Genomic DNA, 56,596 nt, shown 5'->3' with positions numbered 1-56,596 from the left:
AGGCAGCATTGGGCTCTGGTGCTGTTTTGCTTTCTGCCCGGGCCGGGCCGGGGCCTGCCGGGAGCGGGTGCGTTTTTGAGGAAGAGGGGGAGATGAAGATTTGCTGCACCTCTCCCTGAACCCCCGCAAACATTTTAAACTCCCGGTGGCGCAGGTCGTGAAAGCGGGTGCGGAGCACCCTCTCGGTTTGCAGATCCACAACCAGCAGGTCTTCCCGAAAGGCTGCCGCCCGCGCGACGAGGCTGCCCTGCTCATCAAAGACCATGCTGTTGCCGTCGAAGACAAGCTCATCCTGGGCGCCCACGAGGTTGACATAAGCGAGGCAGGCGATCTGGTCCGCGGCCCTCACGGAGAGCATCTTTTCCCGCTGCCGCTGTTTCCCCCGGTGGTAGGGTGAAGCGCTTAAGTTCAAGAGCACCTGCGCCCTGGCCTGGCGGGCCTCCAGGACCGCAGGCCCCACCGGGTGCCAGATGTCCTCGCAGATGGTGACCCCGATGTTTGCACCGGCAAAGGTGAAGACAAGTCCGCGGGAACCGCTCTGGAAGTAGCGCTTTTCGTCGAACACTCCGTAGTTCGGAAGAAAAATTTTATGGTAAATTCCTTTGAGGGAGCCCCGGTGAATTACGGCCGCGGCGTTGAAGACCTCTCCTTCTTCCAGATCGACGAATCCCACGACTACTACAGGATCGAAACTTTTCGTGAAAGCTGCCAGATCCTCGAGATGCTTCCGGTTGGCTGCCAGAAAGTCAGACCTGAGCAGCAGGTCCTCCGGGGGGTACCCGGTCAGGGCGAGCTCGGGGAAGCAGACGAGATCCGCCCCTGCTTCGGCCGCCCGGTTGATGAAAGACGTGATCTTGCGGCAGTTGCCCGAGAGGTCGCCAACTGTGGGGTTAATCTGGGCCAGGGCCAGGCGCAAAGTTCCTTCCCCCTTGAAACTACAGGTCGAAGTAGAGGTGAAACTCGTAAGGGTGCGGGCGGAGCCTGACGGCGTCGATCTCCCGCTCCCGCTTGTACCTGATCCAGACGTCGAGGAGGTCCAGGGTGAAGACGTTCCCTTTCAGCAGGAAGTCGTGGTCCTTCTCCAGGGCATTGATCGCCTCTTCCAGGGAGGCGGGAACGGTCTTCAGGCTGCCGGCCTCCTTTTCGTTTAATTCGTAAATGTTTTTGTCAACGGGCTCTCCCGGGTCGATTTCGTTTTCAATCCCGTCCAGGCCCGCCATGAGCATTGCCGCAAACGCCAGATAGGGATTGCAGGTGCAGTCCGGGGGGCGGAACTCGATCCGCTTGGATTTAGGATTTGCCGTGTAAACGGGAATCCGGACGGCAGCGCTCCGGTTCCGCATCGAGTAGGCGAGGTAGACGGGGGCCTCAAAGCCCGGAACGAGCCGCTTGTAGGAGTTGGTCGTCGGGGCGCAGAAGGCCATCAGCGCCGGAGCGTGCTTCAGCAAACCCCCGATGTAATACCTGGCAATTTTGCTGGTTAAGGCATATCCCTTGGGGTCGTAAAACAGGTTCACGCCATCTTTCCACAGGGACTGGTGGGTGTGCATCCCGGAGCCGTTGTCCTGGAACAAGGGCTTCGGCATAAAGGTGACGACCTTGTTGTGGCGCCTCGCGATGTTTTTCACGATGTACTTGTACATCATGCACTTGTCGCCCATCCTGGTCAGGCTGTCGAACTTCATGTCGATCTCGGCCTGGCCGCCGCTTGCCACCTCGTGGTGGTGCACCTCGACCCCGATCCCGACTTCGAGCAAGGCGGCGACCATCTCGCTGCGCAGGTCCTGGTGGGAGTCGTGGGGCGGCACCGGAAAGTAGCCCTCCTTGTAACGGGCCTTGTAGCCGAGGTTGGGGTTCTCCACCCGGCCGGTGTTCCATTCTCCTTCGATGGAATCGATGTAGTAGTAGCCGTAGTTCACATCCTGGTCGAAGCGGATGTCGTCGAAGATGAAAAACTCCATCTCGGGGCCCCAGTAGCTGACATCCGCGATCCCTGTTGATTTCAGATAGTCTTCTGCCTTCTTGGCCACGTACCTGGGGTCGCGGGTGTAGGGCCGGCGCGTAAGCGGGTCGTAGATGTCGCAGATGATCGAGAGCGTGGGAGCCTTGCAGATGGGGTCGATTACCGCGGTATTCGGGTCCGGAATCAGGATCATGTCGCTTTCCTGGATTTCCTGAAAGCCGCGGATGCTGGAACCGTCGAATCCAACCCCCTCGTGGAAGATTCCGTTTCCCTCAAGGTCGTCAAGCTCCGTAAGCTCGCTCACAGGCATGGTAAAGTGCTGCCAGAGACCCGGCAGGTCGTTAAACTTCAGGTCGACGAACGCGATTCCCTTTTCCTTTACAAAAGCCAGTACTTCCTCCGGTGTCATTTGAAACCCTCCCCTTTCTGAGTCAATTCGGAGTCAATACCCGCGTGTTTTGAGCCCCTTCAGCTCCAGATTTTAAGGCGGTATCCCGTCTTTCACCCCCTGCCGGCTAATTGAAAAGGGCCCCTGCAGAAAAGCAGGAGCCCCATTGCCCCAAAATGAAAAGCCCTCCATCAGGAGGGCTCCGTTACCCTTGCTGCTCCGGGCAGACAACCTTGCCTGCCTGCGCTATTCAGCTCACATCTTAATATTAATCGGAGCAGGTCAACCTGTCAACCGAATTATTAAAAGTATACATAATACTTCCTTCGCCTGCTTCCTCAAAGCCGTCTCCGGCTGAATCTACCTTGTTGAAAGCTAGCCAGGGTTATGCCGCATTTTCTTGCAGGCAAATATCAGGCAAATATTACATATACACCGTCGTCCTGATCTGTTAGAATCAAAAAGAGATGTAAGCAGCAAGTAAAATGTAAGTAGTAAGTAATAAGGAAGGCAAATTGCGGGTGGGAGAACCCGAAAAGCTGCGAAAGGAGAGGAAACCTGTGAGAGTTTGGGCCAGGCGGTGGGTAGCTCTCTGGTTGGCTGTTGTTATGCTGGGCGGAAGCGCGCTGGGATGGGCGGTACCGGCTTGCGGCGGGGAGGCTCCGGGAGCGCAGGCTGCCAGGGTCAAGGGAGCCAGGATCACGCTGGAAGAGGCGATCGCGCTCGCAAAGCAGTTCGTCCGCATCCCCGAAGAGTACAAAAATTTCCAACCGGGCTACAGTGAAGATGAGAAACAGGGGGTTTTCTGGGAACTGCACTGGAGCAGCGATGAGCACCCTGATTCAGACAGCATTTATGCCCGGATAAATGCCGAAACAGGGGAACTGTGGTCGCTGGACCAGTGGAAAACCCCAGCTCCCGGAACCGCGAGGCGCGGCTTTCCCAAGCTGAGCCGCGCCGATGCCGTGGTGAAGGCCGGGGAGTTTCTCAAACGGGTTTTACCGAATTATGTGAAGGATCTTAAACTTGATTCGGAAGACGGGTCCTCTTTTCCTTATGTCAGCCTGCGGGACGGGATGCCGCCTGTTTACTCCTTTAACTTTGTGCGGATGGTGGGCGGCATCCCCTTTCCGGAAAACTCCGCCAGCGTCGAGGTTGACGCGAATACGGGCGAGGTCCGGAGCTTCCACTTCAACTGGGACGGCCGGTTAGAGTTTCCGGAGGCAAAAGATCTCATCGCTCCCGACCAGGCAGCGGCATTGTGGCGGAAAAACGCCGGGGTCCGGCTCGCCTACTTCCGCCAGGGTGAAGAGAGAGACGCCCCGGCGCGGCTGGTTTTTGCCCCTGAAGCCCGTGAATTGATGATCGATGCCAGAAGCGGCGAAATTTTAAAACCCGAGCGGCATTTCGATTATTACGGATTCGAAATGGGCGGAGCCGGCGGCGGGGAGCACAGGGCAATGAAAAGTGCACCGCTCACACCGGCCGAACAGGCAGCCCTGGCCGAGATGGAAAAGCTCATCAGCAGGGAAAAGGCCCTTGATCTTGCACGCTCCCAGATCGAGATTCCCCCCGGCTTTGACCTTGAAAGTTCCAGCCTGCAGCAGGAATACTTTTCAGGGCAGAAGGTCTGGAACTTCTACTGGCGGAACAAAGATGAAGAAAGGTCTCTCAACGTAGGCGTTGAGGCCGGAAAAGGGCAGGTCGTCAGCTTTAACCTCTCCGGCCCCGGCCCGGAGCCGACCGGGGAACCCCGCATCACCGAAGCCGGGGCGCGGGATATGGCCTCCCGCTTCCTTGCCAGAGTCGCGGGCAGCTATTTAGGAGAACTTGAGGAGCTGCGCGTCGCCCCGGTGCCCGGTCCCTATCCTGTGCATAAACCTGCTGCGTCTGAGCCCGGGCAGGTGAAGCCGAAGCCGGTGGCCTACGGCTTTACGGCGGCGCGCCTTGTGAACGGCATCCCCTTCAGGGGGAATGGCGTCCAGATCTACGTCGATGCCGTTCAGGGGAAGATTACAAGCTACCGGCTCAACTGGTGGGAGATGAAGTTCCCAGAGGCGCGGGGAGTGATCAGCAGGGAGCAGGCAGAAAATGTCTTTCTTGCGGGCGGTTCTCTCGTTTTGTGCTACCGGCGGGATTTTCCCACTCCGTACCAGCCGCCAGAGGATCGCCCCATTCGCCTCGTCTACGCTTTAGACACAGGCAAATCCCCTGTCTATGTCGATGCCTTTCAGGGAACAGGGCTGGATTACGACTTCCAGCCAAAGCAGGGTGCGGACCAGATGGCCTTTTCCGACCTCTCCGGACACCCCGCTGCCGGTGCCGTAAACCTGCTGGCGAAAGCCAGGATTATCCCGGTGTTCGAAGCCGCCTTTCACCCGGAGGCAAGGCTTTCGCAGCGCGACTTTTTAATCTGGCTGGTGCGGGCTTCCGGCTGGCAGCCGCGGCCTGCCTCCGATCCTGACCGGGAGTTTGAAAAGGCCTGCCGCCAGGCCCTGATGCTCGGCATTCTGAAGCCCGGCGAGCAGTACTCGCCCCGGGAAGACTTGAGCAAGCTTGCGCTGGCCCGCCTGGTGGTGCGCGCTCTGGGCTGGGACGAGGTGGCAGGACTTGCCAGCATCTGGTCCCTGCCCCCAGGTCTGGCAGGTCTGCCGGCCTCCGAGCAGGGTTGCCTGGCCCTGGCCGCGGGGCTCGGAATCTTCGATTTAAACAAAGGCTTCGACCCCGGGTCCGGCCTGACGCGTGCGGAGGGAGCCTCTGCCCTCTACCAGATCCTTAACAGGTCCTGACTTCGCATTCAGGCCGCACTCCAACCGGCCTGCCGCGGCAGCCGGCCGCTTTCTCACCGGCTGCCGTTCAACCGGCCGGCCCTGGCGCTGCGCAGGCGCGCCATGGCGGTGTTTGTCGTCTCCGCGACGTTCACCTCGCTCCTCGTTTTTATTTCCGGCAGGAATCGAGAAAAATTTGTCAAAGATTAAACAGAAAGCCTGGTTGCCTTTTCATAAACCAGGGGCCGCCTCTGGAGAAGTTCAGGTTGAGGCTCGAAAGGAACCTGAGCGCGGAGCTGGCTTCTTTTCAGGGCGTGATGGTTAGCTTTTCTGTGGGGCTGGCCTATTACCCTGAGGATGGTAAAGATGTGGATTCCCTCCTCACGGTTGCGGATGCCAGGATGTATGCCGAAAAAGAGGCCAGAAAGGCTGGCTCCGGCCGGCAGCTTGAAGTGCCCTCCACGGCCTTCATCTGATGGTGAGGCGATGCCTGGTGGATACGGTTTTGTTTGAAAAAAGAGCGAGGCCCAAGCCCCCAGTCAAATGGGCGGGAGGCAAGGGGCAGCTCATCCCCCAGTTTGAGCCCTTGTTTCCCGAGAGGTTTGGGATCTACCATGAGCCCTTCGTGGGGGGTGGGGCCGTTTTCTTCCACCTTCTCCCTGACAAGGCCGTGCTGATCGATAATAACCCAGAGCTCATTAACTTCTACATTGTTGTGCGCGACCATCTGGAGAAGCTTATCTTCCATGCGCAAGGGCACAAAAACGAGGCCAGCTACTACTACCAGGTGCGGGCCCTCGACCCTGAGAAGCTGGATCCGGTGGCGCGGGCATCGCGCTTTCTCTTCCTCAACAGGACCGCTTACAACGGCCTCTGGCGCGTGAACAGGCAGGGAAGGCACAATGTTCCGTTCGGGCGCTACAAGAACCCCAAAATAGTGGATGAAGAGAACCTCCACCTCGTGAGCGCTGCTCTCAGGAGGGCCGAGGTCCTCCTTGACGATTTCAGCAGAGTGCTTGATTTTGCCCGGCCGGGAGATTTTGTTTACTTCGACCCCCCTTACAATCCCCTATCCGGGACGGCGAATTTCACGGAGTACACCGCAGATGCCTTCGGGGAAGAGGACCAGCGGCGGCTGGCCGGGGTTTTCCGCGAGCTTGACCGGCGCGGGTGTTTCGTCATGCTCTCAAATTCTGATACGCCGCTCGTTAGAGACCTGTACCAGGGGTATGATGTTCGCACGGTCTGGGCGAAGAGGGCGATCAACTGCCGGGCCGACAAAAGGCGGCCGGTGGCTGAACTGGTGATCAGGAACTACGGGTGCAGCGCGGGCGGAGGTGGTACCGAACAAGGCTGACCTGCCAGAATGCCGAAAACAGGTGCCCGCAGCTCATTATTTCCGCCGCCGTTCTCGGGCTGAGCCTCATCATCTGCGTCGTCCTCGCCACAAGCACCTGGGCCAGGCAGCGGTCTACGATCAGGGTCACCGGGGCGGCAGCGACGCGACCTCCCTGGAAAAGATCACTAAATCCCTGTTTTTTGCTTTAGTCTGAATCAATAATATCTGGAAAGTTAACCTAATTTTTGAAACCAGATAAACCGATTTATCAAACATTAAAAATATTATCCATTCGAGAGAATAATAAACTTGGGGAGAAGTCCTGGTGCCGGATATTTTGCTTGTTCTGGGCCGGAAACAGTGTAAACTTCGTTCAGGCAAAAATCGCCGGCCATCAGGATTTGCGAAGTGCCCAGGAACTGGCGGGGCAGGTGACCGGCATGGCTCCAGATCTGGCGGCCAGGAGGAAAAAATACTCGGCCAGCCTCAGGGAGGCGCTCAAGAGTTTGGTCCGCACCCTTTCTTCCCTTCCGGAAGTGAAGAAAATCAGCGTCTTCGGCTCTTACGCGCGGGGGAGCAGGGACCTTCTCACCGACCTGGACGTTCTGGTGGTGATGGATACGGAGGAGGACTTTGTGACCCGGCTGCGTCGGATTTATGGGCTTCTAGAGCTTCCGGTGGACTGCGACATTCTCTGTTACACTCCGGCGGAGCTGGAAGCCCTTAAAAGCAGGGGCTTTTTTAAAAAAATCCAGGATGAGGAGATTGTGCTGTATGCGCAGGAGTAGCCTGGAAGAAGGTTTGAGGTGGCTGGAGCAGGCCCGGGAAGATCTGAAGTGGGCAGAGGATTTGGCCCAGAGGGGGGGCTACTACCTGGCCTGCTTTCTCTCCCAGCAGATCGCGGAGAAGGTCTTGAAGGCTTTTCTCTACGCCCAGGGGCTGGAAGTCGTCTTGGGGCACTCCATTGCCAGACTGGGCGCAGAGGCGGTTGAGCTGGATGGAGAGTTCAAAGACAAAGTGCGGCGCTGGTCTGTGCTGGACGGTTACTATATTCCAACCCGGTATCCCAACGGGCTTCCGGACGGCATCCCGGCCCAGGTGTACAACCAGGAGGCGGCCCAGGAGGCTGTCAGGCTGGCGGCGGAAGCGGTGGCCTTTGTGGCGCAAAAACTTGAGCAGCCCGGGGGGCGCGGCAGGCCCCGCCAGGCGTTTTGATCGGGCAAAAGCGATCCTCCCATTCCGATAGAGCGGGAGGTTTTTTGCCGCCTCCCTGAGCCCGGACTGCCTGCCCCCTCATTCCCTCCACCGACCCATGGATTCCCGATTTTGTCTCCTTATTTGTGAGGCCCCCTATTTTTTCCTAATTCGGCGAAATTGCAGCCGTCAAGTTTTCTGGTAGCTTCCCTAGATATTCATTCAAGCAGTTCGAATAATGGCGTTAAGGAAGAACTTATACCCGGTTGGTACTGGTCCAGGGATCCTGGTCCCTATATGTTTTACTTCAATGCCGTCGGTAGCGGTGGTTAATCTTTGGAGGTGAAGAAAAAATGTGGAAAAAGAGGTCTCTTTTTATGGTTCGCCGCGATGCTCCGCCCGAGGGGTGGGGTAACGGGCTGGATCAGGCGCCTTTCGCAGCCGTTGTCGATGCCGAAGGAAAATTGCTTGGAGTTAAAAGCGAGCGCTACGCCGGGATTTATAAAGATACTCCCTTTTACGAAATTGATACTCGGGAGGGGCCCTGGCAGGTAAAGTTAAAAGCTTACGATTTCACTGTCCCAATTTTCGAGAGGGAAGGCGTGAATGTTTTCTACCGGGGCAGCGATCAGAAAGGAAATATTTATGTTGGCGTTAAACCGGCCAGCCTGATGGGAACTAGCGACTTCTACGTTGTGGTTTTCTCCCGCGACCTGGCCAGGAAGAGTGAGTACCGGGTCACCCTGGAAAAAGAGCGTCCGAAGGAGTATCCGCCAAACCTGAGCACGGGGGAGATGTTTCAGGTATCACCTGACGGGAAATGTTTTAACATGGCCTTCCGGAAAGATGGCTTTGCAATCTATCAGCTTCTGCCCGTTGGGGAAACCGGTTAAGGGACTTATCACAGATTCAGAGTGTGACATGGGACGGGAAAAACTCTTCGGGAGCGATCGTTGGTAATGGGCAGTATTACCTGTTTTCGGCAGCCTGGGGAGTTGAAGCAAGGGGCTGCCGAGCCGGGTGTTCCTTTGGAGTTCAGGTGATCGCTACACGGTATTCCCGCAGCCACATGTCCAGCTGGACGAGGTAGGCGAGAAGCTGGGCGCCCCCCATGAGCTGGCTGAACCAGGCCGGGTCGAACTCCCGGGCGCCGGAATCCACCACCTCCCGCACCGCCGCCGCGTTGAGCAGAGGGAGGAGCGGGGAGTTTGGGTCGCTCAGGATCTCCCGGGCGCGGGCGCGGACCGCCTCCAGGTAGGCGGGGTGGTGGGTCTTGGGGTACGGGCTTTTCCGCCTTGCAAGCACCTCCTCCGGCAGCAGCCCCTTCAGGGCGCGGCGCCAGGATCCCTTTTTCTCTCCGGCCGCAGGTTTTCATCCTCCAGGGGATGTTCCAGGCGTACTCCACCAGGCGGTGGTCGCAGTAAGGAACCCGCACCTCGAGGCCGACCGCCATGCTCATCCGATCTTTGCGCTCGAGGAGGATCGGCATGAACCTGGTGATGTTCAGGTACAGCATCTCCCGCATCCGGGCCTCAAAGGGATCCTCCCCCGGCAGGCGGGGCACCTCTGCGATGGCCTCACGGTACCGTTCGGCAAGGTACTCCTCAGGCCGGATTCTGGCGCGGAGTTCGGGGGAGAAGAGGCGCATCCGTTCGGGGAGCATCCGGTTCCAGGGAAAGGTGCCGCAGTTCAGGCTGTCCTCACGGTAAAACCAGGGGTAGCCGCCGAAGATCTCATCTGCCGCTTCCCCGGAGACGGCAACAGTAGCCCCCTTTTTGATTTCCCTGCAGAAAAGGTAGAGGGAGGCGTCGATGTCGGCCATGCCGGGCAGGTCGCGGGCGCGGAGGGCTGCTTCGAGGGCTTCCGCCAGTTCATCTGTCCCGATGGTGATGTGGTGGTGGCGTGTCCCCAACCGGGCAGAGACCTTTTCCGCCCAGGGAAGGTCGGCGTCCCGCTCGTACAGGTTCGCACGGAAGTAGCGGCCTTGGTCGACATAATCCACAGAGTAGGTGTCAAGGGGCCCAAGGCCCTTCTGCTCGCAGGCGCGGGCGGCAAGGGCCGTGATGGCGCTGGAATCAAGGCCGCCCGAAAGGAGGGCGCAGACCGGGACGTCGGAAACCAGCTGCCGCTCGACCGTATCCTCCAGGAGGGAGCGGATCCTGGCTGCGGTGGTTTCCGGGTCGTCCCGGTGCGGCTGGCTCTCAAGCCTCCAGTACTGCTGCGCGCGGATTCCGTAGCGGTTCCAGACCAGGCACCAGCCGGGCTTGAGTTCTTTAACCCCGCGGAAAACCCCGTGCCCCGGCGTCCGACCGGGGCCCATGACCAGGATTTCGGCCAGGCCTTCGGCATCGATCTCTGGCCTGACCATGGGGGTGGGCGAGGAGCGCTTTCAGCTCCGACCCGAAGAGGAAGGCGTTCCCCTGCCGGCAGTAGAAGAGGGGCTTCACCCCCAGGCGGTCGCGCGCTAAGAACAGGCTCTGGTCGGCCTCGTCCCAGATGGCGAAGGCGAAGATCCCGTTGAGGCGCGCCACGCACTCCCTCCCCCATTCCACGTAAGAGGCCAGCAGCACCTCGGTGTCCGAGTAGCCGCGAAAAACATGCCCCAGCGCCTCCAGTTCGCGGCGCAACTCCCTGGTGTTGTACAGTTCGCCGTTGTAGGTGATGACGCAGCAGCGCTCGCCGCGCCTCCGCACCATGGGCTGCTCCCCTCCCTGCGGGTCCACCACAATCAGGCGGCGGTGCACCAGGGCGGCCGCGGGCGAGACCCACATCCCTGCGGCATCGGGCCCCCGGTGCGCCAGGCTTTCCCTCATCTTTTCGAGAACCGGGAGTTCCCGGGTGAGGTCTCTTTCCCGGTCGATCCAGCCTGCGATTCCGCACATCTCACTCAACTCCTCTGGATAAGAAAATTGAACGGCGGTTGGGTCTGGATAAAAGTAAGCGGCGCCCTCGTTTTGCAGAAAACTCATGGCGCCGTTGCCACCTCTTCTTCTATAATTATGCTCATCATCACAAAAACGTGACCAGAAGGGAGGCGGGGTGGGAGCGCAAGAGCCTGCCACTTATTGAAGAAAGATTTGGGCTTATCCCGGACCACTTAATGAAAAGCTTTCCTGAAAGGAAAAATTCGTGTTAAAATATGTGTAAGCACAGAAGGGTGGTGGATCTTTGATGAGCCTGTCGCCGGGAGAGATCAAAATTCCCCAGAAAGAAGTTTATACCTATGAGGATTACGCCCTGCTGCCCGAGGGGGCTCCCTACCAGCTCATAGGAGGCAAGCTGGTGATGACTCCGTCGCCGACAACTTATCATCAAGCTATTTCTATGCGCTTGGGAGGGTGGATTTTTGCTTTTATTACTGCGAAGAACCTGGGTATGGTTTTTTCTGCACCCATAGATGTCTATTTCGAAGAAAAGGAAACTTACCAGCCTGACATTGTTTTTGTTGCGAAAGACAGGTTCCAGATCATCGAGCCTGCCAGAATCAACGGCGCTCCCGATCTGGTAATCGAGATTTTATCTCCCTCCACCGCCTATTACGATTTAAAGAAAAAGGCGAGGACCTATGCCGCCCACGGAGTGAAAGAATACTGGATTGTGGATCCCGAAGACAAAAGTGTTGAAGTATATGTGGGGCAGGAGGGTAAATTTTCCCTGAACCAGAGGGTCGAAGCGGAGGGAAAGGTTAAATCCCTTGTTTTGCAGGGGTTTGAGGCAGAAGCAAAAGAGATCTTCGCCGCGCTCTGAACCTTTTCTATCCTTCTCCAAAAAAAATTGCGTGTTAAAAGGCACTTTGCGGAAATCCGGACTTTTTCTAAAACCAACCTTATCATGATGCTCTTTGCATTTTTGCAATACTCCAGGATAACTTCTAATTGAAGGACATCAGACTGAGGGTGCCGACGGAGGAGTTAAAAGTATACAAAATACTTTTTCCCAAAGGGGTTGTATTTTTGAGAGACTCGTGTAAAAATAATTAGAAAACTAAAGTATTTCGGCGAAGCAGTCGGGCTTCGGGATGAGGAGGTCCCCGTAAAAACAGTACGGGGGCTTTGCTTTTCCCCTCGTTTTACGAATGATAACAAGCGTGATGCTGGGGGCCGCACGGCGGCTGGACCGGTGAGCCGTTACCCGCAGGGTGAGGAAACGTAGACTATCTGCGGATCGGAGGGCAGGCCGGTGGGGGTCGGGAGCAGACCTCGCCGTGAACGGAACGGGGGAGGGGGCGTGGGATTAACTTGCCGGAGGACGATGCGATAGTCCCTTTCTTTCAACCGATAATAGCGGTGGATGCGGGAAAAATAGCCGGTTACGAAGTGCTGGGCCGGGTACAGACACCAGGTGGTGTTTACAGCCTCGGGCCCTTTTTCCACGATCCGGCAGTTCCCGAGCGCGCCAAGGTTAAGGCCGACCGCCTGATACGGCAGAAAGCCCTGGAGCAGGTAGCTGCTGCGGGTATCGGAGCCAAAGTATTTCTGAATATCCAGCCGCAGTGGGTTTACCCGTTTCTTGGCCGCGCCGAACGCCTGCCGACCGTCGACTACCTGCAAACGTATGGTATATCAGGTGACCGGATCGTGATTGAAATAAGCGAGGCGGGAGCTTCCGTGGCCCCAAAGGATCTGGCCGAACTCGCTGGCAGATACCGCGAAGCCGGTTGCAAAGTTGCGCTCGACGACTTCGGGCTTGAATTTAACAACCTTGAAAGGATTTTTGTCCTCAAGCCGGACTTTTTAAAGATCAGCACCGCGTTACCAGGAGATACCAGTAACAAAGCGCTCTTCTGCTCCCTGCTGAAAGTTCTTGGCCTTTTTGCCCACGAAACAGGCTTAAACCTGGTGCTGGAGGGCGTAGAGACCGAAGAGCAGTTCCTGGCAGGGCTTGATGCCGGCGTCCGGTATTTTCAGGGTTATTTCTTGGCTCCGCCACAACCGGAACTGCTGCCCGAGGATAGTCTGGCGGATTTGATCGCCCGAGAATTGGATCGTTACGTGAGCGGAAAGGTTAAACGCTGGACTGGCGAGCTGGAGATCGCCGCGCAGATGAACGCGCTGTTGAACGATGTGTCGGGCGCTGCCGACCGTCTGGACGAATGCCTCAGTCAGTTGCTTCGCGCTGCGCCCCCATCGTGGATCAGGGTTTATGTTTGTGACAGTTACGGGTATCAGAAAACGCCCAACTACGTCAAAAACGGCACGGGTAACTGGCTTCCGCAGTACGGGTACGTCGGGCGCAACTGGTGCTGGAGGCCATATTTTTTCCCGTACGTGGTCGAAGCCGCCCGGAAAAGGCAAGGGGTCCTCTCAGCCGCGTATCTGGATCTGGAATCGTGCCGGCCCGTTCGCACGTTCGTTTATCCTCTGGGCGCCGACCGCTTTCTGTTTATTGACCTGGAGGCTGATTCCGAGGGGTTCGCCGGAGCAGAAGAAAGAGTCCCGTGACCACAAAGCAGGCGGGGTGGAGTGGATGATGCAGCCAAAAAAGTATACATAATACTTACGCAAAAGGGATTGCATCTTCTCATCGGACGTGTTATAAAGTTTTACAAAAAAGCTTCGGCGAGGCAGCCGGACCCGGGATGAGGGAGTCCCCGCAAAAATGCGGGGATTTTGCGTTCCCGCACCGTTTCCCGGCTCTGCCGCAAAAAGATCAGGCCGGGCGTCCGCAGGGCTGCGGAACCGGCAAGGCAGCGATGCCCCTGTTTGAGGAACAAAGTAGTTCCTGGAACAGGGGCTTTTGTTCTGGGAAGTAGCAATTTCGATGTGCTGGGTTGCTGTTTAAAACAAAACTACAAGGGGAAAGGAGTTGAATGGTTTTATGACCAGAAAGATTGCCATTTACGGAAAGGGTGGGATCGGCAAGTCCACCACCCAGCAGAACACGGCGGCGGCGCTGGCCTACTTCTTCGGCAAGAAGGTGCTCATCCACGGGTGCGACCCCAAGGCCGACTGCACCCGCCTCATCCTCGGCGGCAAGCCGCAGGAGACGGTGATGGATACCCTCCGGGAACTTGGCGAGGATGCGGTGACCATCGACCGGGTGGTGAAAACCGGGTTCTGCGGCATCAAGTGCGTTGAATCTGGGGGGCCTGAGCCGGGTGTCGGTTGCGCCGGCCGGGGCGTGATCACGGCCATCAATCTGATGGAGGAACTGGGCGCCTACACGCCGGACCTCGACTTTATCTTCTTCGACGTGCTCGGGGACGTGGTTTGTGGCGGCTTTGCTGCCAGTGTGACGATGGACGAGATGGAAGACCTCGTGGTCAAGTACGGACTTCTGGAGTAGGAGGTTGAACCTGATGAAAATGATTCGTGCGATCGTGCGACCTGAAAAGGCCGAAGATGTGGCAGACGCCCTCGCCGGAGCAGGGTACGTTGCCCTGACGAAAATGGACGTTATCGGCCGGGGCAAGCAGAAGGGGATCCAGGCTCGCGACATTAAGACAATGTTGATGCTGGTCGCCGAAGACGAAAATGTAGAGGAAATTGTGGAGATTATCAGCCGGGCTGCCTACACCGGCCACTTCGGAGACGGGAAGATTTTCATCAGCCCGGTGGAGGAGGCCTACACGGTGAGGACTGGAAGCAAGGGGTTGTAAGAGAAGGTTGAACGGTTTTGGAAGGAGGGAGCCAGGTTGAAGGAAATCATTGCCATCATCCGGTCTAACAAGATGACCAGGACGAAAGAAGTTCTGGCGGCACTGGGTTTTCCGGCCCTGACCGCCTGGAGGGTGCTGGGCCGGGGGAAGCAAAAGGGTCTTGCAGGGGAGGTATCGTTCCAGGTTTCGCCGGAAGTGCTGAGCCAGCAGGGGAGCATGAAGTACGTTCCAAAGCGGCTGATTTCTCTCGTCGTCGATGATGAGGACGTTCTCCTGGTTGTGGGTGCCATCATCAAGGTCAACCGGACGGGTGAAATCGGCGACGGACGGGTTTTCGTCTGCCCGGTAGAGGACGCGGTACGGATCCGCACCCAGGAGCGGGGCACGGCAGCAATTTTGTGAAGGGGCCTGCGGGAAGACCTGCAGCAGGAGCTGAAAGCACTGAACCGGGAGTGGAGGATCCCTTTTGTTCTGGTGACCCACTGCTGCTGCGAAGAACAGCTGGCAAGCAAGGTCTTAAGGCCCTTGCGGTTTCGAGACCGTGTAATATGGACAGAAGAAGGGAGGGATTTTTTTGCGGGCATTGGTGGTGCAGCACGTGGCCTGTGAGGGGCCAGGGTTATTAGAGGATGTGCTCTGCCGGAAAGGATGGGTGCTTGACGTCAGATGTATGGACCAGGCCGGTGCAGCCCTGCCGGAAAGCCTTGGGAATTATGATGCCTTTGTAATTCTGGGCGGGCCGATGGGAGCCGATGAAGAAGAAACCTTCCCCTATCTTTTTCAGGTGCAGGAGTTAATAAAGAAGGCGGTATCACTACGGCTGCCGACGCTGGGGATCTGCCTGGGTGGTCAGCTGATCGCCCGGGCGCTGGGAGCAAATGTAAGGCCGAATCCGGTCAAGGAGATCGGCTGGTACCCGGTCCGCCTGACTCCGGCAGGCCGGGTTGTTCCCCTTTTCGCCGGAATGCCTCCGGAGTTCGACGTTTTCCAATGGCATGAAGATACTTTTAGTTTACCAGACGGAGCGTTTTTGCTTGCCAGGGGCGAAACCTGCAGCAACCAGGCGTTTGTCTATGGGGCATTTACGCGGGGGGTTACGCCTGGGCGCTTCAGTTTCACCTAGAGGTGACGCCGGAGATGATAGAAGAATGGGCCCGGGTTTACGCGGATGAGCTGGCGGCTTTTGGCGGGCTCGGGGCCGCTGAGGCACTGCTTCGGGAGACCCGGGCGCAATGGAGAAAGATGCGACCCTGGCGCGAGCGCTTCCTGCAGAACGTCGAGAGGGTTTTACGGGGGGACATTTTTTAAGCATTAGGATGATGATTAAAAAGTATACAAAATACTTTTCCCAAAGGGGTTGTATTTTTGAGAGACTCATGTAAAATAAAGACAAACGAAGATGTTGCGGCGCAGGCGCCGGACCCGGGATGAGGAAGTCCCCGCAAAAATGCGGGGATTTTGCGTTCCCGCACCGTTTCCCGGCTCTGCCGCAAAAAGATCGGGCCGGGCGTCCGCAGGGCTGCGGAACCGGCAAGGCAGCGAGGCCCCTGTTTTGGGAACGAGGCAGTTCCCGAAGGCAGGGGCCTTTTGCGTTTCTGGCCTGTTTGGGAGAAGGGGGTGGTGAATTACGGCTTGCCTCAATAATTCTGCCTCAATATTAATTGCAGGGTTGCTGAAAATACTTGAGGGGGTTGTTTTTATGCTCAGACGGTTGATTCAGGCTGGATTTTTCTTGCTTCTCTTTTGGCTAGGGGCCTCCGGTTTAGCCTGGGCTAACGGATCCCCTGTAGATACAGGTGATACTACTTTTGTGCTGCTCTCTGCTGCCCTGGTGATGTTGATGACACCGGGCCTGGCGCTCTTTTACGGCGGGATGGTGCGGCGTAAGAATGTTTTGAGCACCATCATGCAGAGCTTCATTATCATCTGTCTGGTTTCCGTCCAGTGGGTGCTTTTTGGCTACAGCCTGGCTTTCGGCCCCGATAAAATGCACTTGCTGGGACAACTTTCCTGGCTGGGCTTGAAGGGGGTAGGCCTGGATCCTAATCCTGACTATGCCGCGACGATCCCCCACCTGGCCTTTATGGCTTTTCAGCTGATGTTTGCCGTTATTACTGCAGCTTTAATCACGGGATCTTTTGCAGAAAGGATGCGTTTTCCAGCCTTTCTCGTCTTCACTCTGCTGTGGACCACCTTTATCTACGACCCGCTGGCGCACTGGGTGTGGGGAGTCGGCGGCTGGCTTCGCAATCTAGGAGCCCTTGATTTTGCCGGGGGCACTGTTGTTCATATCAGCTCTGGAGTTTCGGGTTTGATCACGGCCCTTGTTTTAGGCAGACGCTTGGGCTACAGGAGTGAACCGATGGTTCCCCACGACCTTCCTATGACGGTGCTGGGGGCAGCCCTTCTCTGGTTCGGCTGGTTCGGCTTCAATGCCGGAAGCGCCCTTTCGGCAAACGGGCTGGCCGCCAGTGCCTTTGTGGTAACCAATACCTCGGCCGCCGCTGCGGCCCTGGCCTGGGTATTTACGGAGTGGATTCATCACGGGAAGCCCACCGTACTGGGGGCTGCCAGCGGGTGTGTGGCCGGCCTTGTGGCCATTACTCCGGCCTCGGGTTACGTAGGCGTAGTACCGGCAGTGGTGATCGGTCTTGTGGCCGGTGTGGTTTGCTACCTTGCGGTGAGTGTTTTGAAGGTCAGACTTGGTTACGATGATTCTTTGGATGTCTTTGGTGTACACGGAATTGGCGGCACCTGGGGCGCCCTTGCCACCGGGTTGTTTGCTTCCAGGGCCATCAACCCGGCTGGCGCCAACGGCCTCTTCTTTGGGAACCCGGGCCAGCTCTGGGTGCAGTTCGTCGGTGTGATGGCGAGTTGGTTGTTTGCTGCGGTCGCCACTTTCGTGCTCCTGAAAGTGGTGGGTGCCGTCGTAAAACTCCGGGCAACCGCCGAGGAGGAGATTAGAGGACTCGATCTCCCCATGCACGGAGAACGTGCCTACGACCACATTTTCTAAGGCAAAGGAGGGTAAGAAAAAGTGACCAAGCTGGAGTGCATCATCAGGCCCGACAGACTGGACAAGGTCAAGGAGACCCTCGACAGGTTTGGCCACCACGGTATGACTGTTTCCCAGGTAATGGGGTGTGGCTCCCAGCGGGGCTGGACAGAGGTGTACCGGGGCGTGGAAACCCCCATTAATCTGCTGCCGAAGGTGAAAGTTGAAGTTGTTTTAAAAGATGAAGAGGTAGAGCAGGTTGTTCAACTGATCTGTGAGGCAGCCCAAACAGGCGAGATTGGCGATGGTAAAATCTTTATCTACCCCGTCGCGAACGCAGTCCGGATTCGAACCAGAGAAGCCGGGGAATCTGCCCTTTAGTTCCAGGGAAATTTCTAGGCTTATCCTCCCCTGCCCGCCTGCCGGGTTTTCCCTGCTGGACCCGGCAGGCTTTCTTTTGAGCCCCTGCCTTGTTGGAATTTGTTTCTGCTCCTTGACCCTGGTCTGCCCTTTCTGGCAGGTTGCAGAGCAGAACAACCTTTGGCCCGGTTGCCTGTGCGGGTATTGTGCTGTATATTATACATGGATAACATTAATGTATAGCAGAATTAATAATATATACAGCAGAGGTGGATAACTATGAATATTCGCACCCAGATTTATCTGCCGGAGGAATTGCACCGGCGCCTCCGAGACAGGGCGGTAGAGAGTGGTAAATCAATGGCCGAACAGATCCGGGAAGCCCTTCAGCGTTACCTCGATGAAACAGAGGCCGCGATTCCCAAGCCTGACGACCCGGTTTGGGGCCTGGCCGGCCGGGTTGAAGGGAGGGACCGGGATCTTTCAACCGGGCATGATTCTTACCTTTACGGAAAGGTGGGCCGCAAGAGTTGAAGCCCCTGTTTGTCGACACATCGGGGTGGTGCGCCATCTACCACCGCGGGGATGTCAACCACATCCCTGCACGGGCATGCTGGGAAGAAATAAGCCGGAAAGTTGGGCTGATTTATACCACCGATTACGTTTTGGATGAAACCCTCACCCTTCTCCGGGTGCGGGTCGGGCATAAGCCTGCGGTGGAATTCGGCCAGGTCATTCTCGCCAGCAAGGTGGTCAAGACGGTATCCATCACCCGGGAGCTATGGCAGAAGGCGTGGGAAATGTTTAAAAGGTGCGATGATAAGGAGTTCTCCTTTTACAGACTGTACCAGCTTTGTTGTGATGAGGGAAATGCAGCTCACGACGGCCCTGGCTTTCGATCACCACTTTGTTCAGATGGGTTTCGTTACCCTGCCGGGAACCGAATAACTGCTCACTCCCCTGATTGTCCTGGCGGCCTGGTTCGCAGCCAAAGGTCATATACATCATGCAGTAGACGTGGGAGTCAAACTTTATTTGGCGACGGCACGTTCTCCCATACGCGCTTTGTTTTTCAAAGCCCTCAACAGTGTCTCGTAGATCCACCGCGAATTTTTGGCCAGCCCCGGGCTGAGCAGGGCAAGAATCAATATGTAGAGAGCGGCAAACGGCTGCAGAATCCAGGATACACCGCTGTCCGCTGCGATCTTTGAAACGAGGACGGCAAACTCGCCGCGAGCGATAATGGTGCAGGCGACGGTTGCTGCCGCCTGCCCGCGGTACCCGCACACCCGGGCGCTTGCCCAGCCGGCCGCAAGGTTGCCTGCCACCGTGGCCAGAACGGCTATCAGGGCGAGCCAGAAGGCTGGCGCTAAGGTCCGGTAGTCGATGCTCATGCCAAAGGTGAAGAAGAAAACGGAGCCAAAGAGATCGCGCATGGGTATCACCATTTGAATGAGGCGTTTTGCGTGGGAGGTTTCGGCCAGGACGAGGCCCATAAGCAAAGCGCCCACGGCTTCAGCCACGTGTATCTTTTCCGCTAAGTAGGACATAACCAGGAGCAGCGTGAAGGTTACCACAATGAAAGGCTCGCCGCTCCGGATATTTAACCAGCGGTCCAGGTGCGGACCCATACGTCGGCCCAGAAAAAGCAGCCCCAAAATAAAGGCCACCGTAATCAGGCTGCCGGAAAGCCCGATCAGCAGCGAAGTTTGCGTTGCCAGAAGATATCCCGAAAGCAGGGAAAGGTAAACCGCGATGAATGCGTCCTCGAATACCAGGATGCCGAGAATCAGCTCCGTTTCGGGGTTGGCGGTGCGTTTCAGATCTACCAGCAGTTTGGTAACGATGGCGCTGCTGGAGATGGTTGTAATGCCGGCCACGACAAGTGTTTCCGGCCAGGAGTAAAAAAACAGCCACCCGAGCGCAATGCCCCGCAAAAAGTTCAGGGAGACGTAGATGCTGCCTCCCTTGGCAAGGGTAATGCCCCCCCGGATGACCCGGCTTGCCGAGAATTCCAATCCGAGATAAAAGAGGAGCAGAAGAACGCCCAACCGGCTCAGTAAAGCCATGGATTCGGTAGGTTTGACCAGGCGCAGGTCGAACCAGGAGCCGTGGGGCGCGTGGGGGCCGCACAGAATGCCAAGGAGGATGAGCAGGGGCAAGGCGGAAAAGCGGAACTTGCGCGCCAGCAGGACAGCTGCGCTGATGATAACAAATGATGCGGTAAGATTGGCAATGCTATCCGCCATGTCCTACCCTCCTTCGCCCGTCACCATCCTTTCGAACTGAGCAACGGCGTCTCCCCGGCCGGCGACGACGACGACCTGTCCGGGAGCGAAGGTAAAAGCAGGCCCGGGATTAATGGTTGCGCATTTCCTTTTTTTTCTGTCTGCCTCTTCAATGACGGCGATCACTGTTACCCCGAGGTTCTTGCGCAGGCCGAGTTCCCCGATGGTTTTGCCCACAACCGACGCCTGGGGTGCTACCTTAAGCCACTCGATGTGCAAATCGGCAATTGCTGTTTCGAGCTTTTCAAGCAGTTTGGGCTGGTAGAATGCTCCGCTGATAATCGAACCAACCTGCCGTGCCTCCTGGTCGGTGAGAGCCACGGAACACGCAGGCTCTCCTTCTTCTGGCGCGAAGTAGAACAGCTCCCGGTTTCCTTCGTCGTAGATAACGATACCGAGCCGTTCGCCGCTTTCCAATTCGACCATGTACTTTTTTCCCAGCCCCGGTAGTTCCGCTTCTTTAATCTGGGCCACATCCATACCTCCTGTTAACAAGCGCGTTGTTACAGACTATTATAACATCCGGAATGGTTAAAAAACTACTTTAATTGCCCCGCCGTAAACGTTTGTTCCTGTCTTGGTCCTATGCTATCATGGGGGTGTAGAAAATCTGGAAAAGTTGATTGGGAGAAGGCATGGGGGTTTTTCCTTGCAGAAAATTAACAAGAAAATTTAAATAAGGGGTGGGTGAATGTGAGGAAAAAAGATTTATTGATCGCACGCAAGATCAAGGAGAAGCTCATGGAAAAGATTCCTGTTTTCGAAGTACGGGTATTTGGATCGCGTGCACGTGGTAATGCCACGAAGGAATCTGACCTGGATATTTACATCGAAACCGATTTCTTAACTTCCGAACAGCGCCGTTTTATCAGCGAAGTGCTCTGGGAAGTCGGTTTTGAAAATGATATTGTAATCGCGCCGATCCTTTTTTCCCATTATGCCGTAAAAAAAGGCCCCCTTTCAGCCTCCCCACTTTACAAAACCATCCAGAAAGAGGGTGTTCCGGTATGAGCGATCATAAGGAAGCCGAGAAGAAAATCGCACTTATTGCTTACCGGCTTCGACAGGCCCAGGAAGCACTTGATGATGCGCGGAAACTTGCTGAACATGCCGGAAGCCTGCGCAGCATTATTAACCGGGCCTATTATTCGATGTTCTATGCCGTTCTTGCGCTTCTTCTCACAATTGATGCCGGAGCTTCGAAGCACAGCGGTGCGATTGCCCTTTTTGACCGCCACTTTGTAAAAACAGGACTGTTTCCCAAGGAACTTAGTAAAATATTGCATCGGGGTTTTGAACATAGGCAACGGGGAGATTATGAGGAATTGGCTGAGGTGGAAGAAGCTGACGCTCAGGAAATGCTGCAGGATGCGGGCAGTTTCCTTACGGCGGTGCGCACATATCTAAAAACTTATGGCATAAATGATTAAGGGGAGCTTTTAGCCTGTTGGGGGTTTAAAGTTCGAGCTCCCGGTAACGTTTGTCTGCCAGGAACAGCAGCCCGCGGTAGAGGCCTGCCGCGGCCGCGCCGAGCAGCGCCAGCAGGATGAGGGAGCCCGGCCACCACGGGACTCTGAAGGCAAGGTCTGCACTTAATGCTGCCAGAACGCCCAGAAACAAAATGGTGGTTAGCATTGCGAAAAGGACGTTCAGGTTGCTCTTGACGGCCCGCTGGGGATTGTCCCAGTCGAAATAGGGGTGCAGGAGGTCGATCAGGATTCCCAGGGATGTCACGGCTGCAGTTGCCGCCAGAGCAAGAGTTCCCAGTAGCAGGGTGTCGAGCAGCTGCAAACGGGTGACAATCACAGCTAGAATGAAAAAAGGAAGGGAGCAAAGGAAATTAACCCCGAGAATGTACCAGAACTTGGCCCTTACCTGGTCTTTCGGGCTGACCGGGATCAACTGCGAAAGGTAGAAAAGGCGCCCCTCGCGGGAAAGAGCAGAGGCGGCCAGAGGGAGCGTCCCGGCGATAAAGGTGGTGATTGCCGAAATTACCAGCTTGACATAGGGGTGTTCCGCCAGGAAAAGGGCAATTCTTGCTACCGGTATTGTTTCTTTCTGGGTAAACAGAGGGATGAATGTGATCACAGGCACGATCACCGCAACCGGCAGGACGTTCATCAAATAGACAGGTGTGCGGAGGAAAAGCCGGTGCTCGCGGAGCGCAAGGGCCTTCATAGGAGACGCCGCCTTCCACAGGGCGTGGAAGCTCTGTTTAACACGGTGCCTGCGGGTGATCTCCTCGCCTTCAAGCAAACCCCGGTAGAAAAACCGTTCTCCCAGGAGCAGCATCACAGCCAGCAGAGCGGCTGTCAACGCAAGGAAAAACCCCAGGCTCAGGAACCCTTCGCCGGTGCCGGGGGCGGCGAGAGCTTTGGTTGCCCACACGGCCGGGGGGAAGCTCCGCCCCACCATTTTCAGGAGCGCTCCTTGTGTCCTCAAGAGTTCCTGGAGGGAAGCCATTTCCCGCCCCTTGGGAAGGGACTGCATAAAGAACTGCAGGCCGATTCCGAAGGTGATTAAAAAGAGGTAGGTGAGTATCGTAAAGAGGTCCTTCAGGTGTTTGCTGGCGGCGCGGCTCATGAGGGCGACGGCCAGGGCCGCCGCAGGAGCCAGGGGGATTGCCGGAAAGAAGAGAAAGACAAGCACCGCCACAATCACATAAAGCAAACTCAGTCCCTCCCCTTTGCCGAAAATGACGAGAGGAGGGGCTAAAAGGAAGGCGAGCACCAGGTACTGGTTGGTCATGACGAGCGCGAACTTCGCGGCCAAAACCTGAAAGGGCTTAAGCGGCAGGGAAACCAGCAGAGGAGCGTCGTCGCTGAAATAAAGGGTGGCGATGACGGAACTGATGCCGAAGAAGAAGATGAGAAAACCGCTGGCGAGAAGAGCGAGTTCCAGGCCCAGCGCCGGTTCTCCCAGCATTTTGCCTCCAATGTAAAGCCCCCGGGAGACTAAAAAGTACAGAGAGAGGAGGACGTAACCGCCGAACCCCAGGCCGAGCACCGCCAGGATCGGCTGCCATAACTCCCGCTTCTCTTTCAGGTACTTTTGCTTCATTGCAGAGATGCCGTAGTAGCTGCGAAAGCTAATATTCAAGAGGGACAGAAAAGGCCTCATCGCTCCGTCAGCTCCAGGAAGATGTTTTCCAGTGTCTCTTTCTCACGGTGCTCTTTAATTTCCTCAAGGGTGCCGCAGGCGATGATCCGCCCTTTGTTGATGATGGCAATCCGGTCGCAGAGCCGTTCCGCCACTTCCAGGATGTGGGTGGAAAAGAAGACCGTGTGCCCCTGGCGGCAGTGGTCTGCCATCAGGTCTTTGAGCATAAAGGCGGAGCGGGGATCGAGCCCGACCATCGGCTCGTCCATGAGCCAGACCGGCGGGTTGTGGAGGAGCGCCCCGGTGAGGACGAGTTTCTGCTTCATCCCGTGGGAATAGCCCTGGATTAAATCTCCGATTGCCTCTTCAAGCTCAAAAATCTTGAGATAATAAGCAAGGCGTTCCCGCCGGATTTCCGCCGGCACCCGGTAGACATCGCCGAGGAAATTTAAAAATTCGATCCCCGTCAGCCTTTCGTAAACCCGGGGCTGATCCGGAACATAACCGATTTGCTGTTTGGCTGCAAGGGGATCCTCTGAGATGTCAATCCCGGCTACTTTTATTTTTCCTGCATCGGGGCGCAGCAGGCCTGCGATCATCTTGATGGTTGTGGTCTTTCCTGCCCCGTTTGGCCCCAGGAAGCCAAAGATTTCTCCCGGCTTCACGGTCATGCTGACGTTGTCTACAGCTTTGACCTGTCCCCTGGCGTAGGTCTTGGAAACCTGTGTAAGCTCAATCATCCGGCTGTCTTATCCTTTCGCCGCTTTTTTGCCACCCGTTGTGAACAGGTATATTATACCCTGACCGCGACACGGGAGCAATACAGTTATTCCTGGTGAGGGGTGCGGTCCCGGGCCGGCAGGGAAAAAGGCTCCCCGCGCCGAATATTTCTTTGTTGGCCTTTATCCGGAAAGTGCGGAGTGTTAAGGTTGAAAAGAACTTTCTTTTTTGCTGCCTTGCTCGCGCTTTTTTTAAGCGTTTTCGCCGGGCCGGACGCGGCCGGGGGAGTCCCCCCCCGGCAGGTAATCATCGTGCTTGTAAACCGGGTAAGTTATCAGGATTTTCAGGATTTAGACCTTCCCCACATCGAGCAATTGATGAGGCGCGGAGGCACCGGTTTGATGATTGTGAAAACGGCGGGGTTGCTCAAAGAACCCGATGCTTATTTAACTCTGGGTGCGGGAACACCGGCCGCCGCCCCCCAAACCGCCGGGGAAAATTTCAATACCTCGGAGGAACCCGAGCCCGGCGTGAAGGCGGGGGATGTTTATTTCCGGAACACCGGTTTCCGGGCGCCGCCGGGCGCTGTTGTTCACCTTGCGCCGGGCGCCCTGCTTGAGAGCAATAACAGCCTGGACCACTCTGTTTGCCCGGGGGCGCTCGGAGAATCCCTCCACCGGGCGAAGAAGAAAACCGCTGTAATTGGAACATCGGACAACAAAACGGAGCGGGCGGAGCGCTGGGCGGCTCTCCTCGCAATGGACGCGCGGGGACTTGTGGATGCCGGGGATGTCAGCAACGATTTGCTTATATTCGATCCCCTGGCGCCTTTTGGCTGGCGGACGGATTACTCCAGGCTGCTGCAAAAACTCAAGGCTCTCCGGGAAATGGCCGACTTCATCGTGGTGGAAACCGGGGATCTGGTTCGACTTTCCCAGTATGAAAATAAGATGCTCCCGGAGCAGGCCGCGGCCGCCCGTCGGCAGGCGTTGAAGAGGGTTGATGCCTTTATTGAAAAGCTCCTTCCTTATCTGGATAAAAACACCCTGGTCATGCTTGTCGCTCCCTTACCCCCTGCCGAAGCGGTGGCAAATGGCGAAAAAATAGCTCCGCTGGTTATTGCAGGGGGGGCAATCCCCCCGGGCAGCACCCTCACCTCCCCCACTACCCGGACGCCCGGGCTGGTTGCCAACTACGACCTTGCCGCGACCGTTTTGTCCCATTTAAATGTGGTAGACGCAACCGGAACGGTGATCGGCACTCCTATCTCCGGCGCACCGGGGCCGCGCCCGGATTTGGGCCGGCTCTTTCTAGCTCTTGCCGGGAGTTCGGCGACGCGTCCCCCCTTGCTCTCTATTTATTTGCGGTATACCCAGGTTGTTTTGCTTGCTTTTGTATCCTTCTGCCTCTGGGTGTTTTGGAAACGAAGCTGTCCGGCTGCAAATGGGCAGCCCCCGGAAGAAAGGGTTGCCTGGGGGGCGCCCCTGCTGATTGCTCTTTTAATCTTCCCTTTCATTTTTCTCCTGCTTCCCCTTTGCGGCCCCCTTTCACCGGCACCGGCGCTTGTTTTATGCTTGAGTTTAATTTTTCTGGTCACCCTTGCCGTTTCCCGGCTCAAAAACCAGGCGCATCTGTTTCTGGTTTTAGGGCTGGTCAATTCGCTGCCGGTCATCCTTGATGTTGCCCGGGGGTCTCAGCTTATGAGATTTGCCGTTTTAGGTTTTGACCCCCTGGCGGGAGGGCGCTTCTACGGAATTGGGAACGAGTACATGGGAGTGCTGATCGGGTCCGCCCTTCTCCTGGGGACGGTATTTCTGGACCGGTGGGGGGGTGGCAAAAGGGGCCGGCTCTTCCTTTACCTGGCGGGGTTATTTTATGCCGGACTTGTCTATTTTTTTGCGGCCCCCGACCTGGGCGCCAACGCGGGAGGCACTCTTGCCGCGCTGGTGGCTTTTGGCTCCGCCTTTTTGAGCGCGCGCTTCGGGGAGAAAAAGGCGGGCCTGAAAACATTGCTTCTTTTTTTAGGAGTTTTTTCTCTGCTCGGGGTCGGGATTTTAATCTCCTTGAACATTTATTTTCCTTTTCAGGCGAAATCCCATGTCGCGAAGGCCGCGGAATTTTTAGTTTCGGGTGATTTTACTTTAATCGGGCAGATCCTCCTCCGGAAAGCTGCCGCAAACTGGCATTTGATCTCCCGTTCACCCTGGGGGACCACCCTGATTCTGCAGATCCTTTCCCTTGGTGTGGTGCTGGTTCTTTTCAGGAAAGAGGCGCGGGCGCTCGGGCAGGAAAGGCCTTGCCTCAAGAGCGGTTTTTCCGGCCTGGGGATGGGAGCGCTGGCGGCCCTCTTGTTCAACGATTCCGGGGTTACAGCGGCCTGCAATATTTTAGTCTTTTTGCTGGTTCCTTTGTTTTTTCTCCTCCTCGCGCCCGAAAAACAAAGGCAGGTGGGAGAGCCGCCGGTTAGAGAAACAGGAAGAACGGGAGGAAAGGGAAGGGTGAAGGATGGTGTCTGGCTTTAAAAAGAATTCCCAGGCCGGGGAGAGGGTTTTGCTTTTCCTGATCTTTGCACTTGCTCTCTTCTTACGCCTTCACTTTTTAATTGTTTCCGGGCCCCGCACGCTTACGCATGACGAAATCGGCTACCATGTCACAACGGTGCAGCTGCTTGAAAAGGGAGTGTTGGGCTATAACTATGAGCACCCGGCGGCCTTTACCAACGAACCGAACGCCTTCGTCACACCGGGTTACCCCTTATTTCTGGCGCTGGTTTACCTGGTTACTGGCCTTGTGTCTCCTGGTGCCAGTCCCTTGCCTGTTGTCCGGGTCGTCCAGGCGCTTTTGAGCCTGGGTGTTGTCTGGTTTGTGTTTCGCCTGGGGCATCGGGTGGGAGGCCGGGCCGGGGGGCTCTTCGCGGCCGGCTGCGCCGCCGTCTACCCGCCGTTTATCTGGGCGAATCGCAGGATCTTGACCGAGCCTCTTTTTACCTTATTTCTTACCGGTTATGTTTATCTGGTTCAGCTTATTTTGGAGCAGGCTCCGGAACGAAGCTCCTGGCGCTGGCACGGAGCGGCAGGGCTGGTGTTGGGGTTGACGGTTCTGATTCGCCCCGCGGTGGCCCCTCTCCTCGTTATGCCCTATCTTATTTATTTTTTAAATTCCCGGAGGTTTCCTGCCAGGTTTTTCCTTGCCGCCCTGTGCGGCTTCATCCTCGTCATGCTCCCCTGGGGAATTCGTAATTATGTAAATTTCCATGCATTCATTCCCTTCGCCACCCAAACCGGGAATCCCTTTTTGCGTGGAACAGATCCTTACGATCCCTACGACCACCACGGCCCCTCGATCATTGAAAACGTTCCACCCGAAAAGCAGTTTCAGGTGGGCCTGCAGCGCATCTTGCACGGCCTGAAGACGGAGCCCCGCCTCTGGATCGCCTGGTTTACGGTTGGGAAACTGTCCTGGCTGTGGCTGAGGCCCTGGGGAGGGTTGCCGTATCTTGGGGGGCTTGCAAACGTCCTGCACAGGCTTTTGTTGTTTGGGGGGCTCTCCGGGATCATTGCCGCATGGTTTTGCCCCCGCCTGCGGTGGCCGGCTGCGGTTGTTGTTGTGATGACCGTTTTGCAGCTTGCTTTTATTCCTCTGAACCGCTATATGTTTCCTTTCACCCCCCTGCTGATCGTCCTGGCGGCCTGGTTCGCAGCCAGAATCGTGGCATGGGTGGCTGCCCGCCGCCCCTTGAACTCCTTTTGGTCCTAAAAAAGACCTCGGGTGAGGTCGTGAAAGAAGGGTGCAGGACCTGTTTTAACGGACCTTGCGAATCCCGAGGGCTTTTTCCAGGTTAATGATGTGCTCTTGCTCTACCAGAGCTATTTGCCTGATCATCAGGGCCACGTCGTATAAATGCATTGCCTCAAGCTGTTCGATGCGCTGTCTGTATCTGGTGAGGGCATCTATCTCCGCCTGCAGGTCCTGTCTGAGCATTTCTGCGTTGTCCAGGGATGTTTTGATTTCCGCAACCGAAACCGTGGGCACTCCACCCAGGTACTGGATCTTGGTGGCGAGCATCACGGCATGTTCGTGCTCTGCCTGGGCGTGCTGGAGCTCTTCCTGGATGATCGCGGTGTATTCGGGCCCCGTCAACATGCTGGCGTGCTGGATGTACTGGATCATGGCGGCATACTCCCAGGAGAGATCCAAGTTCAAGAGCCTGATGATTTGGTCGAGCGTCGTCACCGGCCATCCCCCTCCACTTGAAGTCTTTTATTAACAAAAATGTTTTCTTACAGTGTAATATATTCCAGGATCTCGGGGGGTGTGCGGAGTTGCCTCCCGGCTTTCAGAAATTTGAGGTATTTTTTTCTTCCGCTGGTCGCTGCCGCGGGCGGCCGGGAGGCCGAAGGGTGCCCGCGCTCATGCTGGGCCTGGCGCTCCGGGAAAGCTCCCGGCCGGCCGAGGCGAAGGCTGTGTGAATGCCTCCCTGTTGATGATGATTAAGCGGAATTCAGGATTTAAACCTGGAATTCGCGGAAGCAGGCCACCCGGTGGACCGAGCAGGCTTTTATCTCCGGTTTTTCCCGGTAACACCTGGGCAAGGGATGAGGACAGCGCTGGACAAAAGGGCAGGACTGCCTGCTGGCGGCTTTAGAGTTGCCCTTAACGAAGATACCAGTCGAGCTTCGGTGCGGAGGACTCAGAACTCCACCTGAGGATAACCGGGCAACTCCTTCACGGATTTCTACCCCTCGGGTGGCTCTCAGCGGTTCAGAAACTTCTCTTGAAAGCGCGGGTGCCGCTTCCACCAGGCACTTGGTGTAAGGATGGAGAGGGTTGGCGACGACTTCGCTGGTCGGACCCTCTTCCATGATCGAGCCCAGGAGCATTACTGCCATGCGGTCACTGACCTTCCTGGCAAGAGCAAGGTCATGGGTGATCAAAAGCAGAGCCAGCCCCCTCTTCTCCTGGAGGTCGAGGAGGAGTCTCAATATTTTCGCCTGGACACTGGCATCAAGCGCAGACGTCGGTTCATCAGCAATAATCAGTTTCGGGTCCAGCACCAGGGCACGGGCAATAGCCACTCTCTGGGCTTCTCCACCGCTCAAGTGATGGGGGTACTTCTTCAGAAACTCGTCATCTGCAGGTAATTCCACCTCATCTAAAACTTTTCGCACTTTTTCCAGCTTTTCCGATTCACTGCCCCAACCGTGGATATCAAGCGGCTCCTTGACAGCTTGGTGAACGTTCATCCGGTGGCTGATTGACTCCCCAGGGTTCTGGAAAACCATCTGGACGCGCTCGTAAAATCTCTTTTTTCTCTGGAGCACCTTTTCACCTTCGAGAAAGACTTCTCCCTGCTCAGCCTTGAACAAGCCCATGATCGTCTTCGCCAGGGTGGTCTTTCCGGAGCCGCTCTCCCCGACGAGGGCGAGAGTCTCCCCCTCGTAAAGGGTGAGGTCGACATCGTGCAGCACCTCAACCTTGCCGAAACTCTTGCTGAGGTTCCTCACCTCCAGCAGGGGGGTGATCCCGCCGCGGTGACAGGCAAGGAACCTGCTGTTCTTCTTTTGGAGTTCCGGAACCTGCTGCTGGCAGACAGCTATCCTTTGGGTGCACCTGGGGTGGAAAGGACAGCCATCAACCCTGTGGGACATCCTTCCAGGTATCCCCTGGAGGTCCTTGGTTGTCGTCATATTGGGATAAGAGCGCAAAAGCCCTCTGGTGTAGGGGTGCATGGGAAACTCCAGCAGTTCAGCAGTAGGACCCATCTCGAGGATCCTGCCCCCATACAAAACAGCGATCCTCTCCGCCAGTTTGGCGGCAGCAGCGATGTCGTGAGTGATCACCAGGGTGGCCTTGTCCCTCGTTACTTCTCTAAGCAGAGCGATGATCTCGGCCTTGGTGAGGGCATCAAGGGCGGCGGTCGGTTCATCGAGAATCAGGACCTCAGGGTTATTGGCCAGAGCGATGCAAAGGAGGGCTCTTTGCTTTTCTCCCCCACTCAGTTGGTGAGGGTAGGCCTCAGCCCGCCTTTCATCGAGGCCAACTTGGGCGAGCAGCTGCCGGGCACGTTCCCTGGCAAAATCCTTGTCTTTTTCCCCGTGCACCAGGATCGCTTCCACTACCTGCTGGGTGATGGTGTAAAGGGGGTGCAAGGCATCCTCGATGTTCTGGAAGACCATGGCGATCTGCCTGCCGCGCAGGCTCCGCAGTTCTTCCTCAGGTAAGGCGAGAAGGTTTTTCCCATGGAAAAGGATCTCTCCGGTGCAGCGACCCTCGACGAGGCCAAGAATGCTCAGGGCAAGGGTGGTCTTGCCGGCACCTGTCTCCCCGATAATGGCAAGAGACTCACCCTTGTTCAAGGTCAGGTCGATCCCTTTAAGCACAGTCAGCCCATCGTAGGACACTTTTAGATTTTTAATCTCCAGCATGGCTAACTCCTTCGCGCAAGCGTGGATTTAAGGCCTTCTCAAGTGCATAACCGAGAAAAGTCAAGGCACTGATCGTCAAGGAAAGGGCAAAACCTGGGGGCAAGAGCCACCACTTCCAGACATCAAGGTAAGAAAACCTCAAAGCATGCTGCATCATTTTTCCCCAACTGACGACAGTGGGGTCAGAGATGCCCAGGAAGGAAAGTCCCGCCTCCATGAAAACTGCCCTCCGGGCATCATGGATCATCGTGGCCAAAATTACAGGACCCAGATCAGGGATAATGTGGTGGGAGAGGAGATGAACCCAGCCAGCCCCAAAAGTGCGGGCTGCGGCCACATGCATCCTTTCTTTCAAAGACAGGGTCTGGGCCCTGACGACCCGGGCACCCCCGGGCCAGAGGAAGGAAGAGAGCAACACGACCATCAGCAAGATGTTGGGGCGCAGGTAAGCTGCCACCAGGATGACTACGATCACCGGAGGAACGACAATCATGGCGTCCACCAGCCGCATCACCAGGCGGTCGTAAACTCCTCCGAAAAGCGCCGCGGTGCATCCAACCAGGACGCTGATCAGTGCAGAAAACAGGGCAACTCCACAGCCGACCGTTAGTGAGGTGCGTGCCCCGTAGAGAAGCCTTGCCCAGATGTCCTGTCCGACATCATTGGTCCCCAGCGGATGCTGCCAGGACGGGGGCGCGAAAACAGAACCAGTATAAGTGTGAGGCTGGTATCTGGTAAGCAGTGGAGCCAGAAGGGCAAGAACCACCATCAGGGTGAGCAGCACCAGCCCCAATTTTCCAAAGTTGTCCTTTTTGATCTCCTGCCAGTAGTTGATATGCACAGCAACCCCTGCCCCCTAGCGAGCATAGGCAACCCGAGGGTCGAGTTTAGTGTACAGCAGATCCACCAGATAATTTGTGGCCAGGATCACCACCGTCGTCACCAGGAGGATCCCCTGCATCAGGGGATAATCACGGGTCAGCAGAGAATTGTAAAGCAGCGAACCCACCCCAGGATAAGAAAAAATGATCTCGATAAACAAGGCCCCGGTAACCGAATGGGCGAGCTGAAGGCCCGTGGCCGTGACCACTGGCAATAGCGAGTTCTTCCCGGCGTGCCTGTACCTGATCACCCTTTCCTGGCAACCCTTCGCCTTCGCAGTGAGGATAAAGGCTTCCCCGAGGGTGGTAATCATCGTATTCCTGGTCAACAGGTAGGTTCCTGTAAGGCGCACGAGAACAAGGGCAAACAAAGGAAGCACCAAGTGGTGGAGGACGTCAAGAATGAGGCTGACCCCGGTTTTTCCGGCATAAGGAGTGACAGCACCTGCTAGAGGCACCACTCCTAAGGCCACCCCGAAGAGCAGAAGCAGCAAGATGCCCACAAAAAAGTCGGGGAACCCGCTCAAAAACATCAAACCAGCCAGTAAAGCCTTGTCCACAGTGCGGCCGCGGCGGTAGCCGGCCTCGATCCCCAAAACAATGCCGAGAGCACTGGAAATCAGCACTGCAAGCCCCACCAGAAGAAGTGTCCAGGGAAGAGAGCCAATGATCACCTTAAACACCGGGGCATTGTAGTAATAAGAATAACCCAGATCTCCGCGCAGAAGCGCCAGAAGGTAAGAGATGAACTGCTCATCCAGCGGCTTGTTGAGAGAAAACCGCTGGATGAGCTCTGCCTTCAGCTCCGGGGTCATGGCAATCAAAGCCTCTTCCCCATAAATCGCCATCAGGGGGTCCCCAGGCATCAACCGCGGTAGCAAAAAGTTGAGCACGATGATCAGGAAAAAGGCGATCAAGTAGCTTGCCGCAGTCCTCGCTCTTTTCACACTCAGATCCCCTACTTAACAAAAGCCAGCTTGTTCAAGGGAATAGGAACTCCAACGGCGATCCCCTGCCAGGTGTAGAAAAGCTCTACTTTGCCGTCATGGGCCCAATACCAGGTCGGATAGTAGACCGTCAGCGCAGGAACCTCCTCGGCGTATACTTTCTGGATTTCTGCAATGAGTTTCTTGCGCTCCTCTTTGTTCATTTCCTGCTGCTGCTTCTTGAGCAGGCTCACCAGAGTCTCGTTGCTGGTGTATCTGGCACTGTTGAAGCCCTGACCGATAATCGACCTGCTCAAGGTGTCCGGATCTCCTCCAAGCCCACCGTGGCCGCTCAAGGCGAGGTCGAACTTCCACTCATTAACCAGACTGTCCAGGGTCTTCGAATCCAGGCTCCGCAAATTGACTTTGATCCCCACCTTCTCCAGCTGCTGCTTGATCATCTCTCCTTCCCGTTCTCCAGGAGAACCGGCCCCGCCGGCAACAAGGAGCTCAAGTTCGAGCACTTTTCCATCTTTCTGATAGTAGCTGCCCTTCTTCACATAGCCCAGACTCTCCAAGAGCTCTTGCGCTTTTGCAGGATTGTAGGGGTATTGCTCTGTCTCTGGACTAAACCAGGGGTTGTCTGGAGGAAGAAGCCCTGGGCTCCCTGCCAGGCCGTGCCCCCGGAGGCAAGTAGAAACGATCTGCTCTCTGTCGATGGCGTAAGCAAGGGCCTGCCTGAACCGTTTGTCATTGAGCGGCGGCTTCTTGTGGTTGATCATCAGCTTAGCGTTCCAGTCGTGGGCGCCCTCCAAAATTGTGAACCCCTCTTTTTTCATCTCATCCACAAGCTCAGGGGGGATGCTCGCAGCATTGACCTGCTTCTGCTTCAAGGCACTGGCAGCCATTTCCTCACTTACTTTAACGAACTTCAGCTGCTTGACCTTTGGTTTGCCCAGGTAGTAGTCATCGTAGGCCTCGTAAAGATAAGTGCCCTGGGCTTTATTGTAGTCAACGAGCTTAAAAGGCCCGGTCCCAATCAGTGCTTTCTCTTCCTGGAACTGCTCCGGATTTTGGACATCTTTCCAGACATGCTCAGGAAGAATGGGCAGGGTGCAGGCTACATTATCCACAAACGGAGCATAAGGTTTGCTCAAGTAAACCTTCACAGTGTAATCATCCACAGCCTCGGCCTTTTCGACAACACTGGAATCAACCCATTGATAAGGGTGCTCCTTGATGTAGTTGAAGGTAAACACCACATCTCTGGCGGTGAACTTTTCTCCATCATGCCAGGTCACATCTTTCCTCAGTTTAAAGATGTAAGCGTTTTCATCCTTGAGGTACTCCCAGCTCTCGGCGAGAGCAGAAACATAACCCTTGTCATCCTTCCAAACGAGGGTATCGAAAATAAAGCTCATCCGCACATAACCCGGCCCCCGTGAATAGTGGGCATAAGGTGAAGGGAAACCCCAGTCTCCTGTGGAATCAGCAACTGTGTAAACGGCAATTCTTTCACTACTGGGAGCCGCTTCCTGGGACGCCTTCTCGGCACCACAGCCTGCAACAGCAAAAACGAGCAGGCTCAAGACAGTTCCCAGTGCCAAGAGCCGTCCAAAGCCCTTCCATCTAGATCTGCAAAAGCCCCAATACATAAACTCTCCCTCCTCAAAAATATCCTGAAGAGTTACCTTGCTAAAACACCGCGCTTGAACCAGCCGATGCGGGCGTTTTCGATGCTGTCAAGGTCAGAAGAGTAAGGTTTGAGGTCCAGTAAAGGGCTGCCATCAATAGCGTCTACGCCCCGCACCAGCAACCTGTTTCCCTTAACTTCCAGTAGTTTGGCAACACAAAAGGCGATTGGATTGGGGCGAGCTGGTGAGCGGCAGGCAAAAACACCCCGCAGTTCTGGACCAAAAGGTGTCCGCGTCTGGAGAACATCCCGCCGCGCCTGGTGGCACCAGTAAAGAACAATCAGGTACTCAGCCTTGTCTATGTCCTTGAGAGCATCGGCAAACTGGGGGTAGATTTCCAGTTCTACGGTTTCCTCGGAAAAACGCCCCTGGTTAGGTGCTTCCGACTTCTCCCGATAAGGGCTGTGAATCACCCCAACAGGCACCAGTTCCAAAAAATCACCTCCTCAAAACGCGCATAAACGCCCTCTAAAAAGCAAAAAACCACCAAGGCTCTTCCTTCTGGAAGAATGCGACACCTTCGTGGCGCCAGTACACTTCAAGTTTCACGCTCTATTTTCAATCACCAAGCAACCTTTTTCTTCTTAATTCTCCAAATCCTCAAAAATTCCTTCTCCTTGGTCTTACACCTCGAAAAAGCCAACCTCAGCAGGGCTTGCAGGCTGTAACCAGGTACCTTTCAGGTGAATTAGTGATGCTTATCTGCACAAATCCGTTTTCTTCAAGCAGCTTCCGCATCTCCCCATCCTCAGGAAGGAGATCATTGGCAACAACCCCACCAATGGACCTGTGCAACTCGTTCACTGCCTCACGGCTCTTTGGATGGCAGATAACCACCCTGCCACCTGGTCTTAAAATCCGAGCCATTTCCCTGAGAGCGGCAGACTTGTCGCGCAGATGAGGGAAGGTGTTGTTACAGATGATCTCATCAAAGGTCCCTTCCTGAAAAGGTGTGGAGGTTATGTCTCCCAAAACATACTCAATGTTTCTGTCCCCATTTTTAGCCCGCGCCCGGGCAAGCATCTCTTCAGCAATATCGAGGGCGACAATACTTCCCGTGGGCCCCACTGCCTCTACCAAAAATGGAAGGAGAACCCCTGTGCCTGTTCCTACATCAAGAACTCTGCTACCCGGTTTGATCGCCAATTCCTTGATGATTTCAGCTAAGCGCTCACGCGTTTCCGGTTCCATAAGCTGATCCCAAATACGGGCTTTTTCATTAAAAAATTGCCTGAGTTCCTCGGTCAACCGGCTCACCTCCCCACTGTTTTACTTTCCGTTTCGGAGAAAAGATGCTGCACAACACAAAAATTCCTGCTGCAACCATTACAATTGTGGCACCACTTGGGAGATCAAAGAGATGTGATAGCAGCAACCCCAGCCAACAGGAAGCAACCCCAAAGATGCCAGAGAGAACAAACATCTTTTTAAGGTCATACGTGAGCTGGTAAGCTGCGGCAGCAGGATTAAGAATTAAGTTGAAAATGAGCAATCCGCCAATGCTGCGTAAAGAAGCAGTAATAGCTGAACCTGTCAAAAAAAGCAGGGCGTAAAAAATTAGGTTAGCAGGAATACCAACAGCTAAAGCGACCTCCCGATGAAATATCACAGCCTGGATTTCTTTATAAAAGAGCACCACCAGAGCCAAAACAACAAAGGCAACGACAACCAGCAAAACCAGGTCAAGGTCACTCACCGTAAGAATGCTCCCCCAAAGGAGTTCGAGGGCCTGAGTCTTCGGTCCAGGAAGCAAACCCATAAACATGAAAGCAAGTCCCATCGTAATTGAAAAAACAATTCCGATAGGTGTGTCAGGATTAAATTCCCCCCGATCGGCAAGGGGTCCGATAATCGCAGCACCCACCAAACTAAAGACAAACGACCCAAGCTGGGGACTGAAACCCAGCCACGCCCCGCAAAGAGCACCAGCAAAGGCGGCATGGGCAATGGCAACTCCGATAAAGGAAAGATTCATAGTCACCACAAAGACGCCAAGGAGAGAACAGGCTATTCCACCCAGTAAACCGGCCAGGATTGCATTTTGCATGAACTGGTAACCCAAGATAGAGAGATCCAGACTGATTACACCCTATCCCCTTTCTTCACGCCGGTGAAAGCGGTCAGATTCCACTCCAGATCCAGGAAAATATCTTTTGTTTCAATATAATGGCTGAACATCGATAAATGGCTCTTGGCCAAACACATCCTTTATGGTGGAGAGTTTTCCGGCCATCATCGCTTTCCTTCCCCTTCCCAACCGTGTTTTTCATGATGTTTTAACCACCGTAGAGGAGGTCTAACAACTCTTCCTGCAGGACTTCTGATGGCTTACCTTGAGCCCAAATACGCCCTTCTTTCATTAAAACGAGCCTATCGCAAACCGCTGCTGCCGTTTTCAGCTCATGGGTCACCATCAGGGTGGTCAGGCAGCGCGAGCGGTGAATTTCTTCGACCAACGACATTATGCTGATTCGTGCCCTGCGGTCAAGGGAAGCTGTAGGTTCATCGAGCAAAAGTATTTCCGGCTCCTGGGCAAGGGCACGAGCAATGGCTACGCGCTGCTGCTCACCCCCCGAGAGGTGGCCGATAGGGCGTAAGGCCAGGTGGCTCATCCCTACCAATTCCAGCATTTTGTCGACGATCTCCCAGTCATGCGAGGTTGGACGGCGCAGCAACCCCAAACGCCCGTAGCGGCCTATCATTACTACCTCCCTGGCGTTGATCGGCATCCGGGGATCAATGTTTGGCAACTGGGGCACATAGCCAACAAGTTTGCGGAGAGAAGCTGAACAGCCGCTATTCAGCGAGTACCCGAGAACTTCTACCTCACCCCGGAGCAGTTTGGCAAGACCGTTGATCAGAGTAAGCAGAGTGGTCTTCCCCGCTCCGTTGGGACCAATAATTCCTACCAGCTCACCCCTTTTTACTGATAGGGAAACACCCTTTAGGGCAACATCCTCTCGATAAGAAACAACAGCATCTTTTATTCTGATAACCACATTATTTTGTGATGCTTGTGCCATACCTGACACCTTCATCCAGTGAGGAAAGGAACCCACTTACCCTATATTAGATTTTGATTTGCCTGACCGCATCCAACAGCAGCTCCACATTTTTCTCGACTGCAGCAGCCCAGGTGTCTGTTTGCGGCAAAGCTCCTGGGAAATTAGAAATCGTAACCTGGACAGCCCCCAGTTCTTTGGCGATCCCTTTACCAGCGTCTGGGCCGCTCTGCAGGTTGTCAACCACGAGTTTGACACCCTCCTGCTTTCCTTTGTTAATCAACTCCTGGATCGTTTGCGGGGTGAACTCCTCAGGGCGCCCATAGGTGGCAACCACATTAAAGCCAGCCCACTTGAGAAAGCCCTCCTGCATACTAGAGCACATAACTTTAATGTTACTGACATTGGCAGCCTGGAGCTTGGCGCGAATTTCTCTTTCCTTCGCTTCTATAGAAGAAATCAGTCTCTTTTTGTTTTCTTCGTAGTAAGACCTGTTGGCCGGATCGTTTTCGATCAAGATTTCGGCAATTTTTTCAACCGCCTCTTTCTGCACTGGAGGTGCCATCCAGTTGCCTTCTACTGCCACCGGAACCACAACCAGATCCTCGTTGTGGACGGAATTAATCAAATCCTGGGTGAACATGCTGCCCTGCCACTCGTGGCGCAGAAACAGCTTGGCGGTGGCCAGTTTCTGAACATCACTTGGCTTGAGATCAAAATGACCAGGGCAAGCACCAGGAGGAACGATGTTGGTGACTTCAACCCGATCCCCTCCGACCTCCTCGACAATTGCTGCAATTAGAGAGGTCCCTGTGGCAACACTCAGCTTCTCCTGCTCTTTTGGGGTACACCCACCTGCTAACCAAAGCAAGCAACCGAGGACGAGGAAAACAACTAGAAAATGAAACTTTCTAATTTTCACCGTTTTTACCCCCTCCTGTCACCTTTTGTTTAAATTAAAAATAAAAGAAGACCATGAAAGTTCCTTCATGGAATTCCCCGGAACCTTCATGGTCCCATTTCCCGAACCGCCTGAAATTTCCGTTCCTCGCTTAAAGCAACCTTTCCTGCCTTCCCTGAACCAATGCTCTGGTTTACGCAAATTGCCTGTGACTCCGTGTCACAATACCTGCTTCCTTGAAATACCTTCCTTTGAAATACAAACATTCGCTAAAAGATGATAGATTCCTTCTGCAACCCCTCCCATTTTTCTCTTTAAAATTTACTCGACTTCGGTTTTTCTGAAAAACCTCACACCTGGAACTGAAAGTGAAAAGCCCGAAACAAAGGAAGTGAGTAAAATCCCCAGAAAAACAAAACAACCGGAAACGAGAATCAATAAAGAGCAGGCAAAACATTGACGCCGGCCGCCGGTTGTCGTATAATGTAATTGCCGCAGGTGTTCCTCGGTAGCTCAACGGTAGAGCATCCGGCTGTTAACCGGAGGGTTGCAGGTTCGAATCCTGCCCGGGGAGCCAGAGGGCCCATAGCTCAACGGCAGAGCAGCCGGCTCATAACCGGTAGGTTCCTGGTTCGAATCCGGGTGGGCCCACCATATCAGGGGCGCGTAGCTCAGTGGGAGAGCGCTTGACTCACATTCAAGAGGTCGCAGGTTCAATCCCTGCCGCGCCCACCAGGAAAATCAAGGGTTCCGGGGATGGAAGGCGTTCCCAGAACCCTGCTTTTACGACAATCTTACGACAATAAAAATTGAAACCCGGTTTAACCGGGTTGCTTCTTTCTCTGGGAGAGGATATTATTAATCCTGGTTGCAGCCTTCTTTTTTAGCTTTTCGGTAACTTTGGCGTAAATATCCGCCGTAGTGCTTAAGCGGGTGTGCCGGAGGATTTCCTGCACCGTTTTCATTTCTTCGCCTGCCTCTAAAAGCAGTGTAGCGAAGGTGTGGCGCAGGGCGTGAAACCTGTGGTGCTCAACCTCCGCTTTCTGCTGGAGGGCCGTAAACCGCCGGTGGAAAACTTTTATATTACCCCCCGAAGGTTTTCGCCCCTGGTACGCCAACCTTGCGCCCATTTCAGGCCGTTATGTAGTCCCCCTCCGCCTTCGGTTCCGGGAGGGGCAGGCCGTCCTCGATAATGCCCTCCAGGTGCATCTTCAGGGCCTCTCCAATGTTCTGTTTGACCTCCTCGATCGTCCTCCCGGTGGCCACACACCCGGGCACATCGGGAAGGTAGGCCGAATAATTGCCGTCGGCTTTCTCAATCACCACGAGGTACCGCTTCAATGCTCATGCCTCCTTTTCAGTCTTGCCTGCTTGAGGATGCTGTTCAGTGTCCCCGGGGCAAGGTCGTCGTTCGGGTGGCCTGCGATGGTAACCCGCCCGGGCTTCGTGGGGTGCTTGAACTGCCGGTGGCTGCCCCGTTGCCTCGCCAGATACCAGCCGTCATCCCGCAGCATCCTGATCACGTCTCTAACCTTCAGGCCTGCTCTCCTCCCCGTCTGGGACGTAGACCAGGAGGTCCCCGGGCTGGCAGTCCAGGGCTTTGCAGAAAGCCTCAAGGGTATCCATCTCCACCGCCGTTATTCCTTTGTCGTGGTAATATTTGCTTACGGTTTCAGGAGCAAGCCCCGTAACCCTGGCAAGATCGATTATTTTCATTCTTTTTTCAGCCATCTTGAGATGGAGTCTCCACGTAATCATTTGCATCCCTTCCTTTGAGCAAAGTATATCATGGAATTTACCGATATACAAGCCATGTTTCCCTAAAGGTAATCCAAAAAAATTTTTTTGGAAGTCAAGCCTGAGACACATTTTCTTTAAGGGAAAGTGTATACCAGGGGTGTTTGATTTTGGTTACCGCCGGGTGTTTTTACCGTGCTGAACAGAATATTCGATAACTGCAAGCAAAATAAGAAGGTTCTGCTTAATAGGGGTTTTCAGCGTTGGATGGTATACTAAAAGCATGGTCGCCTGCCCCCTCTGTGTGAATTTAATGTAAAAGATCAAACGTTACTTCAAGGAAGCAGATGAAATAAATCTGATTGGTTAAAGTTTTTTACCGGATCTGAAGCCTGCTCCCCTGGGTCATGTCTTCTGGGCCGAACGCAGCCCCATCCGCCGCGGTAGTTTAAAGAGGGGAACTACACGGTGATCTAATAAAATTGCTGCGGCGAGGGATGCTAATAGAAAGCAGGAAAGTTAGAAGGGTGCAAGAGAAAGCAGCAGGTGATCCCTCTACCGTGTCTGCGTTGAAAAGAACTCCTGAGAGGTCCGGCACCGGGCGGTTTGGATTCGAAAAGCTGATTATCGCCTCTTCCCTGGCAGTCCTGGTCCTGCTCCTGATCCTGCTGCAGGGGCGCCTGCCCGGCCCCCGGTTCAAACCCCTGCCGCCCTGGCTCGACCGGCCGGATTACGGGCCCCTCAAACAGGAGGTTGGCAGGTACCTGGGAACGCTGGAGGGGATCTATGCCGTTTACTTTAAGGATCTGGCATCAGGTCAGGTGTGGGGGATCAACGAGAGGGTGCCCATTCCCCCGGCCAGCTGCATCAAGGTGCCGGTGGTCCTTTACCTGTACCGGCAGGTGGCGGAGGGGAGACTGCACTGGTACGACCGCGTCCGCTACCAGGCGGCGGCCGACTACCAGGGGGGAGCGGGAGCCCTCCAGTATACAGCAAGGGATGGAGACACCTTTTCCCTGCGCTGCCTGGCTACTGTTTCCATAACGATCAGCGACAACATTGCCCACAACATGCTGGTGCGCTCGCTGGGCTATGAAAATGTCATGAATTTTATTCAGAGCATCGGCCCGGAAACAACCGGGCCTTACGGAAGCGACTCATCAACGGCCCGGGACCTGGGAGCTTTTGCGGAGGCGGTTGCCAGGTTCGCGATGGAGAACCCGGGGGAGGGCGGGAGGCTCATCGACGACCTTTCCCATACCATCTTCCATGTCGGACTGCCGGGAAGGCTCCCCGCCGACCTGCAGGTAGCTCATAAAGAAGGGAGCATCCACGGAGTCGCCGACGACATGGGGATCGTCTTCGGCAGGCGCCCCTACATCCTGGTGGTCATGTCAAAGGGAATACCTGACGAGGACACCGGCTTCCGCAACATCGCCGAAATCTCCCGGATTGTTTACAGCTACCAACAGCAGTTTCCGGCCGCTCCCGACCTGGGCCTTCCCCGTAAATAGCCGCCCGCTCGAGAGCCGGTCGGCACTCTCCTGTCTTCCATATCAAGACTGCCCCAAAGAGAGTCGTTGACACCGGGCCGACATAATGTTATCATAAATGCAATCATGCTGTTGGAAGTGATAGAAATGCTGCGAACTCAGATTCAGCTTACCGAGCGGCAGGTTGCCGCCTTGAAGGTCCGGGCGGCCGCGGAAGGCGTTTCCCTCGCCGAGTTAATCCGCCGGTGCATCGATCAGGCGCTTGCTTCTTCAGTGGGTCCGGAGCCAACAGAACGAATCCGGCGCGCTGCCGCTGTTGCCGGCCGTTTCCGCTCCGGTACGGGAGATCTGGCGGCTAACCACGACAGGTACCTTGCGGAGGCTTTTGACAAATGAGTGTTTACGTGGATACCTCGGCTTTTCTGGCCGTTCTGGACGCCGACGACGAAAACCACGAAGCGGCAAAAAAAGTATGGACTGAACTGCTGGAGTCCCGCGAGGCCATTGTCTGCAACAGTTACGTGCTGGTGGAGACCTATACCCTGGCGCAGCACCGGTTAGGCATGGCGGCAGTGAGGGCTTTTCATGAAGACGTTTTTCCCGTCCTGCAGTTGGAATGGATCGATGATTCCCTTCACCAGCAGGCCGCCAACGCCCTGCTCACCGCCAACCGGAGAAATTTGAGTCTGGTTGATTGCGCCAGCTTTGCCACCATGCGGCGTCTGGGCATCAAAAAAGCTTTTGCTTTCGATAAACATTTTTCCGAGCAGGGATTTACATGCATACCGGCGGGCACCTCGTAGTTTGGAACTCTTGCGGGCATTGTCCTGTGGAATATCTTTACCTGTTCGCCCCCGTGATGAGTGCTCTGACTTCGAGTGCTCTAACTTGTTGTAACACGTCTGGCTATACTCGCAGAAAAATTCCACCAGGCATTTCTGATGTGTCACGATCTTAAACCACGACCTTTTTCTTTTCTTCCGTTGCCGGAAGAAGGAGTTTCTGGAAGACATGGAGAAGTTTCGCGAAAGTCAGGGTGCCGGGCAGGCGAGGGGATCGGCGGGGGAAAACCAGGCAGGGGGGTGAACAGGATGGAGCTGAGTCCGATGGTCCGCATCCGCATTTGTGCACACAGAGTGCAGCAGGGCCTGTCCATCGCGGAGGCAGCACACAGGGCGGGTGTCTCTCCGGTTGTATGGGAAGGAGTGGAATCAGGGAGCGAGCCTCTGACAGAGGAGCTCCTGAGCCGCATTGCTCAGCTGCTGGAAGTCTCGGTAGAGTATCTTTTGCTGGGGTTCGATAAGATCATTTATGCAAGGTGGCGGGATGAGGCAAAAGCCGCTTCTCGATTCGGGGGCTGCCGGCATGAGGAAGCCGCAGCCTCGCCCAACTGATGGCCTGAAAGCGAGGGGAGGGGAGGAGGAAGCGATGGAGAAGACGATATCGGGCGTCAAGGTCGAGTGTGTTCTGGGGGACATAACCCGGCAATTAGGGTTTGACGCCGTGGTCAACGCGGCCAACGCCCAGCTCCGGCGCGGGGGTGGGGTGGCAGGTGCGATCCACCGGGCGGCCGGGCCGGGGCTGGAGGAAGAGTGCCGGCCGCTGGCTCCGATCAGGCCGGGGACGGCCGTGATCACCGGCGGGCACAACCTGCCCAACCGTTACGTCATCCACTGCCTGGGGCCTGTTTACGGCGTAGACCGGCCCTCCGACCAGCTGCTTGCCAATTGCTACCGGAATGCCCTGAAGCTTGCCGATCAGCATGGAATAACGTCGCTGGCTTTTCCTGCCATTTCCACAGGGGCGTTCGGGTATCCCATGGAGGAGGCGGCAGAAGTGGCCTTCAGGGCGGTAGCTGAAGTAATTCCCTCCTTAAAGTCGGTCAGGCATATCCGCTTTGTCCTCCGGGACGAGGAAGCTCTGGAGATTCACGAGCAGGCCCTGGCGCGGTGCCTGCCGTAGGAGCAGGCTGGCATTGCGGGTTGTTGTTTAGGCTGCTCTTTTTGATGAAGTTTTTGAGGATTTTTTAATGAAATTTTAGGGGTGGTGCTGGTGCCGCGATTCAGAGACACCTCTCTGCAGTGTTCCAGACCATCGGTTGCGCGCAAAGACAGAATCAGGGACCCGAAAGATGTCAGGCGAACCGTTGATCCGGCTGCACTGGAGATGCTTGAATATCTCATCAGCAAAAGGAGGGCAGGCAGGCGGGAAACTTGAAAGTTCGGGCAACTTGAAAATTTATGAAAAATGAGCAGGAAATAGCCGGTATGTGTCGAACAAGTATACCTGAACAGGATATTTGTCAGGAAGTGGATGCCATTAGCCCGACACCTCCTCAAAGAACACTTCAAAGTATTAAAAAGAATATTGAGAAAAGGGCCGGAAAGAAATGCTTGCGAAAGGATGGCAAAAAGCAGGGATGCGAACAGGCAGGGGGAGAATTCCCTGCCTTTTTCTTTTCGCCTTTTTTCGACACTATTCGTCTTTCGCTCGTCTTTCGCTCCCGGCCTGAGGTGATCTTTCCGGTAATCACAAATGCAGGTGGCATTACCTGAAATTTTTCCTTAAAGTTTTGAAATTGTTTAAAAGGGCAGGTGTTTTTTCTTGACTCTGGTTCCTTGCCCGCAGGGCCTGGCCCTCGCCCGCTACGAAATCCGTTTCCGCGCCGGCGCGGACGGCGTTCTCCTTCCTCCCTACAAGGGCTCCACCTTCCGGGGAGGCTTTGCCGGGACCTTCCGGCGCCTTGTCTGCACCGGCGGCGCCGGGGAGTGCAAGGAGTGCCCCTTGAAGCACAACTGCCCCTACCCCCTGGTCTTCGAAAGCGAACCCCCGCCCGGGTCCGAGGCCCTGCGCAGCTTTGATGCCATTCCCCGCCCCTTTGTTCTGGAGCCCTCCCCTGACCCCAGGACCTCCTACAATCCGGGTGAAGCCTTCGACTTTGCTTTGATCCTTTTCGGGAAGGCAAGGAACCTGCTTCCTTATTTTATCGTGACTCTTGATGAATTTTCCCGCCGCGGCATCGGAAAGGGGCGCAGGCCCTTTGTCCTGGAAGAGATTGCCGCGGCCAACCCCCTTACCGGCGTGAGCGCTGTTGTCTATCACGGCGGGGACCGGGTTGTAAGGCCCCGGGATCTCTCCGTTGCGGCCGAAGATGTCTGGAGCCGGGCCGCCGCATACCCCCTTGACGGCCTGCGGAGGATCGAGGCCACCTTCCTCACTCCCGCCCGGATCACCCATGAAGGCGCCTCCATCCGCGCCCCGGAGTTTCACGCTGTTGTGCGGAGCCTGCTCCGCCGCGTCTCCTCCCTCTGCTACTTCTATCACGGCTTCGCCTATGAAGCGGATTTCCCCGGCATTATCCGGCGCGCCGGGGAGGTGCGCCTGGTTCGGAACGAGACTTCCTGGGTCACGGTTGGGCGCTACTCCTCCCGTCAGGCGCGGCGGGTTCCCCTGGAGGGCTTTGTAGGAAGGGCGGTTTACGAGGGGCCCCTTGGCGATTTCCTTCCCCTGCTCCTGCTCGGGGAATTAATCCACGTGGGCAAGGGGACGGTCTTCGGCCAGGGAAAGTTTGCATTGCGCATTTTTACGGACTGAGTCGCGGACTGAACAATGGCTGCAGTGGCCTCTGCTACACTGAAGTCAGAGTGCCGAACCGGGGTTGCAGCTTCAAACCGTTTCGGAAACAGCGAACCCGAACTCGCTGCCGTGAGATTCCCGGCGGCTGCTCTGCCAGAGCTCTGTCAGAGCGTCTATCCGGTGCCAAAAAGTTCAAGCATTGAGCTTGGCCGGACTGCAAGGCAACGCCCGATGCCCTGGCAAGGAGTGGGGCGTTCTGGCCATTCTGGTTTTATAGAGGGATGGGGAGGAGAAGGAGCGTGTCCGGGAGGCAGCAGCTTGAGCGGATCATGGAGATCGACCGCCGGGTGCGGGCAGGACTCTACCCCAACGCCCGGAGCCTGGCCCTGGAGCTGGAGGTGAGTGAGCGCACCATCTACCAGGACCGGCAGTTCCTCGTCGACAGGCTCGGGGCTCCCCTTGCCTACGACCGGGGACGCGGCGGGTGGTACTACACCGATGCGACCTGGGTCCTGCCCAGCATCATGGTCACCGAAGGGGAGCTCCTTGCCTTCTTCCTGAGCGTGGAGGCGGCGCGCCGCTGCCTGGGCACTCCCTTTGAGGCCGCCCTGCGCTCGGCAGTTGCCAAAATCACAGGCAGCCTCAGGGCACCGGTGGAGGTAAACCTGGAGGAGCTGCGGGAGTGCTATGCCTTTGCTTCCCTTCCCACCCTGGGGGCGCGGGAGGATTTTCTCCTCGACCTGCACCGCGCGATCCAGGAGCGGCGCCAGGTGCGGATCCACTACTACACCGCGAGCCGGGGCTGCTGGCAGGAGCGGGTGGTGGACCCCTACCACCTCTACAACCGGGGCGGCGACTGGTACCTGATCGCCTTCGACCACCTCCGCTCTGCCTACCGCACCTTCCATACCGGCCGCGTCGACCGCTGGGAGGTGCTGGCCTCCGGATTCACCCGCGACTCTGGCTTTCGCCTGGAGGAGTGGATGGCGCAGGCCTTCCAGCTGGAGCGGGGGGAGGAGCCGGTGGAGGTTGCGGTTCGCTTCGATGCCTACCAGGCCCGCTACATCCGGGAGCGGCGCTGGCACGCCACCCAGACGGTGGAAGAGTTGCCGGACGGCGGTTTAATCCTCCGCTTCCGGACCGGCGGCCTGGCGGAGGTCAGGCGGTGGGTGATGGGGTACGGCAGCCACGCCGAGGTCCTCGCCCCAGAGAGCCTGCGGGAGGAAGTGGCCGCCGAAGCCCGCGCCGTCGTGGCATTATATGAGGGGTCGTCGAGCGGGAGATGAACTGCGCAGGGTGCGAGAAAAGAACGCTCGCTGCCGGCAAAAAGGAGCGTGGGTATGGCGCCAGGCGTTTTTTCGCCCACAGTCATAAAATGCCTGTTATGGGCTGTCCGCGCCTTCGGCTATGCGGTGCTTGGTGCGGTCGCCCTGGTTGTGCTTTCCCCGGTCCTGTTGCTCATGCTGGCGCTGCTTGCCCTGCTGGTTGCTGCCGGCCTCGGTTTGCTTGGCTTTGCCCTGGGCCTGGCGGCGATCCCTGCTTACATCCTGCACTCCCTGTGCGGCCTGCCCTTCTGGTTCTGGATGATCCTCACCGGGACGGGAGCAGTGCTTGCCTTGATAGGCGTTCTCGCGTCTGCCTGGAGCGGCCACACAGGGGAAGGCGCAACCGACGATCGTTGTACAGGCGGCATTTCAACGCCCCTGCTCTGGCTTCTGGCGGCACTGCTTCTGGCGGATTGGTGTCATGGGCGCGGCGAGGATTAACTGGTGAGGAGGCTGATTTTCGTGCTGGACGTCCTGAAAGAGATTGTTCAGAATGGCATGATCGACGAATGGCCCACAGAGGGCGAGGATCTTCTGCTTCTGGTACGGGCCATAGGCTATTTTCGACAGGCACGATCCCCATGCCGTGGCCGTAGTTGCTCCTTGGGGCGTCCAGCTTGGCTACCTGCGCGCCTCCCTGGCGGCCATCCTCGCCCACCGGTACGCGAGAGGCGAGGTATTCGCCGCCCGGGTAGCGGCGGTGATGGGGCCAGACAACGACCCGAACGAACAGCTGTATATCGAGGTGTGGTCAGAGGGGCACTACAAAGGAGATCTGGTGCAGGCGGAACCGCTAGGCGGAGAGGCGGGCGGTGACGTCAAGCCGGTGAAAAAGATGGATCTGGCAAGTGATGAAGAAACCGGTCAGGAAACAGAAAAGGGACATGCATGAATCTTTGACCTGAAGCAAACTTAAAAGTTTTTTCAGTGGAGAGGAGGTGACAGCATGCTTTCGTATACTGGCCATCCGTTGTACGACGTCGGGGTGGCCACGGTTACAGCATTCGTAAGGAAAAGAGACCCTGTCATGGTTACTCTAGCTGACCTCGCGGCGGTGGCGGATTTCATCGAGCGGGAATATCAGCGGGAGCCGCTCAAGTCCTTCCTAGGCGTTGCCTTTACAACCAACGCCTGGTTCAACCAGCCAGCTTTTACCAAACAGCCTCAGAAACGAAAAGATTACGCCCGGAGGCTCCTGAGGTCTCTCAGCGAGGGATCGTCTGGGGAACGCTGCGTTTTTACGGGTGAACCTGCGACGGCGGTTGCTTTTTCAGATAAGCTTCCTCCCGGACGTGCTTTCCGGCAGCATGTCCCGCTACTGACAGGTGAGGACGTCATTAACTTTTATCCATGGGGCGATGCCGGATTGCCGGTTGCCGCCAAGGCGATACTGTGTCTGCAGGCTTTCCCGCTCGGTTGTGCAAAGTGTGGAGGCAGGTTACTGGCAGTGCATTCGGACAATCCCGACCTCATTTACGATTTTGCCAGGGCCTTTCTGGAGTACAACCGCCGGGCGCTGGACCTCGCCCAGAAAGCCGGGCATAAAAAGATGCCTGAGGCCAAATCTTCCGCGAAGACGCTGCTCATCGTGACTCTGCTGGAAATCGAGCGGCGGCGATGGGAGGAAGCTCAGGATCGGCGTCCATCCTCCGTAACGGCCTATCACCTGACCAATAGCGGTCAATCGAACCCGCTGGACGAGCGTAATCCGCCCCTGGAGATCTATCATTTGCCGCTAGAAATAACGGGTTTTCTCTTCTCCCTGGTAAGCGATACCTACCGGAGCGAATGGAACGCGATCGCTGAACGGGCCTGGCAAATGGTGCTTCCGGCAAAGAGAAAAAAGAAGGAAACGGACGAACCGGGTGGCGACCAGCCGCGGCGGAATTTCCTGTACGAGGACCTGTTTCATCTGCCCGATAATGCCCCGCTGTTTGTCCGCCGCTATTTGTTGAGGATACCGGTGCGCAGCCAGCGGGAAGATGATCCGCGGCGGCTGTACTCGTTAAGGGATGAGGCGAGCCTTGTTTCATGGAAGCTGACCGAACTTTTGCTGAGGGAGGTGATAGGCGTGGATAAGGCGCGCATTGAGCAGATTCGGGATCTGGGTGATCGTCTGGCAGCTTACGTCAGTGGCGAAAACGACCGGCGATTCTTTACCGCCTTTTTCGGCGAGCGGAACTACGATCTTTTCCGTAACGCCCTGATCAAGGCTAATCTTGCCCACGTCAAACGCGGCAATCCACCGCTCATTACCTTAGATCCGTATATTCAGGTTTTTGAGGAAGGAAATGAAGTAGCGCGACCGGATTGGCGTCTGGCGCGCGACCTCGTACTGATCCGGATGATTGAGCAGCTTTACAACCTCGGCTGGTTAGGCAGGAACATAGATGTTCTGCCGGAAACCGCAGAGAGCACCGAAGAAAAAGAGGAGGGATTTTAATGGCTTTTGTCACCGGGCTTTTCTTGGTCGATGCTCCCGCGTCAGCTTTGAACAATCTTGGCAATATTCCCGGCGAACGCTATGACAACAGTGTGGGTGTAAAAGTAATTCGCACCAGGGAAGGCATTTATCCTTACGTCTCGGCGCAGGCTTTCCGGTACTGGCTGCGGACGACATTAGAAAAATCTGGTCTCGGCTGGGTAGCAGCCCCGGTTTACCGTGAGGAAAAAATCGCTTACACCGACGCGAATCCTATCCGGTGGTGGGACGATGACCTCTTCGGGTACATGCGCGCCCCGTCCAAACGGGAGTCGGCTAGGGCGAAACGCGAGGCGGACGAGTCGCGCGCAGGCGAAACAGAGACGGTCGACACCGTTACCAGGGCGGCGCCCTTCAGGGTTAGTACGCTGGTTTCTCTAGCGCCCGTAACACCTACGAGCGACTTTGGTGTGATGTCTCGGCAGGAAGGCGACCCGGTGCCGCACGAACACCAGTTCTACCGGGCAACGCTTAAGGGTCTTTTTTCTCTAGATCTGAAAGCCAGCGGTACTTTTTGGTACCGGCAGAAGACCGGCTTCCGGAATCTCGATGACGTCCGGATGGAAGAGGCCAGGCGGACCGGACTGATTCACCTGGAAAGCGAAAAGGCGTATCGACTGCCACTTGAGCAGCGGATTCAACGAGTGGCGACTCTGTTTGAAGGAATGGCCATCCTTAACGGGGGCGCCAAACAAACTCTCCATTACACCGATGTGGCCCCTCCCCTCGTTATTATGGCCGTTACTAAGGGAGGCAACCATATTTTTCATTACGTCGTGGGGGCAACCGGCAGGGGCCTCCCGGAACTGAAACTGGAGGCTTTGAAAGAAGCGCTTGCCGTGTTCCGGGAGGAAATCCTTTCGGATGTCTATGTGGGCTGGGTGCGCGGCTACCTCGATGAAGAGCGGGCGAAGCTTGAGGATTTTGCCGCCACATTGGAAGGGCAACGGGTGAAAATCGGTCATCCACGGGAGGCCTTCAAGGCGCTGATTGAAGCGCTAAAGAACCCGACGAATGCTGCTTCCTGGATGGAGTAGGGGGAACAGTCGATGAAGGTGCTGAAGATTGTGGCTGAGGGGATTACCACCTCGTTTCGTTACCCCCACTTCATGCAGGGCGTACAGCCTACGTTTGAAATGCCGCCCCCGGCTACAATTTACGGACATATATGCAGCGCCCTGGGAGAGTGGGTTGCGCCGGAAGGCGTGCAATTTGCCTACCACTTTACCTACCTGGCGAGGTTTGACGATGTCGAACACACGCATGTACTGGTACCAGCTGGCGGTAAACTTCCGGGGAGTAGAATACCAAAGGCTTTGGAAGGACAGGTCAACCCTTTCAAGCGGGCAATTCTCTTCCGACCCAGGCTTATCCTTTACCTTAACCGGCCGGAATGGGAGCCCTATTTTCGTTCGCCACGGTATGCCGTAGTTCTGGGAAGGTCGCAGGACCTTTTTGCCTATACACAGGTTGGCGTCGTGCGGTTGGAGACCTCCGAACGAGCCTATTTCGAACATACCCTGGCTCCCTACCGAATGGCGCTGCAAACCGGCAGGGGATACGTTGTGCTCATGCCACGCTTCCTCGACTACCATCACGGGCGTGCTCCGACTTTTGCCCGGTATGTGGTCCTGCACCGGCGAGTGTACTCGGACGAACTGATAAGGTTCGAAGGTATGGAGAAGGAAACCTTCTGGATTGATCCCACATCGCCTCAGGAAAAAGGGGCACATCTTGGGCTGTTCTTCCATACCTTTGTGGGGGAGTACGATGACCGACCTCTTGTGGCCGGCGTGGCTGGATGACGTGTGGGCGAAAAGCCCGGTGGAGGACGGCAAACCTGGCGAAAGCCTCGCCTTGCACACCTGGCAGGTATTGCAGAGGCTTTCCGAACTGGTTGTCCTGCGGCCTGACCTGCCGCAAGTGGTTGGCTTTCCTGGTCTGTGGGAGGCGCTTTTCTGGGCCTGCTGGTTGCACGATTTCGGCAAGGCAACGCGCGGATTCCAGGCTTTTTTGCGCGAGGGTCCCCGGTGGGCGCACCGGCACGAGGTGCTTTCGCTGGCGTTCATCGACTGGCTTGGCGAGACCATTGGCGCGGAAGAAGCGGTGTGGGTGGCAGCGGGCATAGTTTTCCACCACAGGGATGCAGTGGAAATCGCGATGCGCTATCTTGGTCCCGGTGAAGCGCATGCCGAAGTTCTGGAATCTATGGCCGACGATGTTGAAGACTTGGTGTTAGTGGGGCTCTGGCGGTGGTTGCATGAGTGTTACCCATCGTGGATCAAGTCACTCTCCCTGCATTCCACGGTACGCCAGCCTGTACTTCTTCCGCTAGAGGAAGCCGTAGGTGTCTTCCGCCGCAACGCCGCCGCAAGTATCCGCAGCCGCCTGCTTGACCTGCGCCGGTGGGAGCGCCAGCTTACTGCTCCGAAGAACCTGGTTATGGCTGCCCTGGCGCTGCGGGGCCACATGACGATTAGCGATCATACGGCTTCGGCGCATGCCGGTGCCGTACCGGGGTTGCCTCTGGTTAAACCCGATGATCTGATGGCGCGATGGGGTCTGTCCGAGGCTAGTATTTACCCACACCAGCGGGCCTGCCTCCATGCAAAGGGTTCGGCCATTTTAGTGGCGCCCACAGGGAGCGGGAAAACCGAGGCGGCTCTCTTGTGGGCTTGCACGCAGGCAAAGGACGGAAAGTTGCCGCGCCTCTTTTACACCCTCCCTTACCAGGCCAGCATGAATGCGATGTACGACCGGCTGCAGAAAACTTTTCCCGGCTGCGTCGGGCTGGAGCATAGCCGCAGCGTGCTCGCCCTCTACCGCCGACTACTTGAGGATAACTACGACCGGCGCGAGGCCGCGCGACTCGCGCGCTGGGAAAAGAACCTGGCTCGTCTGCATTATTACCCGGTGCGGGTGCTCAGCCCGTACCAGATGTTGAAAGGTCCTTATCGCATCAAGGGTTACGAAGCGTTGCTCACTGACTTCTTTGGCGGAGCCTTTGTCTTCGATGAGGTACACGCTTACGAAGCGAATAGAATGGCGGCCATCCTGGCCACAGTGAAATATCTGCGGGACCATTTCGGGGCGCGGTTTTTTGTGATGTCGGCAACCCTTCCTGGATTGCTGCGGGCGCGGCTTGCGTCCGCCCTGGGCCCGGCTCACGTCATTGAGGCTGCGCCGGAGGTCTTCGCGGCGTTCCAACGGCATCGGTTGATAATCCGGGAAGGTGAGTTATTTGAAGAACGCTGGCTGGACCAGGTTGCTCATGAAGTTCTAGAAGGCCGGAGTGTTCTGGTATGCTGCAACACGGTTAAGCGCGCCCAGAGGGCGTGCGGCGAACTTGAGCGACGGCTGGCCGGGCGGCCCGAGGTGGTTCTATTACACGGGCGTTTCAACGGTCGGGATCGCCTGTGCAAAGAAAAGGTGGTGCAAGATGCTTCGGGTGTGGGCTCTTCTGCGCGCAGGCCAGTAGTGGTCGTGGCCACCCAGGTAGTTGAAGTGAGCCTGGACATTGACCTGGATGTTATGTACTCTGATCCTGCGCCGCTCGAAGCTCTGATCCAGCGGTTCGGCCGTATTAACCGGCGGCGGCGTCGAGAGTGGGCACCGGTCAATGTTTTTACCGAACCGGTCGACGGGCAGCAAATTTACGCTGCGGACCTGGTCCGGCGGTCCCTAGAAGTGTTGAAGGAGAATGATGGAAAACTGATCGACGAAGGCATGATTACGGCTTGGCTGGACCGAATTTACGCTGATGATGCTGCCGCGCGCTGGACCAGAGAATACGATGAGGCTTACGATAATTTTATGGCGGCGTGTTTGGAAACGCTGCGTCCTTTTGATGCAAGCGAGGAGCTGGAAGAGATGTTTTACCAGGCTTTCGACAGCATCGAGGTACTGCCGGCCTGCCTGGAAAGTGAATACCAGCAGCACATGAGTGCGGGCGAACCACTGGAAGCAGCCCAGCTTCTTGTGCCCATTACCTGGCGGCGATACTGTGCGCTACGACAACAAGGACTGGTGGAAGAAGAAAAGCGGGGGCCCGTCAGGGTGGTAGATGTGCCGTATACCACCGAGATGGGCCTGTTGGTAGGTATGACATCTTAATGAAGGCCTTTTTTCTTGACCAGAGTTCGCTTTTACTACCGATGACCGGTGCTCTGCTGGCACGGGCGAATACCCATACCAGATAGCTTCAAACGAAAGGGAGGTGTCTCGAATGACCGAAAAATCTTTCTGGTCCCGGCTCTTCGACTTTTCTTTTTCGTCCTTCATCACCCTGAAGATCATCCCTGTGCAGTACGGTCTGTGGATCGCCATCGGGGCCATCGGAGCGCTGGGCATGCTCGCAACGGGCGGGATGAGAACGATGCAGTTCAGCTGGTGGCTTGGAAATTTCCTTTTCAGCCTGATCTGGGCGGTGGTCTTCTTTTTCCTCTGGGTGATCGGCGGCCGGGTTTGGATGGAGACAATTATCGTTTTCTTCCGCATTGCCGAGAACACGTCGGCTCTTGTCCGGGCCGGCCGGGGAGGGCAGCCTGAGAGCAGTGAAGGCGCGAAGGACACGCTGGGCTGACAGCCTTTGTTATTGCAGTTGAACTTCCTTCCTACCTCAGATCAAAAGAGTAGCCAGGACCTCAAGGAAGCCGGGCCGGATTCTTAAAGTTTAGGTGGCGGTACGGTGGGGCCCTCGGGGGTGAGGCGCGCTGTCCGAAATCTTTATCATCAACTTCGGGACGACCCTGGGAAAGAAAAGCGAGCGGCTGGTCATCAAGGAGCAGGGTAAGGTGGTGAGGGAGATCCCTTTCCGGGACATCACCTGCCTTACCATTGCTTCACGCGGGGTTTCCTTTTCCTCTGACGTGGTGCTCGAGTGCATCCAGCACGGAATCCAGATCAACTTCCTCACCCCTTCGGGCAAGCCCTACGCCAAGGTGACCTCCCCCCAGCTGAGCGGTACGGTGATCACCCGCAGGGAGCAGATCCTCGCCTACAACGACGGCCGCGGGCTGGCCCTGGCGCTGGCCTTTGTTGACGGGAAGCTCCGGAACCAGGTAAACGTTTTGAAATACTTCGGGAAGTACCGGCGGGCTTCCGATCCCGCCCTCTACCAGGAGTTGGCATCCCGGATCGCCGCAATAGAGGAAATCAAAAAAGAACTGGAGGGTATTTCCGGCGGAACGGTAGATGAGGCGCGGGGCAGCATCTTCTCCATCGAAGGCCGTGCCGCCCAGGCTTACTGGGAGGGGGTGGGCCTCCTGCTCGGGCAAAAGATCGAGTTCGCCGGGCGCGAGCGCCGGGGTGCGGAGGACCCCGTGAACTCCGCCCTGAACTACGGCTACGGCATCCTTTACTCCCAGGTCTGGGGGGCGGTCATGCTGGCGGGGCTGGAGCCTTTCGCCGGCTTTCTCCACACCGACCGGCCCGGCAAGCCGAGCCTTGTGCTCGACCTGACCGAGGAGTTCCGCGCCTGCACCGTGGACCGCACAGTAATCGGCATGATCCTCCGGGGCGCCACGCTTGCCCAGGAAGAAGGGAGCCTCACGGAAGAGACCCGGCGCGAGCTTGCCAGGCGGGTGCTGGAGCGTCTCGACGGCGAGGAGAATTACGAGGGGAAGAAGTACAGGCTGAGGTCCATCATCCAGCGCCAGGCAAGGCGGGTGGCCACCTTCCTGAGGGGCGAGGGGAAGTACAGACCCTTTATTGCCGGCTGGTAGCTGGCGGCTTTTTTGGTTTCCGGAAGACTTGGTCTGGTAACCCCTGTCTTCATTGGTTGGTCCTTTTTCGGTTGGTTCTTCTAATCCTTTTAATCGGTCTGGCTTTCCCGGTTTCAAGAGATTCTCAGGCTAAAAAAGGCTTGGGGGTGGGAAGCTTGAAGACTCTTGTTGTTTACGATATCCCCGATGACCGGATCCGGACCAGGGTCTTCGACACCTGCAAAAACTACGGTCTCGTGCACATCCAGTATTCGGCCTTCTTCGGGGAGCTGAACCACAACCGGCGCCAGGAACTGCAGCAGCGCCTGCGCAGGGTGCTGGGAGACAAAGAGGGAAAGGTCCTCATCTGCCCCGTTTGCGACAAGGACATTTCTCTGATCCTTGAGGTTGCGGTTCCTGAGACAGATTCTTTCTCCCGCCAGGTGGCAGGTTTGCAAAAAGGACCGCTGGTTTTTTAGCAGTGAGCAGGCTTCCCGGTTGCCGCCGGCCTCGGGCGGTTTCTGTTCTTCGGCTCCTGGTCCTCCTTGAGCCCTTGAGAGGTGGCCCGATGTGGATCCCGTCCTGAAGGTGAGCGACATCAAGCAGTATCTTTACTGCCCCCGGATCATCTACTTTACCTATGTCCTGCCGGTGGAGAAAAAGACGACTCCCAAAATGGAGGTCGGCAAAGAGGAGCACCTGAAAACGGCGAGGCTTGAGGGGCGCCGCCGGTTGCGTACCTACGGCCTTACGGAAGGGAAGCGGTTCTTTAACACCTACCTCTTTTCACCTCGCCTGGGGCTGGAGGGGGTCCTTGACATGTACATTACAGTTCCCCGGGGGAGTTTCCCTGTCGATTTCAAGAATACATGCCGCCTGGCAGTCAACCACAAGTACCAGCTTCTGGCTTATGCCCTCCTGCTGGAGGACTGGCTCGGGCGCCCGGTGCGGGGCGGCTTTATTTACCTGATTCCTCTGGGGCGCGCCGTCTATGTGGAGGCTACCCCTGAGGCCCGCCTCTATACAAAACGCCTCCTTGGGGCAATCCGCGGCCTTATAGAGCGGGAGCAGTTTCCTGCCGTGCCCCGGCGGGCGGGACGGTGCGCCGACTGCGAGTATCGAAACTACTGCGGGGATGTGGGATGATGTATTTTCTGGCTGATGACGAGAGAAAGCAGCTCCTCCGCTACTACCTTCCGAAGGCGCGGGAGTTAGGGGTAGCCGAGGAGTTGCGGGGCTGGAACTGGCACCAGCCCCCGCTGGAGCCCGTCTACGGTGCGGTGCTTGCTTTATACGAGGTGGCCGGCAAGTACTGCTCATCCGGCCGGGATGTCTTCCTGCGCCGGGTGCATGGAATCAAGGGAGAACCTAACCTTGCCATGATTCAGGGAGCGGTTCTCCACGAGATCCTGGCCGATCTTCTTGTAACTGCGAAGCGGGCGATTTACCTCCACGGAGCGGAGAACTACCGGGCAATCTGCGAGACCCTCGAAAAGTACACCCCGGCGGTATCGCCCCAGTTTGCGAGCCTTTCCGATGCGGAGGCGGCCGATCTGTGCAGAAAAGTAGAGATCCTGTGCAGCTTCGAAAAAGCGCGGGTGCTCTCCCGCCTCCAGGAAATGCTCACCCGGCACCCTTACATCGGGGAAGACTCCCTTGCGAACCTTACGATTCCGGTTGTAGTGGAGCAGAAGCTCAACGGGGCCTTTCTGGGCTTAAGCGGCAGCTTGAGCACAGATGCCTTTATCTTTTCCGAGCCGATGATCCTCGACCTTAAGTTTGGGGAGCCGCGGGATTTCCACAGGTTGGGTACCACCGGCTACGCCCTGGTGATGGAGGCCCTCTACGAGTTTCCGGTGAATCTGGGGTGCATCGTTTACGGGGAGTTCAGAGGTGACCGGCTGATCGTGAAGCGGGACATCCACATCATCAGCGACGAACTGCGGCAGTGGTTTATTGAGGAGCGGGATGAGAAGGCGCGCTTCGTGGCCGAAGAGATCGACCCCGGCCTGGCCGGCGACTGCCCCAGTACCTGCCCCTTTTATCAGGTTTGCTGCGCTGGGGGGTGACCCCGAATCGCTGCTTTTGTCAATTCCGTAGATCCTCTGGATAAATTGTCTATCTTGAATTAAAGGAAAACAGGTTTCGGTGGCGAAGATATTTGATTAAGATTGGAAACAAAACCAGGTTCTGCTCTTGCCGGTTCCTTCGCTTTGAACCCTGGAGGATGCCTTTAGCGTCTCTAACAGCGGTGATGTTTCGGTTCTGTCAGGTCTTCGAAAGAGGAGCCCTGGGAGGAAATTTCTGGCATCTACCAGTGCAAAAGCTGCCATAAAAGTTCCTGGAAATGCTGTTGTTGCTTGGCAAAATGCGTTTTCGAAACTTCGAATGAGGAGAAGATTTCTGTGCAAAATTCTTCGCTTCGAAATTTTTACCTTGGAAGGCGGTTCAACATTCCGCGGGATCCCCTGTACGGTAAGGCTTTGAACCATCCGGCCTGATGCGGTTGCACTCCTAACCCCGACGAAAAGGGGACTGAAAGCGGCCAGGGGTTGGCCGTTGGGTATCTCTTCGGTTACGGTTGCACTCCTAACCCCGACGAAAAGGGGACTGAAAGCAAGGATATCCACACTGGCCTTAACTTCATCAAATACAGTTGCACTCCTAACCCCGACGAAAAGGGGACTGAAAGATTGATAGCTCCCTTGATAACGTCCTTTACACCTTCCGTTGCACTCCT

59 protein-coding genes, 3 tRNA genes and 3 pseudogenes (1 of these 65 cut by a window edge) are annotated in these 56,596 nt (G+C 56.2%); 43 read left to right on the top strand and 22 right to left on the bottom strand.

The features are described from left to right. Together HPY58_09485 and glnA are read right to left on the bottom strand one after the other, a co-directional pair. Positions 1-916, bottom strand: partial view of an NAD+ synthase gene (locus tag HPY58_09485; protein NPV29862.1) — the 5' portion only. It extends 878 nt beyond the left edge of the window; 916 of the gene's 1,794 nt are visible here — the first part of the coding sequence; its start codon is at positions 914-916; its stop codon lies off the left edge, out of view. Positions 917-935: 19 nt separating this feature from the next. Further along, entirely contained in the window at positions 936-2,372 is a 1,437-nt protein-coding gene (gene glnA / locus HPY58_09480; protein NPV29861.1) for a type I glutamate--ammonia ligase, read from the bottom strand. Between the two features lie 539 nt (positions 2,373-2,911). Here glnA and HPY58_09475 point away from each other — a divergent pair. The 7 genes from HPY58_09475 to HPY58_09445 all read left to right on the top strand — a co-directional run bounded on the left by HPY58_09475 (position 2,912) and on the right by HPY58_09445 (position 8,545). Next, the gene (locus HPY58_09475; GenBank protein NPV29860.1) at positions 2,912-5,140 is read left to right on the top strand and encodes a hypothetical protein; all 2,229 of its coding nucleotides are present in this window, start codon (positions 2,912-2,914) and stop codon (positions 5,138-5,140) included. Between the two features lie 245 nt (positions 5,141-5,385). Further along, positions 5,386-5,595 (top strand): diguanylate cyclase, encoded by a 210-nt coding sequence (locus tag HPY58_09470; protein ID NPV29859.1) that lies wholly within the window; start codon positions 5,386-5,388, stop codon positions 5,593-5,595. Further along, complete coding sequence (locus HPY58_09465; protein NPV29858.1) at positions 5,595-6,476, top strand: DNA adenine methylase; 882 nt, start codon at positions 5,595-5,597, stop codon at positions 6,474-6,476. Before HPY58_09470 ends, HPY58_09465 begins: the two co-directional genes overlap by 1 nt. Beyond that, positions 6,440-6,667 (top strand): hypothetical protein, encoded by a 228-nt coding sequence (locus HPY58_09460; GenBank protein NPV29857.1) that lies wholly within the window; start codon positions 6,440-6,442, stop codon positions 6,665-6,667. Before HPY58_09465 ends, HPY58_09460 begins: the two co-directional genes overlap by 37 nt. 231 nt (positions 6,668-6,898) lie before the next feature. Next, a complete protein-coding gene (locus HPY58_09455; protein ID NPV29856.1) occupies positions 6,899-7,246 on the top strand; it encodes a nucleotidyltransferase domain-containing protein in 348 nt (115 codons plus the stop codon). Beyond that, the gene (locus tag HPY58_09450) at positions 7,233-7,673 is read left to right on the top strand and encodes a HEPN domain-containing protein (protein NPV29855.1); all 441 of its coding nucleotides are present in this window, start codon (positions 7,233-7,235) and stop codon (positions 7,671-7,673) included. The genes HPY58_09455 and HPY58_09450 overlap by 14 nt, the downstream gene beginning before the upstream one ends. Positions 7,674-8,005: 332 nt before the next feature. Continuing rightward, entirely contained in the window at positions 8,006-8,545 is a 540-nt protein-coding gene (locus HPY58_09445; GenBank protein NPV29854.1) for a hypothetical protein, read from the top strand. Positions 8,546-8,687: 142 nt separating this feature from the next. Here HPY58_09445 and asnB read toward each other — a convergent pair. After that, positions 8,688-10,534 (bottom strand): annotated as a pseudogene (gene asnB / locus HPY58_09440) (asparagine synthase (glutamine-hydrolyzing)). A 310-nt stretch (positions 10,535-10,844) separates the two neighbouring features. On the opposite strand from asnB, the gene HPY58_09435 reads away from it, so the two are divergent. Both HPY58_09435 and HPY58_09430 read left to right on the top strand, forming a co-directional pair. Then, a complete protein-coding gene (locus tag HPY58_09435) occupies positions 10,845-11,399 on the top strand; it encodes a Uma2 family endonuclease (protein NPV29853.1) in 555 nt (184 codons plus the stop codon). 491 nt (positions 11,400-11,890) lie between these two features. Further along, positions 11,891-13,093: an EAL domain-containing protein gene (locus tag HPY58_09430; protein NPV29852.1), complete on the top strand. Its 1,203-nt coding sequence runs from the start codon at positions 11,891-11,893 to the stop codon at positions 13,091-13,093. A 101-nt stretch (positions 13,094-13,194) separates the two neighbouring features. Here HPY58_09430 and HPY58_09425 read toward each other — a convergent pair whose 3' ends face one another. After that, on the bottom strand, positions 13,195-13,365 hold the full coding sequence (locus HPY58_09425; protein ID NPV29851.1) for a hypothetical protein: 171 nt from the start codon (positions 13,363-13,365) through the stop codon (positions 13,195-13,197). Positions 13,366-13,469: 104 nt separating this feature from the next. Between HPY58_09425 and HPY58_09420 the strand changes: the two are divergent. From HPY58_09420 to HPY58_09390, 7 genes and pseudogenes are all read left to right on the top strand, one after another. Beyond that, a pseudogene (locus tag HPY58_09420) lies at positions 13,470-13,877 on the top strand (AAA family ATPase). Positions 13,878-13,950: 73 nt separating this feature from the next. Then, positions 13,951-14,250, top strand: coding sequence for a P-II family nitrogen regulator (locus tag HPY58_09415; GenBank protein NPV29850.1), 300 nt, complete (start codon positions 13,951-13,953; stop codon positions 14,248-14,250). A gap of 36 nt (positions 14,251-14,286) precedes the next feature. Next, positions 14,287-14,652 (top strand): P-II family nitrogen regulator, encoded by a 366-nt coding sequence (locus HPY58_09410; protein ID NPV29849.1) that lies wholly within the window; start codon positions 14,287-14,289, stop codon positions 14,650-14,652. Positions 14,653-14,824: 172 nt separating this feature from the next. Further along, positions 14,825-15,558 (top strand): annotated as a pseudogene (locus HPY58_09405) (type 1 glutamine amidotransferase). Between the two features lie 391 nt (positions 15,559-15,949). After that, a complete protein-coding gene (locus HPY58_09400; GenBank protein ID NPV29848.1) occupies positions 15,950-17,266 on the top strand; it encodes an ammonium transporter in 1,317 nt (438 codons plus the stop codon). Between the two features lie 21 nt (positions 17,267-17,287). Next, positions 17,288-17,626 (top strand): P-II family nitrogen regulator, encoded by a 339-nt coding sequence (locus tag HPY58_09395; protein ID NPV29847.1) that lies wholly within the window; start codon positions 17,288-17,290, stop codon positions 17,624-17,626. A 258-nt stretch (positions 17,627-17,884) separates the two neighbouring features. Further along, the gene (locus HPY58_09390) at positions 17,885-18,139 is read left to right on the top strand and encodes a ribbon-helix-helix protein, CopG family (GenBank protein ID NPV29846.1); all 255 of its coding nucleotides are present in this window, start codon (positions 17,885-17,887) and stop codon (positions 18,137-18,139) included. Between the two features lie 497 nt (positions 18,140-18,636). On the opposite strand, the gene HPY58_09385 is transcribed toward HPY58_09390, so the two are convergent. After that, on the bottom strand, positions 18,637-19,854 hold the full coding sequence (locus HPY58_09385; GenBank protein ID NPV29845.1) for a cation:proton antiporter: 1,218 nt from the start codon (positions 19,852-19,854) through the stop codon (positions 18,637-18,639). Positions 19,855-19,857: 3 nt separating this feature from the next. Beyond that, a complete protein-coding gene (locus HPY58_09380; protein NPV29844.1) occupies positions 19,858-20,367 on the bottom strand; it encodes a cation:proton antiporter regulatory subunit in 510 nt (169 codons plus the stop codon). A gap of 219 nt (positions 20,368-20,586) precedes the next feature. Between HPY58_09380 and HPY58_09375 the strand changes: the two genes are divergently transcribed. Together HPY58_09375 and HPY58_09370 are read left to right on the top strand one after the other, a co-directional pair. Then, positions 20,587-20,904: a nucleotidyltransferase domain-containing protein gene (locus HPY58_09375; GenBank protein ID NPV29843.1), complete on the top strand. Its 318-nt coding sequence runs from the start codon at positions 20,587-20,589 to the stop codon at positions 20,902-20,904. Continuing rightward, positions 20,901-21,323 carry a HEPN domain-containing protein gene (locus tag HPY58_09370; GenBank protein ID NPV29842.1) on the top strand — a complete coding sequence of 141 codons (423 nt, stop codon included), beginning with the start codon at positions 20,901-20,903 and terminating at the stop codon, positions 21,321-21,323. The genes HPY58_09375 and HPY58_09370 overlap by 4 nt, the downstream gene beginning before the upstream one ends. A gap of 25 nt (positions 21,324-21,348) precedes the next feature. Here HPY58_09370 and HPY58_09365 read toward each other — a convergent pair whose 3' ends face one another. Both HPY58_09365 and HPY58_09360 read right to left on the bottom strand, forming a co-directional pair. Continuing rightward, a complete protein-coding gene (locus HPY58_09365) occupies positions 21,349-23,013 on the bottom strand; it encodes a hypothetical protein (GenBank protein NPV29841.1) in 1,665 nt (554 codons plus the stop codon). Then, complete coding sequence (locus tag HPY58_09360; GenBank protein NPV29840.1) at positions 23,010-23,732, bottom strand: ABC transporter ATP-binding protein; 723 nt, start codon at positions 23,730-23,732, stop codon at positions 23,010-23,012. Before HPY58_09360 ends, HPY58_09365 begins: the two co-directional genes overlap by 4 nt. Positions 23,733-23,921: 189 nt before the next feature. Here HPY58_09360 and HPY58_09355 point away from each other — a divergent pair, with 189 nt between their 5' ends. Together HPY58_09355 and HPY58_09350 are read left to right on the top strand one after the other, a co-directional pair. Beyond that, positions 23,922-26,234 carry a hypothetical protein gene (locus tag HPY58_09355; protein ID NPV29839.1) on the top strand — a complete coding sequence of 771 codons (2,313 nt, stop codon included), beginning with the start codon at positions 23,922-23,924 and terminating at the stop codon, positions 26,232-26,234. Then, the gene (locus HPY58_09350) at positions 26,221-27,468 is read left to right on the top strand and encodes a hypothetical protein (GenBank protein ID NPV29838.1); all 1,248 of its coding nucleotides are present in this window, start codon (positions 26,221-26,223) and stop codon (positions 27,466-27,468) included. Before HPY58_09355 ends, HPY58_09350 begins: the two co-directional genes overlap by 14 nt. Before the next feature lie 45 nt (positions 27,469-27,513). On the opposite strand, the gene HPY58_09345 is transcribed toward HPY58_09350, so the two are convergent. The 10 genes from HPY58_09345 to HPY58_09300 form a co-directional block, all read right to left on the bottom strand. Next, positions 27,514-27,945, bottom strand: a complete 432-nt coding sequence (locus HPY58_09345; GenBank protein ID NPV29837.1) for a ferritin-like domain-containing protein — start codon at positions 27,943-27,945, stop codon at positions 27,514-27,516. A 275-nt stretch (positions 27,946-28,220) separates the two neighbouring features. Then, the gene (locus HPY58_09340; GenBank protein NPV29836.1) at positions 28,221-30,137 is read right to left on the bottom strand and encodes an ABC transporter ATP-binding protein; all 1,917 of its coding nucleotides are present in this window, start codon (positions 30,135-30,137) and stop codon (positions 28,221-28,223) included. Next, positions 30,124-30,978 (bottom strand): ABC transporter permease, encoded by an 855-nt coding sequence (locus HPY58_09335; GenBank protein ID NPV29835.1) that lies wholly within the window; start codon positions 30,976-30,978, stop codon positions 30,124-30,126. Before HPY58_09335 ends, HPY58_09340 begins: the two co-directional genes overlap by 14 nt. Before the next feature lie 15 nt (positions 30,979-30,993). After that, positions 30,994-31,965, bottom strand: a complete 972-nt coding sequence (locus HPY58_09330; protein NPV29834.1) for an ABC transporter permease — start codon at positions 31,963-31,965, stop codon at positions 30,994-30,996. Positions 31,966-31,976: 11 nt separating this feature from the next. Then, on the bottom strand, positions 31,977-33,599 hold the full coding sequence (locus HPY58_09325) for an ABC transporter substrate-binding protein (protein NPV29833.1): 1,623 nt from the start codon (positions 33,597-33,599) through the stop codon (positions 31,977-31,979). Between the two features lie 32 nt (positions 33,600-33,631). Beyond that, the gene (tsaA, locus tag HPY58_09320) at positions 33,632-34,072 is read right to left on the bottom strand and encodes a tRNA (N6-threonylcarbamoyladenosine(37)-N6)-methyltransferase TrmO (GenBank protein ID NPV29832.1); all 441 of its coding nucleotides are present in this window, start codon (positions 34,070-34,072) and stop codon (positions 33,632-33,634) included. A gap of 211 nt (positions 34,073-34,283) precedes the next feature. Next, positions 34,284-34,886, bottom strand: a complete 603-nt coding sequence (locus tag HPY58_09315) for a methyltransferase domain-containing protein (GenBank protein ID NPV29831.1) — start codon at positions 34,884-34,886, stop codon at positions 34,284-34,286. Beyond that, on the bottom strand, positions 34,858-35,685 hold the full coding sequence (locus HPY58_09310; protein NPV29830.1) for a metal ABC transporter permease: 828 nt from the start codon (positions 35,683-35,685) through the stop codon (positions 34,858-34,860). The genes HPY58_09315 and HPY58_09310 overlap by 29 nt, the downstream gene beginning before the upstream one ends. A 229-nt stretch (positions 35,686-35,914) precedes the next feature. Next, on the bottom strand, positions 35,915-36,676 hold the full coding sequence (locus tag HPY58_09305; GenBank protein NPV29829.1) for an ABC transporter ATP-binding protein: 762 nt from the start codon (positions 36,674-36,676) through the stop codon (positions 35,915-35,917). Positions 36,677-36,707: 31 nt separating this feature from the next. Further along, a complete protein-coding gene (locus tag HPY58_09300; GenBank protein ID NPV29828.1) occupies positions 36,708-37,556 on the bottom strand; it encodes a zinc ABC transporter substrate-binding protein in 849 nt (282 codons plus the stop codon). 487 nt (positions 37,557-38,043) lie between these two features. Between HPY58_09300 and HPY58_09295 the strand changes: the two genes are divergently transcribed. The 3 genes from HPY58_09295 (at position 38,044) to HPY58_09285 (ending at position 38,276) form a co-directional block, all read left to right on the top strand. Further along, a tRNA-Asn gene (locus HPY58_09295) sits at positions 38,044-38,118 on the top strand. A gap of 2 nt (positions 38,119-38,120) precedes the next feature. Then, positions 38,121-38,195, top strand: a tRNA-Ile gene (locus HPY58_09290). Between the two features lie 6 nt (positions 38,196-38,201). Beyond that, positions 38,202-38,276, top strand: a tRNA-Val gene (locus HPY58_09285). An 86-nt stretch (positions 38,277-38,362) separates the two neighbouring features. Here HPY58_09285 and HPY58_09280 read toward each other — a convergent pair. Genes HPY58_09280 through HPY58_09265 form a run of 4 tightly spaced genes read right to left on the bottom strand, consistent with a single transcriptional unit; the run spans position 38,363 to position 39,299 of the window. Then, positions 38,363-38,671 carry a tyrosine-type recombinase/integrase gene (locus HPY58_09280; GenBank protein ID NPV29827.1) on the bottom strand — a complete coding sequence of 103 codons (309 nt, stop codon included), beginning with the start codon at positions 38,669-38,671 and terminating at the stop codon, positions 38,363-38,365. Between the two features lies 1 nt (position 38,672). Continuing rightward, positions 38,673-38,882, bottom strand: a complete 210-nt coding sequence (locus tag HPY58_09275; GenBank protein ID NPV29826.1) for a type II toxin-antitoxin system HicB family antitoxin — start codon at positions 38,880-38,882, stop codon at positions 38,673-38,675. Next, positions 38,879-39,079, bottom strand: coding sequence for a type II toxin-antitoxin system HicA family toxin (locus HPY58_09270; protein ID NPV29825.1), 201 nt, complete (start codon positions 39,077-39,079; stop codon positions 38,879-38,881). The genes HPY58_09275 and HPY58_09270 overlap by 4 nt, the downstream gene beginning before the upstream one ends. Next, positions 39,069-39,299, bottom strand: a complete 231-nt coding sequence (locus HPY58_09265) for a helix-turn-helix transcriptional regulator (protein ID NPV29824.1) — start codon at positions 39,297-39,299, stop codon at positions 39,069-39,071. Before HPY58_09265 ends, HPY58_09270 begins: the two co-directional genes overlap by 11 nt. 476 nt (positions 39,300-39,775) lie before the next feature. Here HPY58_09265 and HPY58_09260 point away from each other — a divergent pair, with 476 nt between their 5' ends. The 20 genes from HPY58_09260 to cas4a all read left to right on the top strand — a co-directional run bounded on the left by HPY58_09260 (position 39,776) and on the right by cas4a (position 55,925). Continuing rightward, positions 39,776-40,792 (top strand): serine hydrolase, encoded by a 1,017-nt coding sequence (locus HPY58_09260; protein NPV29823.1) that lies wholly within the window; start codon positions 39,776-39,778, stop codon positions 40,790-40,792. A 126-nt stretch (positions 40,793-40,918) separates the two neighbouring features. After that, positions 40,919-41,167, top strand: a complete 249-nt coding sequence (locus HPY58_09255) for a ribbon-helix-helix protein, CopG family (protein ID NPV29822.1) — start codon at positions 40,919-40,921, stop codon at positions 41,165-41,167. Next, positions 41,164-41,574: a PIN domain-containing protein gene (locus tag HPY58_09250; GenBank protein ID NPV29821.1), complete on the top strand. Its 411-nt coding sequence runs from the start codon at positions 41,164-41,166 to the stop codon at positions 41,572-41,574. Before HPY58_09255 ends, HPY58_09250 begins: the two co-directional genes overlap by 4 nt. 288 nt (positions 41,575-41,862) lie before the next feature. Then, positions 41,863-42,165 (top strand): helix-turn-helix transcriptional regulator, encoded by a 303-nt coding sequence (locus tag HPY58_09245; protein NPV29820.1) that lies wholly within the window; start codon positions 41,863-41,865, stop codon positions 42,163-42,165. Between the two features lie 34 nt (positions 42,166-42,199). Continuing rightward, the gene (locus HPY58_09240) at positions 42,200-42,733 is read left to right on the top strand and encodes a macro domain-containing protein (protein ID NPV29819.1); all 534 of its coding nucleotides are present in this window, start codon (positions 42,200-42,202) and stop codon (positions 42,731-42,733) included. 90 nt (positions 42,734-42,823) lie between these two features. Next, complete coding sequence (locus HPY58_09235; protein NPV29818.1) at positions 42,824-42,988, top strand: hypothetical protein; 165 nt, start codon at positions 42,824-42,826, stop codon at positions 42,986-42,988. A gap of 23 nt (positions 42,989-43,011) precedes the next feature. Continuing rightward, positions 43,012-43,326: a hypothetical protein gene (locus tag HPY58_09230; GenBank protein NPV29817.1), complete on the top strand. Its 315-nt coding sequence runs from the start codon at positions 43,012-43,014 to the stop codon at positions 43,324-43,326. 49 nt (positions 43,327-43,375) lie between these two features. Then, entirely contained in the window at positions 43,376-44,365 is a 990-nt protein-coding gene (gene cas6 / locus HPY58_09225; protein NPV29816.1) for a CRISPR system precrRNA processing endoribonuclease RAMP protein Cas6, read from the top strand. Positions 44,366-44,676: 311 nt separating this feature from the next. Then, entirely contained in the window at positions 44,677-45,633 is a 957-nt protein-coding gene (locus HPY58_09220) for a WYL domain-containing protein (GenBank protein NPV29815.1), read from the top strand. Between the two features lie 54 nt (positions 45,634-45,687). Continuing rightward, a complete protein-coding gene (locus HPY58_09215) occupies positions 45,688-46,113 on the top strand; it encodes a hypothetical protein (GenBank protein ID NPV29814.1) in 426 nt (141 codons plus the stop codon). 145 nt (positions 46,114-46,258) lie between these two features. Next, complete coding sequence (locus HPY58_09210) at positions 46,259-46,564, top strand: hypothetical protein (protein ID NPV29813.1); 306 nt, start codon at positions 46,259-46,261, stop codon at positions 46,562-46,564. Between the two features lie 54 nt (positions 46,565-46,618). Next, a complete protein-coding gene (locus tag HPY58_09205) occupies positions 46,619-48,115 on the top strand; it encodes a type I-B CRISPR-associated protein Cas8b1/Cst1 (protein NPV29812.1) in 1,497 nt (498 codons plus the stop codon). Further along, positions 48,115-49,191 (top strand): type I-B CRISPR-associated protein Cas7/Cst2/DevR, encoded by a 1,077-nt coding sequence (gene cas7i / locus HPY58_09200; protein NPV29811.1) that lies wholly within the window; start codon positions 48,115-48,117, stop codon positions 49,189-49,191. The genes HPY58_09205 and cas7i overlap by 1 nt, the downstream gene beginning before the upstream one ends. 12 nt (positions 49,192-49,203) lie before the next feature. After that, a complete protein-coding gene (gene cas5, locus HPY58_09195) occupies positions 49,204-49,959 on the top strand; it encodes a CRISPR-associated protein Cas5 (protein NPV29810.1) in 756 nt (251 codons plus the stop codon). Beyond that, a complete protein-coding gene (gene cas3 / locus HPY58_09190) occupies positions 49,853-52,267 on the top strand; it encodes a CRISPR-associated helicase Cas3' (protein NPV29809.1) in 2,415 nt (804 codons plus the stop codon). The genes cas5 and cas3 overlap by 107 nt, the downstream gene beginning before the upstream one ends. A 112-nt stretch (positions 52,268-52,379) precedes the next feature. Beyond that, positions 52,380-52,736 (top strand): DUF4282 domain-containing protein, encoded by a 357-nt coding sequence (locus tag HPY58_09185; protein NPV29808.1) that lies wholly within the window; start codon positions 52,380-52,382, stop codon positions 52,734-52,736. A gap of 130 nt (positions 52,737-52,866) precedes the next feature. Next, positions 52,867-53,877, top strand: a complete 1,011-nt coding sequence (gene cas1 / locus HPY58_09180; protein NPV29807.1) for a CRISPR-associated endonuclease Cas1 — start codon at positions 52,867-52,869, stop codon at positions 53,875-53,877. A gap of 155 nt (positions 53,878-54,032) precedes the next feature. After that, entirely contained in the window at positions 54,033-54,335 is a 303-nt protein-coding gene (gene cas2 / locus HPY58_09175; protein ID NPV29806.1) for a CRISPR-associated endonuclease Cas2, read from the top strand. 91 nt (positions 54,336-54,426) lie between these two features. Next, complete coding sequence (cas4, locus tag HPY58_09170) at positions 54,427-55,002, top strand: CRISPR-associated protein Cas4 (GenBank protein ID NPV29805.1); 576 nt, start codon at positions 54,427-54,429, stop codon at positions 55,000-55,002. Then, complete coding sequence (gene cas4a, locus HPY58_09165) at positions 55,002-55,925, top strand: type I-A CRISPR-associated protein Cas4/Csa1 (GenBank protein NPV29804.1); 924 nt, start codon at positions 55,002-55,004, stop codon at positions 55,923-55,925. The genes cas4 and cas4a overlap by 1 nt, the downstream gene beginning before the upstream one ends. Positions 55,926-56,596: the final 671 nt, after the last annotated feature.

The organism is Bacillota bacterium, from assembly GCA_013177945.1.
Lineage (GTDB): Bacteria > Bacillota > DSM-12270 > Thermacetogeniales > Thermacetogeniaceae > Ch130.
This window is presented reverse-complemented; position numbering and strand designations above follow the sequence as displayed.

Excerpts from the sequence above, each read along its gene's own strand:
- HPY58_09305 (NPV29829.1), bottom strand. The coding sequence starts at position 36,676 with ATGAAGGTGTCAGGTATGGCACAAGCATCACAAAATAATGTGGTTATC.
- HPY58_09415 (NPV29850.1), top strand. The coding sequence starts at position 13,951 with ATGAAAATGATTCGTGCGATCGTGCGACCTGAAAAGGCCGAAGATGTG.
- HPY58_09325 (NPV29833.1), bottom strand. The coding sequence starts at position 33,599 with ATGTATTGGGGCTTTTGCAGATCTAGATGGAAGGGCTTTGGACGGCTC.
- HPY58_09205 (NPV29812.1), top strand. The coding sequence starts at position 46,619 with ATGCTTTCGTATACTGGCCATCCGTTGTACGACGTCGGGGTGGCCACG.
- HPY58_09450 (NPV29855.1), top strand. The coding sequence starts at position 7,233 with ATGCGCAGGAGTAGCCTGGAAGAAGGTTTGAGGTGGCTGGAGCAGGCC.
- HPY58_09365 (NPV29841.1), bottom strand. The coding sequence starts at position 23,013 with ATGAGGCCTTTTCTGTCCCTCTTGAATATTAGCTTTCGCAGCTACTAC.
- HPY58_09455 (NPV29856.1), top strand. The coding sequence starts at position 6,899 with ATGGCTCCAGATCTGGCGGCCAGGAGGAAAAAATACTCGGCCAGCCTC.
- HPY58_09360 (NPV29840.1), bottom strand. The coding sequence starts at position 23,732 with ATGATTGAGCTTACACAGGTTTCCAAGACCTACGCCAGGGGACAGGTC.
- HPY58_09340 (NPV29836.1), bottom strand. The coding sequence starts at position 30,137 with ATGCTGGAGATTAAAAATCTAAAAGTGTCCTACGATGGGCTGACTGTG.
- HPY58_09445 (NPV29854.1), top strand. The coding sequence starts at position 8,006 with ATGTGGAAAAAGAGGTCTCTTTTTATGGTTCGCCGCGATGCTCCGCCC.
- HPY58_09260 (NPV29823.1), top strand. The coding sequence starts at position 39,776 with ATGCTAATAGAAAGCAGGAAAGTTAGAAGGGTGCAAGAGAAAGCAGCA.
- cas4a (NPV29804.1), top strand. The coding sequence starts at position 55,002 with ATGTATTTTCTGGCTGATGACGAGAGAAAGCAGCTCCTCCGCTACTAC.
- HPY58_09385 (NPV29845.1), bottom strand. The coding sequence starts at position 19,854 with ATGGCGGATAGCATTGCCAATCTTACCGCATCATTTGTTATCATCAGC.
- HPY58_09255 (NPV29822.1), top strand. The coding sequence starts at position 40,919 with ATGCTGCGAACTCAGATTCAGCTTACCGAGCGGCAGGTTGCCGCCTTG.
- glnA (NPV29861.1), bottom strand. The coding sequence starts at position 2,372 with ATGACACCGGAGGAAGTACTGGCTTTTGTAAAGGAAAAGGGAATCGCG.
- cas7i (NPV29811.1), top strand. The coding sequence starts at position 48,115 with ATGGCTTTTGTCACCGGGCTTTTCTTGGTCGATGCTCCCGCGTCAGCT.
- HPY58_09265 (NPV29824.1), bottom strand. The coding sequence starts at position 39,299 with ATGATTACGTGGAGACTCCATCTCAAGATGGCTGAAAAAAGAATGAAA.
- HPY58_09250 (NPV29821.1), top strand. The coding sequence starts at position 41,164 with ATGAGTGTTTACGTGGATACCTCGGCTTTTCTGGCCGTTCTGGACGCC.
- HPY58_09215 (NPV29814.1), top strand. The coding sequence starts at position 45,688 with ATGGCGCCAGGCGTTTTTTCGCCCACAGTCATAAAATGCCTGTTATGG.
- HPY58_09245 (NPV29820.1), top strand. The coding sequence starts at position 41,863 with ATGGAGCTGAGTCCGATGGTCCGCATCCGCATTTGTGCACACAGAGTG.
- HPY58_09280 (NPV29827.1), bottom strand. The coding sequence starts at position 38,671 with ATGGGCGCAAGGTTGGCGTACCAGGGGCGAAAACCTTCGGGGGGTAAT.
- HPY58_09230 (NPV29817.1), top strand. The coding sequence starts at position 43,012 with ATGAAAAATGAGCAGGAAATAGCCGGTATGTGTCGAACAAGTATACCT.
- HPY58_09390 (NPV29846.1), top strand. The coding sequence starts at position 17,885 with ATGAATATTCGCACCCAGATTTATCTGCCGGAGGAATTGCACCGGCGC.
- HPY58_09220 (NPV29815.1), top strand. The coding sequence starts at position 44,677 with ATGGAGATCGACCGCCGGGTGCGGGCAGGACTCTACCCCAACGCCCGG.
- cas5 (NPV29810.1), top strand. The coding sequence starts at position 49,204 with ATGAAGGTGCTGAAGATTGTGGCTGAGGGGATTACCACCTCGTTTCGT.
- HPY58_09310 (NPV29830.1), bottom strand. The coding sequence starts at position 35,685 with ATGCAAAATGCAATCCTGGCCGGTTTACTGGGTGGAATAGCCTGTTCT.
- HPY58_09465 (NPV29858.1), top strand. The coding sequence starts at position 5,595 with ATGGTGAGGCGATGCCTGGTGGATACGGTTTTGTTTGAAAAAAGAGCG.
- HPY58_09240 (NPV29819.1), top strand. The coding sequence starts at position 42,200 with ATGGAGAAGACGATATCGGGCGTCAAGGTCGAGTGTGTTCTGGGGGAC.
- HPY58_09185 (NPV29808.1), top strand. The coding sequence starts at position 52,380 with ATGACCGAAAAATCTTTCTGGTCCCGGCTCTTCGACTTTTCTTTTTCG.
- HPY58_09370 (NPV29842.1), top strand. The coding sequence starts at position 20,901 with ATGAGCGATCATAAGGAAGCCGAGAAGAAAATCGCACTTATTGCTTAC.
- HPY58_09400 (NPV29848.1), top strand. The coding sequence starts at position 15,950 with ATGCTCAGACGGTTGATTCAGGCTGGATTTTTCTTGCTTCTCTTTTGG.